This is a genomic window from Staphylococcus sp. Y174-1 (assembly GCF_049897865.1).
Classification (GTDB): domain Bacteria; phylum Bacillota; class Bacilli; order Staphylococcales; family Staphylococcaceae; genus Staphylococcus; species Staphylococcus saprophyticus.
In genome coordinates this window covers 1118610-1176280 of record NZ_JAFCXB010000001.1, presented here as the reverse complement: position 1 = coordinate 1176280, position 57671 = coordinate 1118610, and the positions used below count along the sequence as shown (strand labels likewise).

Annotated in this window: 60 protein-coding genes and 1 pseudogene (2 of these 61 cut by a window edge); 47 read left to right on the top strand and 14 right to left on the bottom strand. The window is 32.6% G+C overall.

Going from position 1 to position 57671, the window contains the following annotated elements:
* Positions 1–301, top strand: partial view of a glycosyltransferase family 2 protein gene (locus ACP7BT_RS05910; RefSeq protein ID WP_041079747.1) — the end only. The gene continues 758 nt to the left of window position 1, outside the view; 301 of the gene's 1059 nt are visible here — the last part of the coding sequence; the start codon falls outside the window, past its left edge; the stop codon is at positions 299–301.
* A 90-nt stretch (positions 302–391) separates the two neighbouring features.
* Positions 392–790 carry a glycerol-3-phosphate cytidylyltransferase gene (gene tagD, locus ACP7BT_RS05905; protein WP_002484019.1) on the top strand — a complete coding sequence of 133 codons (399 nt, stop codon included), beginning with the start codon at positions 392–394 and terminating at the stop codon, positions 788–790.
* Between the two features lie 164 nt (positions 791–954).
* Here the strand turns inward: tagD and pbp4 are convergent, their stop codons facing one another.
* On the bottom strand, positions 955–2250 hold the full coding sequence (gene pbp4, locus ACP7BT_RS05900; protein ID WP_041079746.1) for a penicillin-binding protein PBP4: 1296 nt from the start codon (positions 2248–2250) through the stop codon (positions 955–957).
* Between the two features lie 224 nt (positions 2251–2474).
* On the opposite strand from pbp4, the gene ACP7BT_RS05895 reads away from it, so the two are divergent.
* The 12 genes from ACP7BT_RS05895 to ACP7BT_RS05840 all read left to right on the top strand — a co-directional run bounded on the left by ACP7BT_RS05895 (position 2475) and on the right by ACP7BT_RS05840 (position 15922).
* Positions 2475–4193: an ABC transporter ATP-binding protein gene (locus ACP7BT_RS05895; protein ID WP_041079745.1), complete on the top strand. Its 1719-nt coding sequence runs from the start codon at positions 2475–2477 to the stop codon at positions 4191–4193.
* A 386-nt stretch (positions 4194–4579) separates the two neighbouring features.
* Positions 4580–5809, top strand: coding sequence for a NupC/NupG family nucleoside CNT transporter (locus tag ACP7BT_RS05890; protein WP_011303719.1), 1230 nt, complete (start codon positions 4580–4582; stop codon positions 5807–5809).
* A gap of 648 nt (positions 5810–6457) precedes the next feature.
* On the top strand, positions 6458–7294 hold the full coding sequence (locus ACP7BT_RS05885) for a YitT family protein (protein ID WP_002484015.1): 837 nt from the start codon (positions 6458–6460) through the stop codon (positions 7292–7294).
* 315 nt (positions 7295–7609) lie between these two features.
* Positions 7610–8413 (top strand): ABC transporter ATP-binding protein, encoded by an 804-nt coding sequence (locus ACP7BT_RS05880; RefSeq protein WP_002484014.1) that lies wholly within the window; start codon positions 7610–7612, stop codon positions 8411–8413.
* 9 nt (positions 8414–8422) lie between these two features.
* On the top strand, positions 8423–9424 hold the full coding sequence (locus tag ACP7BT_RS05875) for a FecCD family ABC transporter permease (RefSeq protein ID WP_011303718.1): 1002 nt from the start codon (positions 8423–8425) through the stop codon (positions 9422–9424).
* A complete protein-coding gene (locus ACP7BT_RS05870) occupies positions 9421–10437 on the top strand; it encodes a FecCD family ABC transporter permease (protein ID WP_041079744.1) in 1017 nt (338 codons plus the stop codon). The genes ACP7BT_RS05875 and ACP7BT_RS05870 overlap by 4 nt, the downstream gene beginning before the upstream one ends.
* A 180-nt stretch (positions 10438–10617) precedes the next feature.
* The gene (gene dhaK / locus ACP7BT_RS05865) at positions 10618–11583 is read left to right on the top strand and encodes a dihydroxyacetone kinase subunit DhaK (protein WP_041079743.1); all 966 of its coding nucleotides are present in this window, start codon (positions 10618–10620) and stop codon (positions 11581–11583) included.
* A gap of 34 nt (positions 11584–11617) precedes the next feature.
* On the top strand, positions 11618–12196 hold the full coding sequence (gene dhaL / locus ACP7BT_RS05860; protein ID WP_002484010.1) for a dihydroxyacetone kinase subunit DhaL: 579 nt from the start codon (positions 11618–11620) through the stop codon (positions 12194–12196).
* Complete coding sequence (dhaM, locus tag ACP7BT_RS05855) at positions 12196–12558, top strand: dihydroxyacetone kinase phosphoryl donor subunit DhaM (RefSeq protein ID WP_011303715.1); 363 nt, start codon at positions 12196–12198, stop codon at positions 12556–12558. Before dhaL ends, dhaM begins: the two co-directional genes overlap by 1 nt.
* Positions 12559–12716: 158 nt before the next feature.
* Positions 12717–13217: a hypothetical protein gene (locus ACP7BT_RS05850; protein ID WP_002484008.1), complete on the top strand. Its 501-nt coding sequence runs from the start codon at positions 12717–12719 to the stop codon at positions 13215–13217.
* Positions 13218–13640: 423 nt separating this feature from the next.
* Complete coding sequence (locus ACP7BT_RS05845) at positions 13641–14708, top strand: YkvI family membrane protein (RefSeq protein ID WP_041079742.1); 1068 nt, start codon at positions 13641–13643, stop codon at positions 14706–14708.
* 182 nt (positions 14709–14890) lie between these two features.
* A complete protein-coding gene (locus tag ACP7BT_RS05840; RefSeq protein WP_037539014.1) occupies positions 14891–15922 on the top strand; it encodes an alpha/beta hydrolase in 1032 nt (343 codons plus the stop codon).
* A 476-nt stretch (positions 15923–16398) separates the two neighbouring features.
* On the opposite strand, the gene ACP7BT_RS05835 is transcribed toward ACP7BT_RS05840, so the two are convergent.
* A complete protein-coding gene (locus ACP7BT_RS05835) occupies positions 16399–16905 on the bottom strand; it encodes a GNAT family N-acetyltransferase (RefSeq protein WP_041079741.1) in 507 nt (168 codons plus the stop codon).
* Positions 16906–17026: 121 nt separating this feature from the next.
* On the opposite strand from ACP7BT_RS05835, the gene ACP7BT_RS05830 reads away from it, so the two are divergent.
* The 5 genes from ACP7BT_RS05830 (at position 17027) to ACP7BT_RS05810 (ending at position 21937) form a co-directional block, all read left to right on the top strand.
* Entirely contained in the window at positions 17027–17944 is a 918-nt protein-coding gene (locus ACP7BT_RS05830) for an NAD-dependent epimerase/dehydratase family protein (protein ID WP_041079740.1), read from the top strand.
* Positions 17945–17956: 12 nt separating this feature from the next.
* Positions 17957–18631 (top strand): response regulator transcription factor, encoded by a 675-nt coding sequence (locus tag ACP7BT_RS05825; protein WP_210134537.1) that lies wholly within the window; start codon positions 17957–17959, stop codon positions 18629–18631.
* Positions 18624–19652, top strand: coding sequence for a sensor histidine kinase (locus tag ACP7BT_RS05820; protein ID WP_037538998.1), 1029 nt, complete (start codon positions 18624–18626; stop codon positions 19650–19652). The genes ACP7BT_RS05825 and ACP7BT_RS05820 overlap by 8 nt, the downstream gene beginning before the upstream one ends.
* Positions 19653–20298: 646 nt before the next feature.
* Positions 20299–20916 (top strand): DUF47 domain-containing protein, encoded by a 618-nt coding sequence (locus tag ACP7BT_RS05815; RefSeq protein ID WP_037538996.1) that lies wholly within the window; start codon positions 20299–20301, stop codon positions 20914–20916.
* 13 nt (positions 20917–20929) lie between these two features.
* Positions 20930–21937, top strand: coding sequence for an inorganic phosphate transporter (locus ACP7BT_RS05810; protein WP_041079739.1), 1008 nt, complete (start codon positions 20930–20932; stop codon positions 21935–21937).
* 368 nt (positions 21938–22305) lie between these two features.
* Here the strand turns inward: ACP7BT_RS05810 and ACP7BT_RS05805 are convergent, their stop codons facing one another.
* Entirely contained in the window at positions 22306–23112 is an 807-nt protein-coding gene (locus tag ACP7BT_RS05805) for a LysM peptidoglycan-binding domain-containing protein (RefSeq protein ID WP_210134538.1), read from the bottom strand.
* A gap of 463 nt (positions 23113–23575) precedes the next feature.
* Here ACP7BT_RS05805 and ACP7BT_RS05800 point away from each other — a divergent pair, with 463 nt between their 5' ends.
* From ACP7BT_RS05800 to ACP7BT_RS05765, 8 genes are all read left to right on the top strand, one after another.
* Complete coding sequence (locus ACP7BT_RS05800; RefSeq protein ID WP_129303471.1) at positions 23576–24235, top strand: Bax inhibitor-1/YccA family protein; 660 nt, start codon at positions 23576–23578, stop codon at positions 24233–24235.
* Positions 24236–24612: 377 nt separating this feature from the next.
* Positions 24613–25308, top strand: coding sequence for a helix-turn-helix transcriptional regulator (locus ACP7BT_RS05795; RefSeq protein WP_232010353.1), 696 nt, complete (start codon positions 24613–24615; stop codon positions 25306–25308).
* Between the two features lie 142 nt (positions 25309–25450).
* The gene (locus ACP7BT_RS05790; protein WP_245336130.1) at positions 25451–25903 is read left to right on the top strand and encodes a hypothetical protein; all 453 of its coding nucleotides are present in this window, start codon (positions 25451–25453) and stop codon (positions 25901–25903) included.
* 18 nt (positions 25904–25921) lie between these two features.
* A complete protein-coding gene (locus ACP7BT_RS05785; protein ID WP_426303749.1) occupies positions 25922–26440 on the top strand; it encodes a hypothetical protein in 519 nt (172 codons plus the stop codon).
* A 78-nt stretch (positions 26441–26518) separates the two neighbouring features.
* Positions 26519–26710, top strand: coding sequence for a hypothetical protein (locus tag ACP7BT_RS05780; RefSeq protein WP_285239202.1), 192 nt, complete (start codon positions 26519–26521; stop codon positions 26708–26710).
* 171 nt (positions 26711–26881) lie between these two features.
* Positions 26882–27238: a transcriptional regulator, SarA/Rot family gene (locus ACP7BT_RS05775; protein ID WP_002483994.1), complete on the top strand. Its 357-nt coding sequence runs from the start codon at positions 26882–26884 to the stop codon at positions 27236–27238.
* 394 nt (positions 27239–27632) lie between these two features.
* Positions 27633–28349: a YebC/PmpR family DNA-binding transcriptional regulator gene (locus tag ACP7BT_RS05770; RefSeq protein ID WP_129303472.1), complete on the top strand. Its 717-nt coding sequence runs from the start codon at positions 27633–27635 to the stop codon at positions 28347–28349.
* Position 28350: 1 nt separating this feature from the next.
* Positions 28351–28857 carry a cupin domain-containing protein gene (locus ACP7BT_RS05765; RefSeq protein ID WP_069825709.1) on the top strand — a complete coding sequence of 169 codons (507 nt, stop codon included), beginning with the start codon at positions 28351–28353 and terminating at the stop codon, positions 28855–28857.
* Positions 28858–29063: 206 nt separating this feature from the next.
* On the opposite strand, the gene ACP7BT_RS05760 is transcribed toward ACP7BT_RS05765, so the two are convergent.
* A complete protein-coding gene (locus ACP7BT_RS05760) occupies positions 29064–30176 on the bottom strand; it encodes a 5-methyltetrahydropteroyltriglutamate--homocysteine S-methyltransferase (RefSeq protein ID WP_011303699.1) in 1113 nt (370 codons plus the stop codon).
* 213 nt (positions 30177–30389) lie between these two features.
* Between ACP7BT_RS05760 and ACP7BT_RS05755 the strand changes: the two genes are divergently transcribed.
* The 5 genes from ACP7BT_RS05755 to ACP7BT_RS05735 all read left to right on the top strand — a co-directional run bounded on the left by ACP7BT_RS05755 (position 30390) and on the right by ACP7BT_RS05735 (position 35552).
* Positions 30390–31133 (top strand): DUF402 domain-containing protein, encoded by a 744-nt coding sequence (locus tag ACP7BT_RS05755; protein ID WP_129303474.1) that lies wholly within the window; start codon positions 30390–30392, stop codon positions 31131–31133.
* Positions 31134–31491: 358 nt separating this feature from the next.
* Positions 31492–32349: a LysR family transcriptional regulator gene (locus ACP7BT_RS05750; RefSeq protein ID WP_002483989.1), complete on the top strand. Its 858-nt coding sequence runs from the start codon at positions 31492–31494 to the stop codon at positions 32347–32349.
* 103 nt (positions 32350–32452) lie between these two features.
* Positions 32453–33661, top strand: coding sequence for a sugar efflux transporter (locus ACP7BT_RS05745; protein WP_426303748.1), 1209 nt, complete (start codon positions 32453–32455; stop codon positions 33659–33661).
* 6 nt (positions 33662–33667) lie between these two features.
* Positions 33668–34156 carry a DUF456 domain-containing protein gene (locus tag ACP7BT_RS05740; RefSeq protein ID WP_115347515.1) on the top strand — a complete coding sequence of 163 codons (489 nt, stop codon included), beginning with the start codon at positions 33668–33670 and terminating at the stop codon, positions 34154–34156.
* A 235-nt stretch (positions 34157–34391) separates the two neighbouring features.
* Complete coding sequence (locus tag ACP7BT_RS05735; protein WP_011303695.1) at positions 34392–35552, top strand: MFS transporter; 1161 nt, start codon at positions 34392–34394, stop codon at positions 35550–35552.
* A gap of 93 nt (positions 35553–35645) precedes the next feature.
* Here the strand turns inward: ACP7BT_RS05735 and ACP7BT_RS05730 are convergent, their stop codons facing one another.
* Positions 35646–36329, bottom strand: coding sequence for a DUF1129 family protein (locus ACP7BT_RS05730; RefSeq protein ID WP_115338652.1), 684 nt, complete (start codon positions 36327–36329; stop codon positions 35646–35648).
* Positions 36330–36427: 98 nt separating this feature from the next.
* Between ACP7BT_RS05730 and ACP7BT_RS05725 the strand changes: the two genes are divergently transcribed.
* The 4 genes from ACP7BT_RS05725 to ACP7BT_RS05710 all read left to right on the top strand — a co-directional run bounded on the left by ACP7BT_RS05725 (position 36428) and on the right by ACP7BT_RS05710 (position 38367).
* On the top strand, positions 36428–36895 hold the full coding sequence (locus ACP7BT_RS05725; RefSeq protein WP_002483984.1) for a GNAT family N-acetyltransferase: 468 nt from the start codon (positions 36428–36430) through the stop codon (positions 36893–36895).
* A 38-nt stretch (positions 36896–36933) separates the two neighbouring features.
* Positions 36934–37146: an SA0632 family lipoprotein gene (locus tag ACP7BT_RS05720; protein WP_002483983.1), complete on the top strand. Its 213-nt coding sequence runs from the start codon at positions 36934–36936 to the stop codon at positions 37144–37146.
* Positions 37147–37418: 272 nt separating this feature from the next.
* Positions 37419–37715: a hypothetical protein gene (locus ACP7BT_RS05715; protein ID WP_002483982.1), complete on the top strand. Its 297-nt coding sequence runs from the start codon at positions 37419–37421 to the stop codon at positions 37713–37715.
* 100 nt (positions 37716–37815) lie between these two features.
* Positions 37816–38367, top strand: a complete 552-nt coding sequence (locus ACP7BT_RS05710) for a GNAT family N-acetyltransferase (RefSeq protein WP_002483981.1) — start codon at positions 37816–37818, stop codon at positions 38365–38367.
* 160 nt (positions 38368–38527) lie between these two features.
* On the opposite strand, the gene ACP7BT_RS05705 is transcribed toward ACP7BT_RS05710, so the two are convergent.
* Positions 38528–39958 carry a PLP-dependent aminotransferase family protein gene (locus ACP7BT_RS05705; RefSeq protein WP_241686131.1) on the bottom strand — a complete coding sequence of 477 codons (1431 nt, stop codon included), beginning with the start codon at positions 39956–39958 and terminating at the stop codon, positions 38528–38530.
* A 142-nt stretch (positions 39959–40100) separates the two neighbouring features.
* On the opposite strand from ACP7BT_RS05705, the gene ACP7BT_RS05700 reads away from it, so the two are divergent.
* Positions 40101–40718 (top strand): LysE/ArgO family amino acid transporter, encoded by a 618-nt coding sequence (locus ACP7BT_RS05700; RefSeq protein ID WP_011303689.1) that lies wholly within the window; start codon positions 40101–40103, stop codon positions 40716–40718.
* Positions 40719–40950: 232 nt separating this feature from the next.
* Here ACP7BT_RS05700 and ACP7BT_RS05695 read toward each other — a convergent pair whose 3' ends face one another.
* The 4 genes from ACP7BT_RS05695 to ACP7BT_RS05680 all read right to left on the bottom strand — a co-directional run bounded on the left by ACP7BT_RS05695 (position 40951) and on the right by ACP7BT_RS05680 (position 43900).
* Positions 40951–41517, bottom strand: coding sequence for a TIGR00730 family Rossman fold protein (locus ACP7BT_RS05695; RefSeq protein WP_002483978.1), 567 nt, complete (start codon positions 41515–41517; stop codon positions 40951–40953).
* A 2-nt stretch (positions 41518–41519) separates the two neighbouring features.
* Positions 41520–41984, bottom strand: a complete 465-nt coding sequence (locus tag ACP7BT_RS05690; protein WP_115338651.1) for a YaiI/YqxD family protein — start codon at positions 41982–41984, stop codon at positions 41520–41522.
* A gap of 4 nt (positions 41985–41988) precedes the next feature.
* Positions 41989–42690 carry a hypothetical protein gene (locus tag ACP7BT_RS05685; protein WP_037538991.1) on the bottom strand — a complete coding sequence of 234 codons (702 nt, stop codon included), beginning with the start codon at positions 42688–42690 and terminating at the stop codon, positions 41989–41991.
* Between the two features lie 334 nt (positions 42691–43024).
* Positions 43025–43900 (bottom strand): undecaprenyl-diphosphate phosphatase, encoded by an 876-nt coding sequence (locus ACP7BT_RS05680; RefSeq protein ID WP_002483975.1) that lies wholly within the window; start codon positions 43898–43900, stop codon positions 43025–43027.
* 279 nt (positions 43901–44179) lie between these two features.
* Here ACP7BT_RS05680 and ACP7BT_RS05675 point away from each other — a divergent pair, with 279 nt between their 5' ends.
* Positions 44180–45811, top strand: a complete 1632-nt coding sequence (locus ACP7BT_RS05675) for an ABC transporter ATP-binding protein/permease (protein ID WP_069821742.1) — start codon at positions 44180–44182, stop codon at positions 45809–45811.
* A complete protein-coding gene (gene cydC, locus ACP7BT_RS05670; RefSeq protein ID WP_002483973.1) occupies positions 45808–47487 on the top strand; it encodes a thiol reductant ABC exporter subunit CydC in 1680 nt (559 codons plus the stop codon). The genes ACP7BT_RS05675 and cydC overlap by 4 nt, the downstream gene beginning before the upstream one ends.
* Before the next feature lie 208 nt (positions 47488–47695).
* Here the strand turns inward: cydC and ACP7BT_RS05665 are convergent, their stop codons facing one another.
* Positions 47696–48139, bottom strand: coding sequence for a MarR family winged helix-turn-helix transcriptional regulator (locus ACP7BT_RS05665; protein WP_011303683.1), 444 nt, complete (start codon positions 48137–48139; stop codon positions 47696–47698).
* Positions 48140–48364: 225 nt separating this feature from the next.
* Here ACP7BT_RS05665 and ACP7BT_RS05660 point away from each other — a divergent pair, with 225 nt between their 5' ends.
* From ACP7BT_RS05660 to mdh, 5 genes are all read left to right on the top strand, one after another.
* Positions 48365–49291, top strand: coding sequence for a CobW family GTP-binding protein (locus ACP7BT_RS05660; RefSeq protein ID WP_115353068.1), 927 nt, complete (start codon positions 48365–48367; stop codon positions 49289–49291).
* A 33-nt stretch (positions 49292–49324) separates the two neighbouring features.
* Positions 49325–50233, top strand: coding sequence for an aldo/keto reductase (locus ACP7BT_RS05655; protein WP_115353067.1), 909 nt, complete (start codon positions 49325–49327; stop codon positions 50231–50233).
* A 25-nt stretch (positions 50234–50258) separates the two neighbouring features.
* Positions 50259–50561 (top strand): hypothetical protein, encoded by a 303-nt coding sequence (locus tag ACP7BT_RS05650; protein ID WP_037538982.1) that lies wholly within the window; start codon positions 50259–50261, stop codon positions 50559–50561.
* Positions 50562–50613: 52 nt separating this feature from the next.
* A complete protein-coding gene (locus ACP7BT_RS05645) occupies positions 50614–51225 on the top strand; it encodes a DedA family protein (RefSeq protein WP_115353066.1) in 612 nt (203 codons plus the stop codon).
* A gap of 99 nt (positions 51226–51324) precedes the next feature.
* Positions 51325–52263 (top strand): malate dehydrogenase, encoded by a 939-nt coding sequence (mdh, locus tag ACP7BT_RS05640; RefSeq protein ID WP_002483968.1) that lies wholly within the window; start codon positions 51325–51327, stop codon positions 52261–52263.
* Positions 52264–52583: 320 nt separating this feature from the next.
* Here the strand turns inward: mdh and ACP7BT_RS05635 are convergent, their stop codons facing one another.
* The 3 genes and pseudogenes from ACP7BT_RS05635 to ACP7BT_RS05625 all read right to left on the bottom strand — a co-directional run bounded on the left by ACP7BT_RS05635 (position 52584) and on the right by ACP7BT_RS05625 (position 54531).
* Positions 52584–52859 carry a hypothetical protein gene (locus tag ACP7BT_RS05635; RefSeq protein ID WP_011303679.1) on the bottom strand — a complete coding sequence of 92 codons (276 nt, stop codon included), beginning with the start codon at positions 52857–52859 and terminating at the stop codon, positions 52584–52586.
* Positions 52856–53472 (bottom strand): annotated as a pseudogene (locus ACP7BT_RS05630) (DUF1361 domain-containing protein). The gene ACP7BT_RS05635 and the pseudogene ACP7BT_RS05630 overlap by 4 nt, the downstream one beginning before the upstream one ends.
* Before the next feature lie 639 nt (positions 53473–54111).
* On the bottom strand, positions 54112–54531 hold the full coding sequence (locus ACP7BT_RS05625; RefSeq protein ID WP_129303475.1) for a PPC domain-containing DNA-binding protein: 420 nt from the start codon (positions 54529–54531) through the stop codon (positions 54112–54114).
* Positions 54532–54728: 197 nt separating this feature from the next.
* On the opposite strand from ACP7BT_RS05625, the gene norA reads away from it, so the two are divergent.
* The 3 genes from norA to galU all read left to right on the top strand — a co-directional run.
* Positions 54729–55889, top strand: coding sequence for a multidrug efflux MFS transporter NorA (gene norA, locus ACP7BT_RS05620; protein ID WP_011303676.1), 1161 nt, complete (start codon positions 54729–54731; stop codon positions 55887–55889).
* Between the two features lie 321 nt (positions 55890–56210).
* On the top strand, positions 56211–56951 hold the full coding sequence (locus ACP7BT_RS05615) for a hypothetical protein (RefSeq protein ID WP_075340013.1): 741 nt from the start codon (positions 56211–56213) through the stop codon (positions 56949–56951).
* Between the two features lie 369 nt (positions 56952–57320).
* A protein-coding gene (gene galU, locus ACP7BT_RS05610; RefSeq protein ID WP_011303674.1) for a UTP--glucose-1-phosphate uridylyltransferase GalU crosses the window boundary here: on the top strand, positions 57321–57671 show its start. The gene runs 519 nt beyond the window's last position; only the first 351 of its 870 coding nucleotides appear in the window; the start codon lies at positions 57321–57323; its stop codon lies beyond the right edge, outside the window.

Here is a 57671-nt window from a genome sequence, read left to right as displayed (position 1 = left end):
TTTATTGCAATCATATATTGAAAAGCATGACATAATAACACAACAATTATTAGATTTAGTTATTGCATACATGATGGAAATGCAGAAAACAGATTACGATGGTGCAGCGATGTTTAGAATTGTAAAAGTGATTGAGCAAGGCAGTAAAAAGTGGAATAAAGCGCTGTATCAACAATGGAGAGATACATTGTTAAAGGTTGGTATTGGTAGACCGAATTATTATCGCTTTAAAGCGGAAATTTTACCCAAACGCGCTCGATTCAGAGGAAGAATGAAATTGAAACAAATTTTAAACCGATAAAAACAGTCGATATTCGTAAACTTGTATGGAATATGCTATAATTTTTAAAATGTAAAATTTAAGTAAATTTTTTGTTAAGGAGTATAGTTTATGAAACGAGTAATTACTTATGGCACATATGATTTATTACATTATGGTCATATTGAATTGTTAAGAAGAGCAAGAGAAATGGGTGACTATTTAATAGTTGCTTTATCAACAGATGAGTTTAATCGCATTAAAAATAAAAAATCTTATTATAACTTTGAACAACGTAAAATGATGTTAGAATCCATACGTTATGTTGACCTTGTTATCCCAGAAAGTGGTTGGGGCCAAAAAGAAATTGACGTTGATCGCTATGAAGTGGATACTTTTGTAATGGGCCATGATTGGGAAGGCGAATTTGATTTCTTAAAAGACAAATGTGAAGTGATATATCTTAATCGTACAGAGGGTATATCTACAACTAAAATTAAAAAAGAATTATATGGTGATAGTGAAAAGTAAAATGTGCTATATAAATGGAACTTGTTTTGAAAAAATTAAATAACACATAAAAAGGTTGTTGAGGTGAACTGACTTCAACAACCTTTTTATGTGTAAAAAATGGAAGTGGTACAGAAATCAAATTTTTTATTGAGATTTCGTAGTCCCACTCCCATCGGGTAATATTATTTTTTATTACGTGATTTTTTTCTGAATAAGTCGATAATAAGATAAATAACAATGGCTATGGCTACAATGATTAAAATGGTACCTAATAATGTTAAGATTGGATGTTCATCCCAAGATGATTTTACAATTGTTGTTGCTTGATGTACAAGTGGTTTATTAACATTAACTGATGGTGGACCATATTTATCTGAAATAAATTCACGGTCATAGTCGATATGTGCTTTGTCATCTTCAATAACGACTTTGTAGTCGTTTTTATCGAAGTCTTTTGGTAATACATCGTAAAGATCTTTTTCAACAAAATACGTTTTACCGTTAATTTTTTGTTCGCCTTTTGATAATATTTTTGTATATTTATATTGGTCAAAGGACATGTTCATCAATCCATTACCTATCATATTACGTTGTTTTTCGCCGCCAAGGTTTTTATAGTCGCCGGCGCCCATGATAACTTGATTAATTCGGAAACCATCACGTTTGGTTGTAATGGTATGGTTGTAATCGGCGATATCACTTGAACCTGTTTTTAATCCGTCAGTACCTTCTAGGCTCATATCGGCACCTTCAAGTGAATGGTTAAATGTATAATAAGTTACACCGTGTTGGGTTGGCGCAAGTTGTTTAGTAAAATCTAAAATTTTTGGTGTATCTTGTACAGCATGTTGTGATAAAATGCCAAAGTCTTTAGCAGTTGACGTATTATTGTCTTCGTTTTTGTATTTTTTAGGTGCGAAATCTTTTAATTGTTTATTTTCAGCACCAGTAGGGTTTACAAAATGCGTATCTTTCATGCCTAATGATTTTGCTTTTGAATTCATCTTGTCTGTAAAGTCTGAAAGATTCCCAGAAACTTCTTTAGCTAAAATAAGCGCAGCAGCATTACTAGAGTTAGACACCGTAATTTGTAATAACTCTTTGATCGTATATGTTTCACCTGGATAAAGTTTTGTATTACTTAGTTCAGGAAGTGTAGACATTCTATAGTGTTCATCTGTGATTTTAACCTTATCATTTAAAGACAAATCACCTTTATTTACTGCTTCGAGTGTTAAATACATGGTCATTAATTTAGTCATCGAAGCGGGATACCATGTTTTATTGATATTGTATTGATATAATAGTTGCCCTGTTTGCGAAACATTAATGGCGCCTTCTGGTTGATATGAATCTGTGACATTATAGCCATATTGATTAGCAGCCTGAGTTGGCGTAATGCTTTCAGCTTGTGCAGAAGGTGTTATAATTGTACCAATGAAGAGTACAGTTATAATAGTTAGTATAAACTTTCTCATAATGACATTCCCTCTTAATATATTCAGTTTTGGTGCAATAGAAATATTTTAGCATATTGCAAACTTATAATAAAATATAACCCTATTAGTTTAGGGTATTTGTGGAATGGAAAAGAGTTGTGTAAAATAGAATCAGTTGAATTGTAATTCATTTAATGAAATTTTTAAATATCTGCTCAATTATCGTATAAAAGAAATAAAAATTTTAAGAAGAGGTCAAAAACATGAAGCAAGAGAATCCATTATTCTACTTATTCAAAAAATTATCATGGCCGGTAGGGCTGATTATTATTGCCGTATTGATTTCTTCATTAGGTAGTATTACAGGACTACTCGTACCATTTTTCACAGGTAAGCTTGTGGACAAATTTTCATTTGAAAATATGAATTGGATGTTTGTCGCTGGATTCATTTCTATTTTTATAGTAAATGCATTATTGAGTGGGATTGGTTTATATTTACTAAGCAAAATTGGAGAAAAAATTATTTATGCCATTCGTTCTGTGTTATGGCGCCATATCATTCATTTGAAAATGCCATTCTTTGATCAAAACGAAAGTGGGCAATTAATGAGTCGTTTAACAGATGATACGAAAGTAATTAATGAATTTATTTCTCAGAAATTACCCAATCTCTTACCTTCTGTGCTAACAATCATTGGATCTATGATTATGTTATTTGTCATGGATTGGCAGATGACGTTATTAACATTTATTACGATACCTATTTTTGTATTGATTATGATACCACTCGGTAAAGTAATGCAAAACATTTCTAAAAAAACTCAGTCAGAAATCGCGAATTTCAGTGGTTTGTTAGGACGTGTTTTAACAGAAATGCGTTTAGTAAAGGTTTCTCATACTGAAGATTTAGAATTGGATAATGCACATAAAAATTTAAAAGAAATATACTTTTTAGGATTGAAACAGGCTAAAATTACTGCCATCATCCAACCGATATCAGGTGTGATTATGCTACTCACGATTGCCATTATATTAGGTTTTGGTGCAATCAGAATTTCGACAGGGGCAATAACAGCCGGTACGTTAATTGCCATGATATTTTATGTAATCCAACTGTCATCCCCATTAATTAATTTATCAACTTTAGTTACAGACTATAAAAAGGCAGTTGGTGCCAGTAGTCGTATCTATGAAATTATGGAAGAACCAACGGAACTTTTAAATGTCACTCAAGCATCAGAAATTAATGGTGGCAGCTTAATATTTGAAAACGTTGATTTTAAGTATGGTACGAAACCCATACTTTCGGATGTTAATTTTGAAATACCTCCAAGTAAAGTCACAGCATTTGTAGGTCCCTCAGGATCAGGTAAGAGTACAATCTTTAATATTATAGAGCGTATGTACGATATTGAAGATGGCGATATTACATATGGTGGTAATTCAATTTACGATATTGCATTAGGGCAATGGCGTGAAAAAATAGGCTATGTCATGCAATCCAATTCAATGATGAACGGTACTATTAAGGATAATATTTTATATGGTATTAATCGGGAAGTCACTGATGAAGAATTGATTCATTACGCGAAGTTAGCAAATTGTCATGAATTTATTGAACAGTTTGAAGATGGTTACGATACGGTCGTCGGTGAACGTGGATTGAAACTATCAGGTGGCCAACGTCAACGTATCGATGTTGCCCGTTGTTTTGTTAAAAATCCAGATATCTTATTACTTGATGAAGCTACTGCTAATTTAGATAGTGAGAGCGAACGGAAAATACAAGACGCATTAGAGGAATTAATGGAAAATCGTACGACGGTTGTTATCGCACATAGACTTTCTACTATTAAAAAAGCGGAGCAAATTATCTTTATTGATGCTGGGAAAGTAACAGGTAGAGGTACACATCAAGAACTAATTACTAATCATGAAAAATATCAACAATTTGTAAACACACAGAACTTAACAAAATAAAAAGAACAGAAACGGCTTCATTTGTTTATCAAATGAAGCCGTTTTCATAATTAAACACGAATATTTTAGGAAGTGAATGACTGTTTTTTTTCGATTAAAACGAACTATAAAATAGTTATTTTATATAAAGTACATGCGTGCTATAATTATTAAGTAGATTCAAAGTAATGTCTTATGAAAGTATAACTCATTTATTATGATGATTGAACAAACTAAAAATTAGAAGAAAAAAGGATAAATGGAAAGTTGAAACTTAATAATTAATGCATGCGTTATTAAGGATGGAGACAATTTGTTTATTTATATTTTCAAAATACATAGCAACAGGTGTACTTTCAAACATACATTGATAACAATGATTTAAATTAGAAATGGTGGGTGTATTGATGTTCTTAGTGATAAACATAATAGGATTGTTTGTATTTTTAGGGATTGCAGTCTTATTTTCTAGAAACAAAAAGCATATTCAATGGAAATCTATTGCTATTTTAGTACTAATAAATTTATTCTTAGCATGGTTTTTAATGTACTTTCCTTGGGGGAAAACAGCAGTACAATCGTTAGCGAATGGTATTTCTTGGGTGATTGATTCTGCACATGCTGGGACAGGCTTTGCATTTGCAAGTTGGGTGAAACCAGGTGCAATGGACATGGCAGTAAGTGCTTTATTCCCAATTTTATTAGTTGTACCATTATTCGATATTTTAATGTACTTTAATATATTACCAAAAGTCATTGGTGGTATAGGTTGGGTATTAGCGAAAGTTACAAGACAACCTAAGTTCGAGTCATTCTTTAGTATCGAAATGATGTTTTTAGGTAATACAGAAGCTTTAGCTGTTTCAAATGAACAATTGAAGCGTATGAAAGAAACACGTGTGTTAACTGTTGCAATGATGGCAATGAGTTCGATATCTGGCGCCATTGTTGGTGCATATGTCTCTATGGTTCCAGGTGATTTGGTACTAACTGCCATTCCATTAAATATTATTAATGCAATTATTGTTTCATCGATATTAAATCCAGTCACTCTTGAAGAAAAAGAAGATATTATTTACAGTATTCAAAATGATGAAGTGGAACGCCAACCGTTCTTCTCATTCTTAGGCGATTCTGTACTTAATGCTGGTAAACTGATTCTAATAATTGTGGCGTTTGTTATTAGTTTTGTAGCTTTATCAGATTTAATTGATCGATTAATTAACTTAATAACTGGCATCGTGGGAAGTTGGGCAGGTATTAAAGGTAGTTTCGGTCTAGATCAAATACTCGGTGCGTTCATGTATCCATTCGCATTACTATTAGGTTTACCATGGGGCGAAGCATGGATTGTAGCACAACAAATGGCTAAAAAAATTGTTACAAATGAGTTCGTTGTGATGGGGCAAATTAAAGACGTCGTTGATTCCTATTCACCACATAGACGTGCAGTAATCACAACATTTTTAATCTCATTTGCTAACTTCTCAACAATCGGTATGATTGTAGGTACTTTGAAAGGGATCGTAGATAAGAAAACATCCGATTTTGTTTCACAATATGTCCCAATGCTATTACTTGCTGGTATTTTAGTATCATTAATGACTGCAGGTTTCGTTGGATTATTTGCTTGGTAAGTTGAATGAGGTATGATTTTAAAATGCATAATAAAATAAGATAGATGTGAAGCATGCGAGGTATATTTATATATAGGTTTTAAAGTGCTTATATGTTTTTTATCTCAAAACCATGTTGGAGTGTATAGGGAACTTAATTTTTTCTAAATTAGGTTTCTGTACACTCTTTTTTTATTGTTTAAAAGAGTGGCATCGCTTTGTTGAAGAAGTCCTATCACATTAGTTCTGTATTGATAGACTTGGTACCAAAAAACACAATAAAAAACCAAGTAATTGAAGTGAGGAGACACATTCATCATTACTTGGTTTTTACGGGAAATGAATTAATTGTACATAATTAGTAAGGACTAGGTACTAAAAATATACTCGAGCAAAAATTGTTTTGTTTGTTACTATAAACAACACAAAGGAGATGGCTTCTTATTGGCTATCAATAAGAAGATAGATTTTATTATAGCAAACAGAGAAGTATAAGTAAACAGAAATTTCAGAATTTTTAAACTTTAAAAAGTTGTGATATAAAGTATCGGCAGTATCATAGCGATTTAGACCGATGAATTGGGCTTTTGCGACAATATAGATGTTGTGGTATTGACGATTATTTGCTAACATTCAATTGATTGAAGCAAATCGAAGGGGGTCGTGTGGGTGAATAAAACAGTACGTGATTTAATATTAGTCGTTTTTGGATCATTTATATTTTCAGCTGGCGTAAATACATTTATCATATCTGCTGATTTAGGTGAAGGAGGCGTAACTGGTATAGCGATTGTTCTGTACTATGCCTTTCACATTTCTCCAGGTATCACAAACTTTGTTTTTAACGCATTGTTAATTGCGATAGGCTATAAATTTTTAAGCAAGAGAAGTATGTACTTAACGATAGTTGCAACCATACTTATCTCTATATTCTTAGAGTTTACCGAAAGCTGGAAGATTGAAACCGGTAATATTTTAGTGAATGCAGTGTTTGGCGGTACATGTGTCGGGCTCGGTATCGGGATTATTGTACTTGCCGGTGGCACAACAGCGGGGACAACGATTTTAGCGCGCATTGCCAATAAATATTTAGATGTCAGTACACCGTATGCATTGCTATTCTTTGACTTGATTGTCGTAGCGATTTCATTATCGGTTATTCCAATTTCTAGTGCACTTGTAACAGTGATTTCGCTATACATTGGTACCAAAGTGATGGATTATGTCATAGAAGGTTTGAATACGAAAAAAGCAATGACCATTATTTCAAGCAAACCAGATGAAATTGCTAAAGTAATAGATGAGCAAGTAGGACGTGGACTTACCATTTTAAATGGACGTGGCTATTTTTCTAAACAAGAAAAAGATATCTTGTATGTTGTAATAACGAAGACACAGGTCACACGTGCGAAACGCTTAATTAGAAAAATAGACAGCGATGCCTTTTTAGTAATACATGATGTACGAGATGTATATGGTAACGGTTTTTTAATCGACGAACATTAAAAATAAATTAATTCACTTTTAGCCTTTAATTTATGAAGTAATTCATAACTAAAGGCTATTTATTTTGCTTAAAAAGCTCCCCTGAAAACGAACATATAAGCAACTGAAAATAAAAAGTATATAGATATAAACAGATTATAAAGTAAAGAAATACTATAAAAACATTTGATAGTCAATAGGTTTAAAAAATGATATAATGACATCTATGATAATGATTATCATTTAAAAAATATGGAAAATTTATAAGTCAATAGATAAAATTTATAAGGGAATAAACAGGCTATGATGCCTACTGCTATAGGAAGAAGGGAAATTATGAATCGCTTAAAAGGAGAACAGGTCACTATAGGTTATGGAGATAATGTCATCGTCAATAATTTAGATGTACACATACCAGATGGAAAAATTACTTCTATTATAGGACCAAACGGTTGTGGGAAATCAACATTACTTAAAGCGTTATCACGGTTATTACCGGTTAAAAATGGAGAAATTAAGTTAGATGGTGAAAACATACATTCACATTCTACGAAAGAAATTGCAAAGAAAATAGCGATTTTACCTCAATCACCAGAAGTTGCTGATGGATTGACAGTCGGTGAGCTTGTATCATATGGTCGCTTTCCGCATCAAAAAGGCTTTGGTCGTCTGTCTGCAGAAGACAAAAAGGAAATTGATTGGGCAATGCGCGTAACTGGTACGTATGATTTTAAATTGCGTTCTATCAATGACTTGAGTGGTGGACAACGTCAGCGTGTATGGATAGCTATGGCTTTAGCTCAACGTACAGATATTATTTTCTTAGACGAACCAACAACATATCTAGATATTTCTCACCAATTAGAAATCTTGGAATTGATTACGCAATTAAATAAAGAACAAGGTTGTACAATTATCATGGTTTTACATGATATAAACCAGGCTGTCCGTTTTTCAGATCATTTAATTACTATGAAAAATGGCGATATTATTGCGACTGGTGAGACTGAAGAAGTGTTAACGAAAGATATTTTAGAAAAAGTGTTTAATATCGATGTAGAGATTAGTACAGACCCAAGAACTGGAAAACCTATGCTAGTAACATACGATTTATGCAGAAAAAGTTATTCTGAGGTTTAGGGATAAATTATGACTACAAAGAGAAAAGGGAAGTTGAATTTTACAACGACATTTATTATAGCAGTGCTACTATTGATTGTTGCCTTGATTACTTCAATCTTATTTGGTGATGCTAAAATTCATTTATCGACTATTTTTGAAGCAATATTTAACTATGACCCTAAAAATCAACAACATAATATCATAAGTGAAATACGCATACCACGAGATATAGGTGCAATCTTAGTTGGTGTTGCATTGGGTACTTCAGGTGCAGTCATTCAAGGTGTTACTAAAAATGGTTTGGCTGACCCGAGTTTAATTGGTCTGAATTCGGGTGCTTCATTCATGCTTGCGCTCACTTTTGCATTCTATCCGACAGCACCATTTATCGTTATGATGTTTGCTGGATTCATAGGTGCATTAATGGGTGGCTTTATTGTGCTCATGATTGGTAGGTCAAGAAGTGATGGGTTTAATCCTATGCGTATTATATTAGCAGGTGCAGCCGTCAGTGCGCTATTGACTGCATTAAGTCAAGGTGTCGCATTGTTATTTAGATTAAATCAAAGTTTAACGTTTTGGAGTGCCGGTGGTGTTTCAGGTACGACTTGGAATCAATTAATGTGGGCAGCGCCATTTATTTTAATTGCACTTGTCATTATCATTTCAATGAGTAAGCAATTAACAATATTAAATTTAGGCGAAACCCTTGCTAAAGGCCTTGGTCAAAATGTAGCATTCACGCGCGCAATTACGTTGATTTTATCTATGATTATGGCAGGTATAGCCGTAGCGATGGTTGGTCAAATAGCATTTGTCGGTTTAATGGTACCGCATATAGTGAGATATTTAGTAGGAACAGATTATGCTCGTGTTATTCCACTTACGGCAGTTGTTGGTGGCTTGTTACTACTTGTTGCGGATACAGTTGCACGTATGCTAGGAGAAGCTCCAGTTGGTGCAATTATTTCCTTTATTGGTGTACCTTACTTCTTATACTTAGTTAAAAGAGGGGGACGCTTCTCATGATAGATCCAAGATTAAAACATAAACAATGGATCACAATGGTGATTCTAACTATCTTAGTATTGTTGGCATGTGCTTGGAGTATGACTTCAGGTGAGTATAAGATGTCAGTTGGCACGTTTTTAAAGACGCTAATTGGTCAAGGAGCCTATACAGATACCTTAATACTCATGGAGTTTAGATTACCACGAATGATTATTACAATTTTAGCAGGCGCAGCATTAGCTATGAGTGGGGCTATTATACAAAGTGTGACTAAGAACCCATTAGCGGAACCGGGTATTCTTGGAATCAACGCAGGTAGTGGCTTTGTTATTGCGTTATTTATAGTTGTAGGTCAGGTTGATGCAGCCAATTTTGTTTACGTCCTCCCTATTATAAGTATGATCGGTGGCGTACTGACTGCGCTCATTATATTTTCATTCAGTTATAACAAAGGTGAAGGTATTACGCCTGCAAGTATGGTGCTAGTTGGTGTTGGTATGGCCTCAGCACTAAGCGGTGGTTCATTAACATTAATGTCTACATTCGATGAAGATCAATCAGAGTTTATTGCTTCATGGCTTGCTGGTAATATTTGGGGAGATGAGTGGGCATTTGTTATTGCCTTCTTACCATGGATTATTGTACTTATACCATTTTTACTATTTAAAGCGAATGTCTTAAACTTATTGAATACACATCAGCATATTGCACAAGGTGTCGGTGTGAAAATCGGTAGAGAACGTATTATCCTTCTACTTGTCGCAGTCTTACTTTCATCTGCCGCAGTATCGGTTGTAGGTGCAATAGGTTTTATAGGATTATTAGGGCCTCATATTGCTAAATCAATTGTCGGACCAAGACACCAGTTGTTCTTACCAATTTCTATATTAATTGGTGCTTTCTTACTTGTATTGGCAGATACTTTAGGACAAGTTATCTTACAGCCATCTGGTATTCCAGCAGGAATTGTTGTTGCAATTATCGGAGCACCTTATTTCTTATACTTAATGTACAAAACAAAATCAGTTTAATAGATGAAATATTGAGACGAATACTTGTTGAAGTTGATACAAGTATTCGTTTTTTATGCTCAATTTTAGAAGGTAACCATAATGTTGGAAAAATTAGAAGAATCAACGCTTATATGTTAGCGTTTACATTTGTGAGTGGGGTATACTAAGAATAAATAGATAAATGAGGAGGTCGTCGTTATGAAAAAATTGATTAAAGAAAAAACACATTTTTTAAATGATATGTTAGATGGACTTTCAATCACAAATAAAGAAATTGAGATTATTTCAGATACCGTTGTTGTTAGAAAACATAAAAAAGGAAAAGGTGTAGCGATTGTTTCTGGAGGTGGTAGTGGCCATGAACCAGCACATGCGGGTTACGTAGCACAAGGCATGTTGGATGCTGCAGTTTGTGGCGAAGTCTTTACATCACCAACACCTGATAAAATATTAAGTGCGATTAAAGCTGTAGACAATGGTGATGGCGTATTATTAGTAGTGAAAAACTATGCTGGTGACGTTATGAATTTTGAAATGGCACAAGAAATGGCTGAAATGGAAGACATTCACGTAGAAACAGTGGTTGTGAAAGATGATATTGCAGTAAGCGACGAAGAAAAACGTAGAGGTGTTGCGGGTACAGTACTCGTTCATAAATATGCGGGTCACTTAGCAGAGAATGGCGTGGTATTATCGGATATCAAAGAAAAGATAGAGAACTTTTTACCAAATATCAATACGATTGGTATGGCCATTACAGCGCCCATGGTACCAACAACAGGTCAATTTGGTTTTGACATAGCAGAGGATGAAATGGAAATAGGCATCGGTATACATGGTGAGAAAGGTCTATCAAGAGAAAAAATAGAAACCGTAGATAACATTGTAGAACGTTTATTAAATGAATTGTTCAAAGAAGTACAATCAGATGATTTGATCGTAATGGTCAATGGCATGGGTGCCACGCCGCTTTCAGAGCTTAATATAGTGGCAAAATATGTTGCTGAATATATGGATAAAAACGATAAAACAGTTGCTCAATGGTTAGTAGGCGATTATATGACAGCTTTAGATATGCAAGGATTTTCGTTAACGCTTGTACCGAATTCAGAAGCAATCCTAACTGCGATCAATACGCCAACCTCAAGTCATTATTTTAATTAAAATATCTTAAAACATAAACTGAAGGAGTGGAAGCATGAATATCTCTGAACTCAAAGCACGGTTATTAGAATTAGTAGAAGTATTTGAAGAAAAAGAAACACTACTTACGGATTTAGATAGAGCTATTGGTGATGGGGATCATGGTGTTAACATGGTAAGAGGCTTTAAAGCTTTACCTGATAATATTGATGACAGCTCTATGCAAAGTTTATTAAAGTCTACTGGAATGACTTTAATGTCTCATATCGGCGGTGCTTCAGGCCCTTTGTATGGCTTCAGCTTTGTAAAAATGTCTCAAGTGGTCAATGAAGAAATTGATCAAGACAATTTAAAAGCACTATTAAATTCATTTTCAGAAGCGATTGCGCAAAGAGGCAAAGTAGAATTAAATGAAAAAACCATGTTTGACGTTATCGAACGTGCTAATCAAGCCATACAACAAGGTGAAAACTTGACGCTTGATGTATTGCAATCATATGCTGATATGACAAAAGATATTGAAGCTACAAAAGGACGTGCTTCCTATTTCAAGGAAGATTCGAAAGGACACGTTGACCCAGGCGCACAGAGTAGTGTTTACATTTTAAATGCATTGATTGGAGATGAATCATAATGACTCAAATCGTAATCATTAGTCATAGTAAAGCAATTGCGGCTGGTACAAAAGATTTATTAAAACAAATGGCACCGGGTGTGACAGTAATTGATCAAGGTGGTGTAGGCGATGATATCGGTACGTCATATGACCATATACAAGCGTTAATTAATCAAGTAGATGATGATACGTTATGTTTTTATGATATCGGGTCTGCAGAAATGAACTTAGATTTAGCAATTGAGATGTATGAAGGGCAACATCGAGTAGAGAAAGTTGATGCACCTATTGTTGAAGGGAGTTTTACTGCAGCAGTTAAATTATCAGTTGGTGGATCTATTGATGAGACCATAGAAGCGTTAAATAAAACATTTGGCTAAAGCGCATAGCTATTGTTAAAAACTATAAAAAGTAAGTTAAATATGAAAGTAGCAACTAATTTGACAAAAAACTTCTTTTTTAAATGAATATAGAGATAGATTATGGTAGAATAAAAGCTAACTGTTATAGAAATCTGGATACCTAGGAGGACATTGCCATGAAAGATTTAATACAAAAGCATGTCTTAAACGGCGAATTTGAGTCAGTCAAACGTTTAATGTCCCAGTCAGATTTTATGGAATTTGAAGAAGCTTATATTTCAAGTGCTCATGAAGTGGAAAATATTATGTTTTATACATGTATTTTAGATATGATGAAAGAAGAAGAAACGGCAGAAATGCACGATTTAGCGTTCCTCTTATTAGTCTATCCATTAAGTGAACTCCATGGGGCTTTGGATTCTGCATTTTATCATGCAGAAGCATCCATAAAAATCACTGAGGGCAAAGAAGTAAAAAGCTTGTTACAAATGTTATTATTACATGCAGTTCCGGAACCAGTCATTTCTGATAAAAAAGCATTCGACGTATCACGCCAAATACTTAAATTAGATCCTACGAATAGTGTTGCGCGTAATGTGCTTAAAGAAACTGCTAAACGTATGGATAATGTGGTTGTTGAATTTAACGAGTTAAATCGTTTTAAAAATGCCCATTAATGCGTTAGTTAATTTAGGTGAAGCATTAAAAATATTAGATTTTGACAAATAATCCAATCTATTTTAAATAGAACCAAGTAAACTACATTTATCTGTAATGTGTTTCACTTGGTTCTTTGTGTTTGTAATCTCATATCTAGATATTATATCCTCACGAAAAATTTTAAAGGGATATTAAATGTATTCTTGGAAAGTAGTCATGTATAAAGTTGCAAAAAATGCTCGAATCAAGCGGTTTTAACGGTTGTTATTTTATGTAAATAGTATATTTAATACACTGATTGAATTTTTAATAATATTAAGTTGAATGTATATTTGTGTTAAAAATAATGTATAGTGTAAAATTTTATGGTGTGCTGTTGCAAAATATATTCAGTAAGTTATAATAACTCAATGTGTTAACTATGAGGAGGTTAAATTTACATGGGGTTGAATAAAGAAGCGGTAAAAATTGGATTCGCTTATGTTGGTATCGTTGTAGGTGCCGGCTTTTCAACAGGACAGGAAGTAATGCAATTCTTCTCACCATATGGCTTATGGTCATACATCGGTGTTATACTTTCGGGTCTGATTTTAGGATTTATAGGTAGACAAGTTGCGAAAATCGGAACTGCTTTTGATGCACAAAATCATGAGTCTACTTTAGATTACTTATTTGGAAATAAGTTCAGTAAAATTGTCGATTACTTATTAATATTTTTCTTATTTGGTATTTCAGTCACAATGATTGCTGGCGCAGGATCAACGTTTGAAGAAAGTTTTGGCGTACCAACATGGTTGGGTGCATTGATAATGGTTATTGTAATTTATATCACTTTATTAATGGACTTTAACAAAATTGTACGTGCTTTAGGCGTAGTCACACCATTCTTAATAATTTTAGTTGTTATTATTGCTGCGTATTACTTATTTAATGGAAGTATTTCGTTTGGTGAAGTCAATGACTCAGTTCCAGATGCAAGTCTCGTAAAAGGTATCTTATATGGTATCAACTATGGTGGTTTAGCATTTGCAGTTGGGTTTAGTACGATTGTTGCAATTGGTGGCGATGCTTCGAGACGTAGAGTTTCAGGCGCAGGTGCATTATTTGGTGGTATCGTTTATATGATATTATTAGCACTTATCAACTTTGCATTACAATCAGAATTTACAAAAATCGAAGATGCATCTATTCCAATGTTAATGTTAGCTAATGATATCCATCCTTGGATTGGTTTAGTGTTATCTATCATTATGTTAGCGGTAATGTATAATACAATTCTTGGTTTAATGTACTCATTTGCGGCAAGATTTACAGAACCATATAGTAAAAAATATCACATATTTATCGTGGTTATGGTAATTGTTGCATTCGCATTAAGCTTTGTAGGTTTCGCTGGGCTTATCAACTTCTTATATCCAATTATGGGTGTTGTAGGTTTAGTTGTTGTAATAGGCGTACTTGTGAAATATTATAGTAGAAAACGTCAGAACAAGAAATTTATTGCTTAAATAAAAAGATATATTAAATAATTATCATTAGGGAAGGGACTTTATTTCTACTTCCCATTGAGTAAAAGTCTGAGGCATCTTACTTATTGATGTCTCAGACTTTTTCATTCATCTATATTTGTTAGCCAATTCACACTACTGTATGAATTATGGTACAATGCTTCCGAAAGGAAAGGTCATGCATGAAGAAAAATTACAAGTGGACGATAATTACTGTGATTGTATTTATTGTGGTAGCGTTAGTTACTGCGTTGTTGTTAAAACAGCAGTATGATCGACAGCATTCTAGAGAAATAAAAGAAAAAGTACAAATTAATAATAGAAACGTCAATGCATTTACCAATATAACTTATAGTACAGGCGTACCAAACAGTAGATTAGATATTTTAACGCCTACTGATTTAGATAAAGATAATAAATTGCCGGTCGTATTTTGGATGCATGGTGGTGGTTTTATAGCAGGGGATAAACAATATAAGAATCCGTTACTATCAAAAATTGCTGAACAGGGATATATCGTAGTAAATATTAACTATGCACTTGCACCTGACTATAAATATCCAACGCAACTTCATCAAATTGACCAAGCGGTACAATTTATTAAAAAAAATAAACATGAGTTACCTATGGATTTTGATCAAGTGATTTTTGGTGGTGATTCAGCAGGTGCTCAGCTATCAAGTCAATATACTGCAATGCAAACGAATAAATCTCTAAGAGATGATATGGGATTTGAACAGCAATTTGAACCAGATAAAATAAAAGCGGCAATCTTCTTTGGAGGCTTTTACGATATGAAAACCGTTAAAGCCACTGAATTTCCAAGGATACAACTGTTTATGGAAAGTTATACTGGTAAGAGAGACTGGGAGACACAGTTTAAATATATTAGTGAAATGTCCACGATTAATCAAGTTACAAAAGACTATCCACCTACATTTTTATCAGTAGGTGATGCAGATCCGTTTTATAGCCAAAACATTGAGTTTTATAAAAAATTAAAATCTAAAGGTATACCTACAGATAAACTATTTTATGATGGAACGCACAATTTAAGACATCAATATCAATTCCATTTAGAGTTACCAGAATCGAAACAAAATATGAAAAAAGTGCAAAGTTTCTTAAGTAGAAATACAAATTCTTCAGGTGTAGAAACTGAAGTGGATGAAGAAACATCGAATCCTAATGGTATCGAATTAAATCCATATTAATAAATTAATGCATCATATACATTGGTATGTATGTTGAAGATTTAAGTGTAAATCTAAAGAGCTTGCCAATGACTATGCTCAAAAAAGCTAATCCGTTTATCGGATTAGCTTTTTATTTTAATAACTTACAATATTTACGATTTATCATACGATTCGAGTAGCTCATTTCTTGTGTATGCACTTTGTCACATATATCAAAACGTTATAAATTACTATATAACATGAGTTAGAGTACAACAGATAAGACAATTAGTAATTAGATAATACATTCTACTTAACTGAAAAAGATGACCAAGTTCCATTCTTCCAGGTTAATCTAACAGAAAATGATAAAAAACTGACATCTACGCGCATTACTGCTGCTACAATGTGAAATTGAGACAATAAATAGTGAAGTTAGTTTACTGTTTGACATGTTTTTCATTTACAAAAAACATAGATATAAGCGACGTTTAGATAAATAGTTGAGAGGTAAATTAAAGTAGTAACTTCGACATGACATATTTGTTAAAGTATTTACCATCTATATACAATTTGTCACGTAATTCACCATCAATTTGGTATCCTGCAGTTTTAAATAAATCTACTGCTGTTTCATTTTCAGGAACGACCGAAGCTTCAATACGACGGATATGATGATTTAAACACCATGCTTCAACAGAGTTGATTAATGATTGACCGAGCCCTTTCTCTCGATAATGTCTGATAACGCCCATAGAAAATATAGCTTCGTGGCGTGTGCGTTCAAAATTACCTGTCGTAACAATAGCAAAGCCAACGAGTTCATCGTTATTCTCTGCTACGTAAATGGCGTTAGAAGGTGATGTGATGTAATGTTCCAAGTTTGCAATGGCGTCATTGTTAGACGGTGCATATTCCCCAGGATTATATATTAAGTAATCAGATTCATCATAAATTGTCGTTAATAACTTTACAAATGAATCTATATCATTGATACCAATTTCACGTATTTGATGAACCATGTATGAACACTCCTTATATCTATTTTGCTAATACTCAGTTATAGTATAACTTAACATCATTAGCATGATATTACTAGGTATTATTTAAATAGAGTCAAACTAATAAAAAGGAAGTATGCTTATGAAGCCCAATATTTTACTCGCTGGTGTCACAGGTTATATAGGGAAAAACTTGATTCATTCTATAAAAGATGAAGGCAATCTATATACATTATCCAAATATCCTAAAGAGAAAGATTTCCAAGAAGTGATATGGTTGAAAAAAGATATTTATAATTATGATGATGTATTAAATGCGATGGAAGACATGGATATTGCCATTTATTATTTGGATCCAACCAAACATTCAGCTAAATTAACACAAGCAACAGCAAGAGATTTAAACTTAATTGCTTCTGACAATTTTGGAAGAGCGGCTGCTGAGAACGGTATAGGTAAAATTATTTATATTAGCGGTAGTCGATTTGATCATGAAACCATTCAACGTTTGTCAGCATACGGTGTACCAGTAGAACAAACGGAAGCGATCGTTTCACGCCCACATGTGTCAGTTGAATTACAAGTCTCTAAATATGATGATGTACGCAGTGCGTTGAGTATTCAATTACCGATGAATTGGACATTAGACCAAATGGTTGAATATTATTTTAATTGGTTAAATGAAACAAAAGGAACGATGCTGCATGCGTACAAAGACAAGGATAATTATGTAATCTACATAAAAGATAAGCAGAAACCTGTGTTAGTACTTCATAAAATGCAAGTCGAATATGATATGATTGTGCTACATTTAGTAAGTGGTTCTATTGTTAAACCCAATGTAATAAAGCAAGGTAAGCTGGAGTTCCGTATGCTGAAAGGGACACAAACTGTCTTAGTGCATCTATATGACTATATACCTAAATTAGTTTGGCCTGTGTATTACTTATTTCAATCGCCGTTTCAAGGTTTAATGCTGCGTGGCTTTGAAATCGATTGTCGAATTAAGCATTTTAATGGACGAATCCAGTCAGGTGAAGATATAAAATATACAAAATAAAAAGGTGACTTTATGGATATACTATTAGTAGAAGATGATATGACATTATTTAAAGAATTAAGTGAAGAGTTGGAACAATGGGATTTCAATGTAAATGGTATAGATGATTTTAATGATGTGATGACTAAATTTGAATCTGTTAATCCCGCAATCATCATTATGGATGTTAAATTACCCAAATATGATGGATTTTATTGGACAAGAAAAATTAGGGAAGTCTCTAATACACCCATTTTATTTTTATCATCTAGGGACAATCCAATGGATCAAGTGATGAGTATGGAACTTGGCGCGGATGATTATGTTCAAAAACCATTTAATACCAATGTATTAATAGCGAAACTCCAAGCCATATACAGACGTGTCTATCAATTTAGCTTAGATGAAAAGCGTGTGCTATCATGGCAAGATGCGATATTAGACTTATCAAAAGGTAGTATAAGTAAAGAGGATCATCAAATATATTTATCTAAAACGGAAATGATTATATTAGAAATGCTTGTGAAAAAACAAGATCAAATTGTTACGAGAGATACACTCATCACTGCGTTGTGGGATGATGAAGCTTTTGTTAGTGACAATACATTAACCGTTAATGTGAATAGATTAAGAAAGAAATTAGTAGATATAGATATGAATGATGCCATTGAAACGAAAATTGGCAAAGGATATATGGCGCATGGCTAATTTAAAATGGTTTTTTATCTTTTTACGCTCGCGCATATATTGGATACTATGGCTATTATTTCTGCATTTCATTTTCTTAGGTATTGCTTATTTAGATTATGATATTAGTGTATATAGCATTTTATATATTATTATTTTAAATATAGGCCTATCGGTGTTGTTCTTAATATTTACTTATTTAAAAGAAGTGAAATTTTATAAGCATCTTGACGAAAATATAGAACCAGAAGCTTTGAAACATAAATCATTAGCAGACACACCGTTTCAACAAGAAATGGTGAATTACTTATATGGACAAATCACGAATCAAAAAGCATTAGTTACACATCAAAAGCAACAAATTCAATCTACGGAAGCGGCGTTGACTGATTTTGTACATGATATTAAGACACCTGTAACAGCAATGAAACTGTTAATAGAAAAAGAACAAGATTTATCTAGGAAGCACGCCTTACTTTATGAATGGTCGCGTATCAATGATATGTTAGATAGGCAGTTATTTTTAACGCGACTTGAATCTCAGAATAAAGATATGTATTTCGAACATGTGCCATTGAAACGGCTTGTAATAGAAGAAATACAGATTACAAGATACATCAGCCAGTCTAAAGGCATTGGTTATGACTTAGATTTTGAGGATACATTGAATGTATATACAGATACAAAGTGGTGTCGCATGATGATTAGACAAGTGTTATCTAACGCTGTTAAATATAGTGAAGAAAGTATGATACATATACGTGCATTAAAAGAAAGTGGACACGTTGTACTCGAAATTAAAGATGAAGGCAAAGGTATCAGTGAAAAGGATTTACCTAGAATTTTTGATAAAGGATTTACGTCTACTTCAAATAGAAATAATACGGCATCATCAGGTTTAGGTTTATATTTGGTTAATCACGTTAAAGAAAAACTGAGCATATGCGTGCGTATTCATTCAGAATTAGATAAAGGAACAGTAGTTAAATTTATTTTCCCGAATCAAAATGAAATTGTAGCAAAATTATCACAAAATATATAAGCATTACTTATGAGATTAGATTGACATCAAATTTTAAAAAAAAGAATTTCATCTTATACTGTAGCAATATCAGATTGCGTTGCTTATATATAATCTAGAGGCATTGTCGGCAAATGACTATATTTGTCGACAATTTTTTATTGAAAGCATCATTGTGTACAGATGAAGTGTTAACAGAAACTATGAAATCATTTGCGTATTTATAAAAGTAATTGTTGAATCCGAAAAGTAAATGTGCAATTATATCTAATGTGAGTTTTATTTAAAAATCTCATTAGATACAATGCGATATTATAAAGCATAAGTACAAATCATCATTTTTGATAGAGATGTATTCTGTATTCATAATGTATGAAAATCATTTTATTAAATTAATGAAAATGAAATGTTAAGAATTTGTAAATGCAATTGTAGTATTGTAAATTTTGTGCTATTTTCAAATAAGGATAAATCAACATTTGTGAGATTTTTTAAACTAATATAAGCAAATGCTCATTTACATATAATTAACAAATGCTGTTATACTGGCAAAAAAATGAGCAAATTGTAAATCTTGCCAATCTTAATTTGTCTTAAAGGATTTTAAATTTTTTTAAATTTATTGAAGGTGATTGAGGACAATCGCTGTAAATGGAGGATTTTTTGAATGTTTAACAAGAAAAAAGATAAGTTCATGGTGAAACTTGAAGAAATGGTTTTCAACTTAGACAGAGCAGCAATTGAATTTGGGAAAATGGAGTTTAATACGCATTTAGACCTTAAAGCATACTCAGACAATATTAAAACGTATGAATCACACGGCGATGAATTAATGCATCAAGTGATTTCAGACTTAAACCAAACTTTTATTACACCAATTGAACGTGAGGATATCCTCTCTTTATGTAACGCTATTGATGATGTTTTAGATGCAATTGAAGAAACATCAGGCATGTTCGAAATGTATTCTATTGAATATACAGATGAATACATGGCTGAATTTGTAGATAATATCCAAAAAGCAATCGCAGAAATGAAATTAGCTGTTGGTTTGCTTGTAGAGAAAAAATTATCGCATATGCGTATCCATTCTATTAACATAAAAGAATTTGAAACAAATTGTGACGGTATTTTACGTCAATCAATTAAACACATATTTAATAGTGAAACAGATCCAATCACACTTATTAAAATAAAAGAAATATATGAAAGCATGGAAGAGATTGCAGATAAATGTCAAGCTGTAGCAAATAACTTTGAAACAATAATCATGAAAAATAGCTAAGGAGTCCTAACTTATGGAATATATTTTGATCATCACAGTAGCTATCGTTATTTTTTCACTTATATTTGACTTTATCAATGGTTTCCATGATACAGCCAATGCTGTTGCTACTGCTGTTTCTACTCGTGCCTTAACGCCTAGAACTGCGATACTTTTAGCATCAGTGATGAATTTTATTGGTGCTTTAACTTTCACTGGGGTTGCAGGGACAATTACGAAAGATATTGTAGACCCATTTAAATTAGAAAATGGTCTTGTTGTCGTATTAGCAGCCATCATCGCAGCTATTTTATGGAATTTAATCACATGGTATTACGGTATACCAAGTTCGTCATCACACGCATTAATTGGTTCTATCGCCGGGGCAGCAATTGCTTCGCAAGGTTCATTTGCAGTATTACATTATGAAGGATTCACGAAAATCATCGTTGTTTTACTCGTATCACCGATTATTGCATTTTGTGTTGGTTTTATCATGTATTCAATTGTAAAAGTTGTATTTAAAAATGCAAATCTTACAAAGTCTAATCGTAATTTTAGATTTTTCCAAATTTTCACAGCATCACTGCAATCATTTTCTCATGGTACAAATGATGCGCAAAAATCAATGGGGATTATTACATTGGCTTTAATAGTTGCTAATATTCAAACAGGTACAAGCGTTGAACCGCAATTATGGGTTAAAGTTGCCTGTGCTACTGCAATGGGACTAGGTACAGCTGTTGGTGGTTGGAAAATTATCAAAACAGTTGGTGGTAATATTATGAAAATACGTCCAGCTAATGGTGCAGCTGCAGATTTATCATCTGCATTAACAATATTTGTTGCATCATCTTTACATTTCCCATTATCCACAACACATGTTGTATCTTCATCTATTCTAGGTGTTGGTTCATCTAACCGTATTAAAGGTGTGAAATGGAATACAGCACAACGTATGATTATCACATGGGTAATTACATTACCAATTTCTGCACTTGTTGCAGCAATTATTTACTACATTATAAATATTTTCTTATAGATAGTAATTTTCTTACACTATAGGCACTTGTTGATTGGTATTTACATACATTAGATAGATATCAATTGATTTACTAAAAGAACGAGCGAAAACCAATTGTTTAACAATTGTGTTTATCTGCTCGTTCTTTTTATTTATACAGCGATAGGGCGCATAGGTGGGAATATTAATAATAAATAAGAGGAGAAAAAACGGGAGTGTGACAGAAATCAAATTTTCTAATAGAGATTTCGTAGTCCTACCTCGGCAAGGATGACTAGGATTGAAAAAAGCTTGATATAAGCGATTTTTTAATTCAGACATCTACTGCCTAAATGAAAAAGAGCCTGTGACATCTATTTATGTCCCAGACTCGCTTGAATATATACTTAGTGAATGTAGTTATAGCTTGAAGCTTGTGAAGCTGGGATTGTACGGTAATCAACTGTACCTGGTGGTGTATTATAGTTCATTTCTGAAATTAAAATACTACCATCTGGATTAACGCGTTCAACATAAGCTACGTGACCTACAGGTCCTTCGAAGTTTTGCATGATTGAACCTGCTGTAGGTGCATTATTAACTGTATAACCATCTGCTGCTGCATTTTCAGCCCAGTGATCAGCGTTCCACCAGTAAGTACTGATTGGTTGACCAGTTTCTGCTCTACGGTTAAATACATGCCAAGTACATTGTCCCCAGTCATATAGGTTAGCATCACTTGCTGTAGAACCACCTGTATTTGAACTTGGTGTTTCTGTAGCAGTTCCACCTGAACCACCTGTTCCTGTAGTATCTGGAATTGTTAGTGTTTGATTAGGATGTATTAAATATCCATTTAAATTATTAGCTGCAATGATTTCATCAACTGACACGCCATATTGATTCGCAATAATGTTTAGTGATTCACCAGATTGAACTGTATGTGATGAACCATTTGAAGTGTTATTTGATGTAGATCCACTTTCTTGTGAGCTACTTCCACCAATTTCAATAACTTGTCCCGGGAATACCATATTATTATTGATGTTATTGCTTTGTTTGATTTCGTCTACTGAAACACCGTATTGTTGTGAAATTGACCAAAGTGACTCACCAGATTTTACTGTATGTTGTGTTGACGCATCGGCTTCATGATTGGCGATAACGGCTGCCGCGCCTGAAGCTGCTGTAACTGCAAATGCTAACTTTTTCAAAAGAACTCCTCCTTCAATTCCTATATATCTAACCGTAAATATGTATTAAATATATTCGTTAGTGTTTTTAATCTGAATTCACATTCCATACTAACAAAAATCATTTGCTTTGTGTACGTTGTTATCAAGATGTAATATTATTAAAATTTCGTAATGCCATGTTTATATGAAATAAATACTTTTACTGCGCCATTTACAAGTCTTTCTGTTATTTCAAGTAAGATGATATTTATTTCAAATGTAACATAAGCGGATATAAAAAAAGTCTATAAATAATAAATTTTAAAAATATTGTATATTCAATGTTTGTTTATTTGAAAAAACGTGAACATTAAAGTATTACGCATTAATTTTGTGGAAAATTTAAAAAGTACATGCTATTAATATAGACGTTTAATGTTATGATTAAACGCATATGTTTTATTTATTTTATAGTAGCTTTTGGAATTAAGGAGTGATTGCGTTGGCTGAAACAGCACAACATGTTAATAACCAGCAAAAAAAGACTAAAGAACAATCAAAATCACATGCATACGGAAAAGTATGGCTCTTTTTTGTATATTATTGGATTATTTTTGGAATAGGTTGTTATTTTGGACAATACCTACCAATGTCATGGAGACAACCACTTTCTTTTGTACTGCTCGGTTTAGTATTAATAACTTTAATTTTTAATAGAGCGCGTAAGTATGGGCTTGTGATTTCTCATATCTATGCCATTATACTTGGGTTGCTATCCTATGCAACGTTTACGGTGTATTTACAGAATTTAGGGCCAGAGGTTTTTTATAAGAATATTATATTAGCCATATCTGCCTTTATTGTATTTGGATTGATTGGATTTTTCGTTATTGGAAATGCAGCGAGCATGGGTAAATACCTTTTTGTAACACTCATTGCATTAATTGTTGCAAGTTTAATAGGTATGTTTATCCAGAATCCAATTTTCCATACAATTATTACAGTTGTAGGATTATTGCTATTTTTACTCTATACGTTATATGACTTTAACCGCATGAAACGGGGTCAGTTCTCACCGAGAGAAATGGGTTTCAACTTGTTTATTAACTTACTTCATATTATAAAATATGTATTAAGACTTGCCAACAGAATGAGAAAATAGTTAAATAAAGTATATATAATCCAAAAATGTTATTACACCCTTAAAATTACTTTCTACAGTAATTTATAAGGGTTTTTTTAAAATCTAGTGTAATTTTAAATTTTGTGAACTATTTAAAAGTTTAATAATACTATAGCTGTATTTTAAAATTTAGTTCGATTAATACAAAAAATGTTGACAAAATTAATTATTTTATTCAAAATTACCTAAAGACTAAAAACATGTTAATTGAAATTTTGGGGTATGACGTGATTAAGCTAGAATTAATAGTGAAGTGAGCGTTTAATGCATAGCGTATGACAATATTCGAAAGAGGTTAAATTATGAAAGCGTAATGCTTAAATATTATTTCTAAGGACAAGTATCCTACTAAGCGCGTGACAGACGGTATATTATTATTATTTCCTTTAAAGGATGCCGTTGAAGTACAGCATTTTATAACAAATGTAGAAGTTGAAGAAGATTTACTTATCGTGAATAATACAGAAATATTTAGAATCAAAAGAAACGAAATGTCGTTATTATTATATATTTCTAGTGATTGGTTTCATGAGCGAGGGTATTCATTTTTTGAGTATCAATATACATCTAAGTTGATACGATTTTCGAGCAGATTATTTGAGGCTTTATTAAATTTAGCTAAGCATCATTTAGATCAAACACTGACAAATGAACTATATGAAACTTATATGTATAAAATCGTTGATATTATTGCGACAGAAGCTAAGATTGATGTTAATTATTTAAAACAACAAACAGATTATTCATTTTATGGTATTACAGGTGAAATGTTAGATTATGTAAATACACATTTACATAAAAGGCTAACATTGAAAGCAATTGCTAATAAAGTGTTTATATCGCAATCAAATATATCAAGCCAATTTTATAATACACTAGGCATGCGATTCAAAACTTATGTAGATACATTAAAATTACCAGTATCAATCGGCCCATTATTAGAAGGGAAACTTACGATTTCTGAAATTTCAGATGCATATGGTTTTAGTAGTTTTGCGAGTTATAGTAAAAAATTTAAACATTATTTTGGATATTCACCTAAAGAAAATTGACAACTTACAAAATCAGATAAAGTCTTTAATGTAGTAAACCAAAGATGATGAGCAAAACTTTGAGGAAACACAACAAATCATTGCTAAAAAATTACAGAAACTAAATGTCCAAAATAATTATATTTGTTTAGATATCAATGAAATGGCAGAATCGAACAACGATGCAATTGTCATTCAAATTCATTCTTTAGAAGAATTTCGTAATTTATTTGATAACCAAAGTATGCGCTACATCTTTGAAGGCACACAAAAAGTATTAGTTTATTGCATGATAGATGTTGAATCATTACGAGATGCTTTTACAACAGATGTGGATTGCGGTTTTATAAAATTTGTGTTGAATACGAATGTTAATATAGCATTTCAAATTCAAACAGATGAAGAAGTGAATATTTATATAGATGAGATCTATAGTCAATACAAATCATATGTACAATCACACCCTGAGTTGTTAGAAGATAGCATGCACTCGGTCAGCTACGTCTTTGATCCTTCAACGATGCCCCTTAAAGAAATATATCGCAATATCATTAAAATACAACTTTATAGAAAAAATGTGAAATTTGGTGTTGATATTACACATTTATTCAATTAGCCAGAAGTTTTTAAAAATATGGAGCCTCAATTGAAGCGCATTGGATTTGATTACTATTTTATTGATAATCATAAATTATCATCACCTTATCTTAATGAAGATTATGAAGAGTTACTTACCAAAGAAGTGTTTAAATTCAGTAATATTAAAAAATTAATGAGTGAAATGCAGTTAGAAGAAAGAAAATATTATCTTTTAAATGTTCATAATAATTTTTTATTAAATGATGATCATATGGAGTTAATAGAAAGTCCGCCATTATTGATGAGTATGTTTAAGAAAGCGCGTGGAAACTTCTTTGGTGTCGGTATAGATTTAGTTAAACAAGAGGATAAGAAACATGCATTGTATTTATATGATAGAAATGGATTCCGTTCTATTCTAGGTAATATATATGAAAGATTAATGGGAAAGAGTAAATCTAGCGTGAAAGAATATGATTATTATACGGTAGCACATCACCCACACAAAATCACAATTTTTGTGGGTGACTGGCGTGTAGTTGAGAGTGAAAATGCTTTAGATCACGAAGAATAAAACATCCAAATTCATATCAACTTTAAGGATATGATGTTGCGACGTGCTTATGTTATTTTTTATGAAACTATAAGCAACGTGTACGGTAATATTAATTACGCGATTCCTGAGCACTTACGTAACCATTATCAATGGTCAAATGAATGTATTAAGAAAATAGATGAATATAATAAACCTGAATTCAGTGTGTTTGAGCATCATTTTGAAGAAGAAACTTTGACATTAAATTTAGATTATAATACAGTGCACATTATTGATATATATAAATGATCAACACATAATAAAATTTATAAAATGCAATATTGAAAAAGCGTTATGAAACTTAATTTATTATTGTTTGCAATTTTGACAAACCTATAATTACAAATGATAAGGACAAGCAATTACATTTTATGGATAATTATATTGTATTGCTTACTAGCATTTGGAGGTGTAACAACAATGAATGAAGAGAAAAAAGCGCAATTTTTAAATGTTTATAAAAAGTATAAACGTGTGATGCATTACGTTGAAGAAACCTATAAGTTAACAATGAATGATGTAGCTATCTTAGAGCTTATACGCCATAACTGTAGGAACAAAAACATGCTAATGCAACCATTTTTAAAAATTGCAACAACGGAATTAGAGTTGAGTAGAACGAAGGTGCTTGCATCTATCCGTCGCTTAATCGATCAAGACAGAGTAAGTAAAATACGTTCAACAGAAGATGAACGTAAAGTCTACTTATTTATGAATGACGACAACGCAGAAAAATATGAGACTCTTCTTGATGATATTGAAGCATATGTAAAATAATCATTCATTATTAACACGAAATTTTTATGTGAAAATAGAATATAAATATAACGACGAGCCTGAGACATAAATAGATGTCTTGGGCTCGTTTTCAATTAGGGAGTAGATGGCTATATTCAAAATGCAATGTTCTCACTTGTTTAAAGAAAAGATGTTTATATTTTTATAGAATAGCGTCGTCTTTATGCATAAGCTAAAACATAGATATGACACGTAAAAATGCTTGTGAGACATATGCGTGAGCGTTAGCCCAGGTAAACCCACGCCTGTTTTTTAGTATATAAGGTGAATAAACAAAATGGATGTTATGGGCTTACATCTATATTCTCTGTGGAAATTATTGTATAATATAACATGTTAATCAATGTAGTTATTGAGAAAGTGAGATGGAAATATGGGACGTAAATGGAATAATATTAAGGAAAAAAAGGCCCAAAAGGATAAAAATACAAGTAGAATTTATGCTAAATTTGGTAAAGAAATTTATGTGGCTGCTAAATCTGGAGAACCAGATCCTGAGTCAAACCAAGCATTGCGTCTAACTTTAGAACGCGCGAAGACATATTCAGTGCCTAACCATATTATTGAAAAAGCGATTGAAAAAGCAAAAGGTTCTGGTGAAGAGAACTACGACGAACTACGATACGAGGGATTCGGTCCAAGTGGTTCAATGATTATCGTAGATGCTTTGACTGATAATGTGAATAGAACAGCTTCTGATGTTCGTGCAGCTTTTGGTAAAAACGGTGGCAACATGGGTGTCTCTGGTTCGGTTGCGTATATGTTTGAATACACGGCAGTCTTTGGTATAGAAGATAAATCAGCGGATGATATATTGGAAGCATTAATGGAACAAGATATAGATGTGAGAGATGTTATAGATGAGAATGGATTAACGATTGTCTATGCTGAACCGGATCAATTCGCTCAGGTGCAAGATGTATTACGTGAAACAGGCGTTGATACATTTAAAGTAGCTGAATTTGAAATGTTACCACAAACAGATATTGAGTTATCAGCAGAAGACCAAGAAACATTTGAAACATTAGTAGAAGCGTTAGAAGATTTAGACGATGTACAAAATGTATTCCATAATGTGGATTTGAAGTAGTATGGAACAAACAGTACAACGTTGGATTTCACAATTAGCATTGCAACCGCATCCAGAAGGTGGCTATTATAAAGAAGTTATCAAAGGTAACCTTGATAAAGACATGGATAGAGCAGCTTACACAAGTATTTATTTTTTGTTAACTTATCATAATATTTCACATTTTCATCGTATCGATGCTGATGAAATTTGGTATCATCATGAGGGTGATTCACTCACAATTCACATGATTTCTCCGAATGGTCAATATGAAAAGGTGACATTAGGTAAGCATATTGAAGCGGGTGACGTATTACAATACGTCGTTCCTAAAGGTACGATTTTTGCATCTAGCGTAGAAGATGAAAATGCATATGCTTTGGTTGGCTGTATGTGTCAACCAGGCTTTGAATTTGAACATTTTGAGTTGCTTAGTAAAGAGTGGCTAAATAAACATTATCCAGAATTAACAGAGATAAATGAACGCTATGCTTTAACGGCAGATGAAATAGAAAAAAATAATAAATAAGTGAAAGAGTCTGGGACATAAATAGATGCCCCAGACTCTTTTTTGAATTAAGCAGTAGATGATTGAATTGAAAATGTAATGTCTCATTTATTTAAAGAAACGTAGCTTAATTTATGATATATCTAAGATCACATCGCCATAAAATGGGTTGTTTTAATATGCAATCTCTTCATTTATCATATTTGCGTAAGACAAGATATTTAAAATTACTTCGCAGTGCCAAAGACTTCATTTGCAATTTCGACAACGTAAGCTAATTTTTTCCATTGCGCGTCTTCAGTCAATTTATTTCCTTCTTCTGTAGAAGCAAAGCCACATTGAGGGCTTAAGCATATTTGATCTAAAGTAATGTATTTTTGTGCTTCTTCAATACGCTTAAGAATCGTTGCTTTATCTTCTAAGTCACCATTTTTTGATGTAAATAATCCTAACACTGCTGCAGATTTGTCTTTAGGGAAGAAACGTAAAGGTTCAAAGTCACCAGAACGTTCATCATCATATTCTAAGAAAAACCCACCAAGTTGTTCTTGGAATAAATAAGGTGCTACAGGTTCATAGCCACCTGAAATTGCCCAAGTAGATTGATAGTTACCACGGCAAATGTGTGTGGTAATGAGTAAATCTTCTGGTAAATCTTTAACAGCTTCATTGACAACTTGATAGGCAAGTTGACGTGCAGCTTCTTTTTCTTCTTCAGTTCGATCACGACCACGCGTCTTTTGTGTACCTGAAGTTAGGTTTGCCCAATAAACATCGTCTAATTGAATGTAACGTGCGCCTAATTCGTAAAATTTAAGTAGGCTATCATGATAGGCTTTTGCGACGTCATGCGCAAAGTCTTCGATATCTGGATAAATCTCTTCATTTAAAATATTAGGATGAAATAATTGATTAGGGCTTGGTATAGAGACTTTAGATGTAGCACGTCCATCTACTTTGTCATGTAAAAATTTGAAATGCTCAAAGTGAGGATGATCTGGATTGAATTGTACTTTGCTAATGATTTTAACATTGTGATTTCGTGTCTCTACACCTTCGAATTCTAAACCACGGTCTGAGGTATAACCTTCTACGCCATTTAAATTTTCTAGGAAATCGAAATGCCACCAACTTCTGCGAAACTCTCCATCAGTGATACTATGTAATCCAATTTCAAGTTGTTTTTCAATGATGTGCTCAATTTCCTCATCTTCAACTTGTTTCAATGCCTGTGCATCGATAATGTTGTTTTGGTAATCCTGGCGTGCTTGTTTTAAGCGTTCAGGACGTAATAAACTACCGACATGATCGGCTCTAAATGGTCTTTGAATAACTGCCATGGTTCTATCTCCTTTATTTATAGAATTTTCAGAAAAATATAGATAAAATTTAACAGAATTCATAAAGATTGTCAATTTCGCTTTTACGCTATGAAATATAGTACAATAATAATAATCAAATTTTCTGCAGTGCAAATTGAATGCTGACAATATAATTCATGAGATGACATAAAGAAGACAGTTTTATATAATAATGTTAAGGAGTTGGTGACAGTGAAAGTAAAATATATCGATAAGCGTCACTGGCGTCGCATCATTGATAGAGAATATACTGAGGTCAAGGTGAACAATAATAAGTTCAAAGGAATCATTGGTTTGGTCACAATGAATAAAGTACGAGAACCATTAGAGGTTTCAGTTGTAGGTCAAAATATTATTGTTGCTGATGATAACTATCAATGGTTACAAATCTTACCTGAGAAAAAGCGCTATAGTATTACAGTGATGATAGATGACAAGGGCAATCCGTTGGAATATTATTTTGATATAAATATAAAAAATGTTACACAAAAAGGTAATGCACGCACAATTGATTTATGTCTGGATGTACTTGTATTACCCAATGGCGAATATGAACTTGTAGACCAAGACGATTTAGAACGCGCTTTAGAGTCAGGGCAAATTACGAGAAAGCAGTATCACGAAGCTTATGTAATTGCACATCAATTAATGATTAAAATTGATGCAGATTTTCAATCGATGCAAGATAAGATTATGTATTGCTTTTATAAAATTAAACAAAAGGCAAAGCAACATAAGCAAGGTGTTACAAAAACGCAAGCACAGCATAAACCGAAAGATCATAAAGCTAAAACACACAAGCATAAGCCCTCGCACAAACAAGAAAAACACATCAAACAAGCGAAAAATGAAAGATCTGAAACAAAATCTCAGCATAAAAAAGCTACATTTGAACAATGGAGTCAGAAGTCTTCATCTATATCCAAAGAAAATTAGAAACTGATTAATATGCATAACAAACTTAATCGCTCATTATGCAGTATGTAATCCTTTGAAAAATAGTATAGGAGTCATTAAAAAAACGTGTTATAGTGAACCATACACATAGAATAAAAGACATTTGAAACATAACTTGAATGTCTTTTATTTATTTTAATTGCTGAACTATAGTGAAAGTAGCGAGGACGAACTGAAAAGGTGATTGTGGTTAGTATGAAATGAAATATTGAGATAAAACGTGCGTATTGAAGTATGAGTCAGTTTGTTTACAGGTTACATTATGGGCATAATGGAAAACATGTGTAATGAAATGGAAGCGGCTACAGAAACGTGCATAAAAAATAGGGGGATAATTATGAAGATAGACGATTATCGCTTGTTAACTACGCTTGATGAAACTAAAACACTTAGGAAAGCAGCAGAAATATTATATATTTCTCAACCTGCAGTCACGCAACGTCTAAAGGCCATTGAGAATGCTTTTGGCGTAAATGTATTTATTCGAACAAAGAAACAATTGATTACGACTACTGAAGGCGCAATGATTATTGAGCATGCTAGAGAAATGCTTAATAGAGAACGTCTATTCTTAGACAAAATGCAAGCGCATATTGGCGAAGTAAATGGTACGATATCGATTGGTTGTTCATCTTTAATTGGACAAACATTATTGCCAGAAGTTTTAAACTTATATACACGACAATTTCCAAACGTAGAAATTCAAGTTCAAGTAGGTTCAAGTGAACAGATAAAAGCAAATCATAGAGATTACCATGTCATGATTATTCGTGGTAATAAAATGATGAATTTAAGTAATACGCATCTTTTCAATGATGAACATTTCTTTATTCATCCCAAAAATCGCAATGATGAAGTAGATAAGATGCCATTTATTGAATTTCAAGCTGATCCAATTTATATTAATCAGATAAAAGAATGGTATGGTAGTCAAATAGGTCAAGATTATCATGCGATGATTACTGTTGACCAAGTTGCTACATGTAAAGAAATGTTATTGAATGGTGTAGGCGTTACGATTTTACCTGAAATTATGATGAAACATCTCGATCGAGAGCAATTTGAATTCCAACGTGTAAATATTGATGAAAAACCATTGATTCGTTCAACATTTTTAAGCTACGATGCGAGTATGAAGCAATTACCTCAAGTAGAATCATTTATCAATTTAATGATGGAATATGTTGAATCATAAACGACAAACCATCTCAACTTTCTTATAGTTAGAAATATTTCCATATTGGAATACTTACTTTCACACTGTTGAACATATTATTTATTGAATAGAGGTTGGCTATATGTTTAGTGCCTTATTACATATCAAGAATTACAAATTATTTGTAATTAATATGATGCTATTGGGAATGGGAATTGCGATTACCGTACCTTATTTAGTGTTATTTGCTACAAATGATTTAGGAATGACGTCCTCTCAATACGGGTTATTATTAGCTTTAGCAGCAATAAGTCAATTTATTGTAAATACAATTGTGGCACGATTTTCAGATACGCGAAATATAAATAGGAAATTGATTATTGTTGCTGCCCTGTTTATGGGGGCCGTAAGTTTTTCTATTTATTTTTATATTCATGAAATTTGGATTTTTATAGCGATGTATGCGATTTTTCAAGGGTGTTTTGCACCTGCAATGCCACAAATGTATGCCTCGGCAAGAGAATCAATTAATGCCTCCGCGTCTAAAAATAAAGCCAAATTTGCAAATGCTGTTTTGAGATCAATGTTTTCATTTGGATTTTTATTCGGTCCTTTAATAGGTGCTTTGCTATTAAGCGCAAATGGTTATTCTGGGCTGTTTGGGGGCACCATTACAATTATAATCTTCACTTTACTACTGCAAGTTTTCTTTTTTAAAGATATTAAAACGGAACACACTGTTTCCGATGTGAACCATGTAGAAGCAGCTGCACCAAATATGTTAAAAGATAAAGTATTATTAGTTCCATTTTTAGCGTTTATCTTATTGCATATTGGGCAATGGATGTATACGTTGAATATGCCATTGTTCGTTACAAACTATTTAAATGAACCTGAAGGGTTTGTCGGCGGTTTGGCAAGTTTATGTGCAGGATTAGAAGTACCATTTATGGTATTACTCGGTATTTTATCTGCTAAATTAACAACGCGCACACTATTAATATTAGGCGGCTTATTTGGTGGATTATTTTACTTTAGCATTGGGGTATTCGAAAGCCTTGTAATGATGTTTGTTAGCCAAGTATTCTTAGCCATATTTTTAGCAATTTTACTTGGGCTAGGTATTAGCTATTTCCAAGATATATTACCAGATTTTCCGGGTTATGCATCGACATTATTTGCTAATGCGATGGTTATTGGTCAATTATGTGGGAATTTATTAGGTGGTATCATGAGTCAATGGGTTGGTTTAGGCAATGTATTTTATGTCTCAGCAGCTTCAATATTTGTTGGCATGATACTGATTTTCTTTACTAAAGATCAAAAATTTACAGAAGAAAGTATGGAGTAGATAATCATGACAGTAATTTTATGGCTATGTATTATAGCAGCATTTGTTTTAGCATTTATTGGATTAATTAAACCCATTATTCCTTCAGTATTAGTGTTATGGGTCGGTTTTTTAATTTATCAATTTGGTTTTCATAATGGCAACTTATCATGGGTATTTTATGTTTCTATGATATTATTCACGGTATTTATTCTTGTTGCTGATTTTATTATGAATAAATACTTTGTAAATAAATTTGGTGGTTCAAAGTTAAGTGAACTGGTTGCACTTGTCGGTGTCATCGTCGGTTGTTTTGTCTTTCCACCTTTTGGCATTATTATAGTTCCATTTGTTGCAGTGCTTGTTGTAGAAATGATTCAAGAGCCTAACTTAACTAAAGCGCTAAAAGCGAGCTTTGGTTCGGTCGTTGCCTTTTTAACAAGCTCAGTAGCACAGGCAATCATTATGATTATTATGGTGATTTGGTTCTTTGTAGATGCCTTACTTATAAACTAAATCAGTATACCTTCGTGTTGATGGTTCATTTTTAAAATAACTTTTGTAAGATGTTATTTTAGATTTGAATGATCAACATTTTTTATATGTGCGATTAATTTTAACTACACATATAATGTAAGCGGATTTATATAAAAAAACAGTAAAAATTAGGCAATACCCTTGTTTTAAGCAATCGCATTTTAGTATAATCACAATCATGTTTAAAAAATACGTAATGGGAGGTAAGTCGAAAATGAAATATCCTATAGCGATATGGATGCTTGCAATTGGGGCGTTTGCAATTGGCATGACTGAGTTTGTTATTATGGGGTTATTGCCTAATATTGCACGAGATTTTGACGTGACGGTGAGTCAAGCAGGACAATTGATCACTGGTTATGCATTGGGTGTAGCAATCGGTGGACCTATCATAGTTATGTTGACAATAAAATGGAATAGAAAATATTTGTTGATTGTATTGATGGGAATATTTATTATAGGGAATCTTACAGCATCGTTTAGTCCTAATTATGGGTTTATGATGACAAGTCGAATTATTACCTCTTTAGCACATGGTTCGTTCTTTGGTATTGGTTCTATACTTGCGGCAAGTATGGTAAGACCTGAAAAGCGTGCGAGCGCAATGGCACTCATGTTTATGGGGTTAAGTATGAGTAATATATTAGGTGTACCTTTTGGTACATTAATTGGTCAAAACTTTGGTTGGCCTATGACGTTTATTATTATTTCGATTATTGGGGCACTTGCACTGATTGGCATCATTATTTTTGTTCCTATGCAACGTGAAACGATTAAGTCATCTGTCTTAAATGAATTACAAATTTTAAAAGAAAAGCGCTTGTGGCTAACGCTTGCAGTGACATTGTTTGGTTTTAGTAGTGTGTTTGCATACTTTACTTATATTTCTACTGTGCTCATAGATGTCTCCAATGTACAAGAAAACTTAATCTCTTATCTGTTAATTATATTTGGTATAGGGGTTACTCTTGGTAATGTCGTTGGTGGTAAGCTGGCAGATTGGAATTTAAATAAAGCTTTAAAAATCATTTTTATCGTCTTTATTCTATATTTCATCTTATTATACTTCGTTCAAATGAATAGTATTTTAATGGTAGCAGGCATCTTCTTCTTTGGTTTGATTGGCTTTAGTATGAGCCCGTCATTACAATTTAAGAGTACTTTAATCTCTCAAGATGCACCAACACTTGCAAGTACGTTGAATCAATCTGCATTTAATTTAGGTAATGCTTTAGGTGCCTTCATAGGAGGCGTCGTGGTTACGAATTTACCTATAGCATCATTAAGTTTAATAGCACCTATATTAACGGTTATTGGACTCATTTTCTTATTAGTGAGTATTCGTGTTGAGAAAAAAGAAGGACTAAATATTTAATATAGACATATTAAATAATAGATAAAAGTAGGGCGATGAAATCATATTTTAAATAAGATTTCGTTGTCCTACTTTTTTATCACTATGCACTGTTTATAAAGAAGTGTTGGCATCTTTATTGATAAAGTGATGATCGATATAGAGTGAAACTGGAATAACGATAAAAGAAATAATGATAAAGGTCCAATTACTAATTAAGAGATAAGGGCCTATCGCTAAAAAAGATTGTGGAACAAAAAATACATAGAAAGTTGCAAATAATAAAAGGATAATGCTGATATAAGTGCCAATCGATGTCCAATGTGATTTAGTAAAACATTGCATTTGCACAGTTTTAAATATTACCCAAATAAATAAGAAAATGATAATGAAACCGACAATTAACATAAGAGGGAAGGTATAAATATATAAACGTTTTGCGCCAATGAAAAATCCAATAAAACCTTTTAAAAAACAAAAAATACCTATAAATAATAAGATATGTTGAAATATATATTTGAATATATTAGTTATAGTTTCATTAGGTAACTTTTTGATTTCGTTTTTAGCATGCGCTTTAGGATCATGGTTAAAGAAATCCATTGCGAGGGTGCCTTCCTTTTCGGCCTGTAATAACTGATGTAAAATGCGATTTAACATTTTTTCAGATGCATGTGGATTTACGCTTAAATCAGCTCGTACATAAGTCATATAATTTTCAAACGTTTCTCTATCTGTATTATTTAATCTAAGTGATTTCACATTATTTTCACGCATTAATTTATCAGTGGATTTCATTTGAATTTCGCTACCTTTTTTTAGAATATATTTATAAGATAAGAATTATTATGACTAATATCATAATATAAATCAACAAGCTTTTATAAGGAGTATATATGAATCGATTAACAATTAAACAGACACAATATATTAACCGAATTGCTGAAGTGCATGAAGCAGAACTGGAACGGCAAAATACTACATATAAAAGGACTAAACTTTCTGTTGCTTTGCGTATTGAAATGATTGAACATGGTTTAAGATACAGTGACGATACAATATTGATTCAAACACAAGGTGAACAGTTGATTGGTTTTATTTGGGCACGATATGATAAAACACTGAAAACAGCATTAATTGAAATGTTATATGTTGAATCTACTCACCGTAATCAGGGTGTTGCAACTAAGTTAAAAAAAGAGATTGAAGCATGGGCACGAGATAAAGGGGCGCATACAATAGAAAGTACTGTAGCTTATTCGAACCAAAAAATGCAAAAAATGAATTTTAATATGGGGTATGATATGGATAAGGTCGTTATGGTCAAAAACTTATTGGTAAATAATGAAGATAAGCATAAATAATGATAAAATATATATTATTATGAAAAAGGAGATATTACATGAAAAAATGGCTGGCACTCATAATAGCATCAACCATTACTCTAACAGCATGTGGTAAAGATGATGAGAAAGCGTCTTTAGAAAAAGATATCGATAAACTTGAAAAGCAAAATAAAGACTTGAAAAAGCAAAAAGAAAAATTAGAAAAAGAGCAAGACAAACTTAAAGATAAATCGGACGACTTAGAAAAAGATATTAATGCCAAGACATAAAGTAGTCGTAGGGTATCACGCATCATAATTTATATATCATCTTATTTAAACATCCTTAAATAGTATTTCCTAGGAAATCATTGTAAACTGGTTTTAGTAATTGTTATAATGGGTATCGTTATAAGATATTACAAGTTTTAATCGTCACATATAAAAATATTTAAAATAAAAAGTTGGAATACAAGTTAATTGATAAATATGTTTTATCGTTTATGTGAATATAAAGATAAAGTGAATTAACAATTTCCTTGAATAGAAGAGAGGTTACCGTTATGCATGAACAAGATTTCAATTTATTAGAAGGCCGTTCAATTACTTTGCCAGAATTAGGTAGAGAAATTGAAAGCATTACTGGCAGACAAATTAAAGATTCAACGGGTGAAATTAAACGTGTTATTGCACATTTGCCAAATTTCGAATCAGATACGGATACATTTGTAGCGACGTATAAACTAGATCATCAGAATGATTTTATCGATGCAACATTTACTGCACCGAAAAGCGAACGCAATCGTTTAAAAGAAATTGCGGTAAACGTTGAATTAATTAGCTATATTTCAAGAACGTAATGGATATTCTTTGAAATACTAAAAAAGTAACGCGATATGAGTGCGCTCATAACGCGTTACTTTTCTATATAAATTTACTTTAAGTATAGAGGTGTAATGAATGACAGTTTATATTGAAACTGAACGGTTGAGATTACGTGATTGGCGAGAAACAGACTTATTACCATTTCAACAAATGAATGCCAATCGGCAAGTTCGGAGATATTTTCCTAGTTTATTAAGCTATAAACGTTCAGAACACGATATGAAAAAAATGGATGAAGCGATCCAATCAAATGGCATAGGATTATTCGCTGTAGAACTTAAAGAAACAAATGGCTGGCTAGGGTTTATTGGCTTGAATTATGTTCCTAAAGAAAGTAAATACACATTTGAAGAATTGCCATTTTATGAAATTGGGTGGCGCTTAATTCCAGAAGTATGGGGCAATGGCTTTGCAACTGAGGGCGCAGCTGCGGTATTGAAATATGCTAAAGAACAAGGCATTGAAGAAGTATATGCTTTCACTTCAGAAAATAACGAAGCTTCACGCAAAGTTATGGAGAAAATTGGTATGAAACGTTTTGATCATTTTGAATACCCAGAACTTAGTAAGTATCATCCACTGAAAAAACATGTTCGATATTATAAAGATTTAACAATAAATGTCTGAGAAGTGTTGTTTTGATAATGTATATGATCATCTATACAAATGTATATAGATTAAGTTAAATAGAGGCTGAGGCAAATTTAATTGTTTCAGCCTTTATCAATTTTTTAAAGTTAGAAAGATTTATGCATGTACCACAGTTCAGAAACACTTTTTATACTTATCAACCGTGATTACCTTTGCCAATGTGGGAAGACGGTGGCGTAAAACGTGTTTGGATAATTTTGCTTAAATGCTTTAAAGTTGCATCGATATCTTCGGCATCGATATAAGCATATGAGAAACGGATACAATCACGCGCATCTTTATCATATACTTCACCAGGGTTAATCAGTATGTTTTCTGCAATCGCTTCATCGAAAAGTCTTTTCATATCGATGGAGAACTTAAATTGGAACCAAATATAAAATGATCCTTCGGGCGTTGACCATGAACCGAAATCACTAAAATATCTCTTCAGAGATTCTAAAAATAAATTTCTCTTAATTAAAAGTTGGTTCTTTAACATTTTGAGGTGTTGGTCATGATATTGAGGATGTGTTAACCATTGTATTGCGATATATTGTGATATAGAACTTGCGCCATAGTCATTTTGCATTTTTAAATCAGCTAAATGTGCTGCGACAGAAGGCTTGGCAACAATCCACCCGACACGTAAACCAGGACTTACTGTTTTAGATAAGCTATTCATATATAAAATATTGTCTTTTGTATCAAACGATTTTAATGGTTTAGGTCGTTCATGATTGAAATATAAGTCACCATACACATCGTCTTCTACGATTGGTATACCATGTTGTTCACATTGCATGATGATTTTTTGTTTTTCTTCTGTTGAATAACTATGTTGTGTTGGATTGTGTAAAGTCGGTATACAATAAAAGATACTGTTTGTATATTGTGATTGTACTTTAAAAATATTATTAATATTACTTTTAATATCAGAAATGCTTATTTGCTGAATATCGGCCCTCATATTATGCCACGTGCGTATTGAATTAATGTATGAAGGTGATTCAACAATAATCTTGGATTGTAGAATGAGTAAGCCATCTGCAATGAGTTTTAACCCTTGTAATGCACCTGATGTAATACAAATGTGGTCAACAGTACATGCGACACCTAATTTTTGCATATATTGTGCCACTGCTTCTCTAAGCTTAAGGTTGCCTTGGGGTGGTTCATAATTAGTATTTAACACAGGAGTATGACACTTGCTCAAAATTTCTTTGAACTGTTCATTAGGTATAAGATCGGGAGCAAGTTCACCAGTACCCAATCGTATCATGTTAGTGTGAAATTCTAGTTTATTAATTTGTTGAACAAAGTATTGGTTATTTTTAGTCGTACTATGGCTAATATAGTTTTGCCAATTAATATTGTTTTTAATATAAGTATGCCAAGTATTTCCAGATACATATAAGCGTTGTTTTTCTCTACCTTCTATGATTCCCTGGCTTTTTAGAATATCGAGTGCTTGTATAACGGTGGAACGGTTCACTTGATATAACGAGGCCATATCTCGTTGAGAAGGTAATTGCATGCCTTGTTCTAAATCTCCAGAATCTATTTGTGAAATGATATCATCTATAATTTACTTGTATTTTGGTTTGAACATAAAATAGCTCCTATATTATCTGGTTGGTATTTTAATTTGCATCTGGTGGGTCCAATTTCTGTGCATATAGTATAGCATAGTTAAAATAGACGTAATAATTAAAGGAGCGTAGTTTTGTATGTTGCAATCAGCCGTTCACGGATTACTATTAGCGCTAGGGCTCATATTGCCTTTAGGGGCGCAAAACGTATTTGTATTTAATCAAGGTGCAAACCATAAAAGTATTACCAAATCATTACCAGTTATTATAACAGCAGGGTTATGTGATACATTTTTAATCGTGTTAGCCGTCATAGGTATTTCTGTGATATTGTTATCGATGCCTGTGCTACAAATTACAATTTATTGTATTGGACTGGTATTTTTATTATATATGGCATGGTCATTATGGCGCACACGTCCAGTTACACTACAATCATATCGACCGATGTCCGCTAAAAAGCAAATTGGTTTTGCACTGTCTGTATCATTACTTAATCCCCATGCAATCATGGATACCATAGGCGTAATAGGGACAAGTGGTGCAGTTTATGAAGGTACTGAAAAAATGGTCTTTACTATAGCTACTGTTATTGTTTCTTGGCTATGGTTTATTTTCTTGGCAGTAGTTGGAAAAATGATTGGAAACATAGATAAAACAGGGAAATATATCATGCTATTGAACAAATTGTCATCAGTCATTATTTTAATCGTAGCTATAATGATTTTAAAACAACTCTTAGCAATTTTGTTATAAGTCAAAGGCTAACTATTCAATGATAGATTTCAAGTTAGATTATATTAAATGTTTGGGATATAAATAGATATTGTCAAATTGAGGGATAAGGCGAAATAATGCTTCATTATTAAAAAGCGTCTGGGACAAAAATAAATGTCTCAGACGCTTTCCTACGATTAGTCATCCCTTTTTCGCGGATTATATAAGCTAGTGCTTGTGTATAATAGCTGCTTAATTTTATTAACATGATTTAGTCATAAGTTCTAATGCCAAGAGGTTGGTAATTGTTTAATGTTTCAAAAAGTGATTCTGGCGTAGCGCATAAAGGTGCAAGTGCTTTATATTTTGGATCGATAAAGCCTTCTTTAATCATATGATTTATTAATGTTTGTAAAGGTTCAAAAAAGGCATTGATGTTAAAAATGGCTATCGGTTTCTGGTGTATACCAATTTGCGCCCAACTATACATTTCGAAAAATTCCTCTAGTGAGCCAGCGCCACCAGGTGCCATCACGAATGCATCGGCAAGCTCTGCCATTTTATTTTTTCTCTCATGCATGGAATCCACTAAAATAAGCTTCGTTAATTTAGTACTCGTAATTTCTTTTTCATCTAACATTTTAGGCATGACACCAATTGCAGTGCCGCCATGATCCAATACACCATCTTGAATTGCGCCCATAATCCCTACAGAACCTGCACCGAAAATGAGTTCATAGCCTTGTTCTGCCATGTACTTACCTAATTGATAAGCTTCGTTCATATATGTAACATCATTGCCTTTACTGGCACCACAATAGATAGCAATTTTTTTCATGATTAATCCTCCGTTTCTAAAAAATATTTATGAATTAAATTTGAAAATATAGACTCGAATTTTGATACATCTTCTTCTGTAAAAGTAGCCGGCCCTTTTGTTCGACCACCACTTTTTCTAAACTGTGCACTTGCATGTCGTTGTTCGAGTAGCGTATTGATATTTTCTTGATTATATATAAATCCTTTGTGATGCATAACAATTTTAGCTTTGTTTAATAATAAACTAGCGAGTCCATAATCTTGTGTTACAACAAGATCATCAGAGTGAACCAGTTTTACTATTCTATAATCGACAGCATCAGGCCCATCATCAACATAAATAATATTGACATGTTCAGGTTGAATGACGGTAGAGAAGTGGCTAAAGCTACGGACGACGGTAACAAAAATGCCTGTCCCTTTCGTCAATTCAATAATTGAATTGGTTACAGGACAAGCATCTCCATCTATAATGACTTGTGTCATTTGCTTATTTGCCTTTATCTTCGTTGTTTTGTTTTACAACGCTTTTTGCCACATAGTCTTTATATTTTTTGAATTCAGATAAACGTGCTTTTTTATTTTTTTCTTGCACTTTCTCTTCTTCTTTATGACGTTTGTCGATGTTTTTTTGTAACAATTTGTTTAATTTATTTACATCTTTACGATTATCTTTTTCAAGCTTTTCGCCTTTTTTCTCAGTTTCGTCATCAAGTTTACCTGGTGTTAATCCAACTTTTTCCATGTGCTTGTTAGATTTTTTCATATCTTTGATACGTTGTTTTTCATTTTCTTGACGTGCTTTCTCTTCTTCTTTATGACGTTTATCGATATTTTTTTGCAGAATTTTGTTCATTTTATCTGCTTCTTTGCGATTTTCTTTTTCTAATTTTTCGCCTTTTTTCTCGATATAAGCAGGATCATTTTCTTTTGCAATGCGTTTAAGTTCGCGCTTTTGATCCATGTTGTGTTTTTTATCTACAACATATGCTTTCGCATTAGAAGATTTTTCAACTACATTATCTTTCAAATGTACAGATTTATCTGCAACTGTTTTAGAAGCGCTAACTGTCGCATCGCTAGCTTTTTTAACATCTGGATGATCTTTGATGCGTTTACGTTCGACGATTAGCGGTACTAGAAACACAGGCGCTACTGTGATAATTGTTTTAATTAATTGCTTTTTGTCCATACTCGTTGCCTCCATTTAATTTATACTATCTTCACCATACCCTATATTACATGAAAATAAACGGTAAATATAGCGTATACATAGGATTTATTATCTGTTGTTTTATTCAACATAACAAACACTACGACTGCCCAATTTATATATTATATTATTTTCTATATATTATTGGCAGTGATTTAGATCGATACCTGGGAAAGCAACACTAGCCGAAACCTACACGCTAAGATACTGTCTGCGAAAACCATACACAAAAAAACTGCCAACAAAATCGGAGACTTTGTCGACAGTTTGTGATAAACCCCGTTGATCGGGGAGTTACCTGTTTTTTATTAAATTATTCACCAGTGATACCTTGACCAATACCAAAGCCAAAATAAAGAATAGCGATAATGATTACTAAGACAATTCTATAAATAGCGAATGGAATCAGTTTGATTTTACTAATTAAGTATAAGAAAGTTTTAATGGCAATTAGACCAACAATAAATGCGGCTAAGAAACCTAAAACATAAAAGCCAATATCACTCATGTGGATATATTCCATATTTTTAACTAAAGATAAACCACTTGCAGCAAGCATTACTGGCACTGCCATGATAAATGTAAAGTCAGATGCTGATTTATGATTCATTTTCATTAAGACACCAGTGGAAATCGTAGATCCTGATCTACTAAAACCTGGCCACATAGCTATGGCTTGCGATAAACCAATGACAAATGCTTGGAAATAATTGATTTGGTCCACGTTTCGTGGATTGGTAACTTTTTTGCTGTAAATATCAGCAATAATCATATATATAGCACCGATAAATAGTCCTATCATTACAGTAGGCACACTGAAAAGATATTCTTGGATGACATCATCGAAGAGTAATCCTAAGACACCAGCAGGTATCATACCAACGATAATATGCAATAAGTTTAAACGTTTTGGTTTTTGGCCAATACCGTCAATGGGTTCATGTCTGTATTTGCCAATATGTAACATTTCGAAATAACGTTCACGGAATACCCAAGCACCTGCGAACACAGAACCGAGTTGGATTACAATTTTAAATGTAAAAGCGGATTGTGAACCTAAAAATTCACTAGATTTTAGCCACATGTCATCGACAAGTATCATATGGCCAGTAGAAGAAACGGGTGCAAATTCCGTTAATCCTTCAACGATACCTAGAATAATACCTTTAATTAATTCAAGTATTAACATAATTTACCTACTTTCATAGTACTTATTAAATTTTATGCATTTTCATCTAACAATAATAGCACAATAAAAATATAATACGCTACTTAAAACCGTAATATGAGACCAAAGAATGAGATAATATAAAATATATATATTTTAGTAGCTTTGTCAGAGTAATAAAAAATCAATTTTAAATTTATGTCAGAAATATGAAATTAACATAAAAAATGTTACTTGATAATGAGCGAAATCATTTAAATTTCATATAATGTGTTTATAATATGTGGCAGGTGATATTTTGTGAAAAGATTAACAAATTTAGCTTTAAAATTTAAAGTATATCCTATATGGATGTTTATTATTAGTACATTATTAGCCATAACCGTAGTAGTTCAAAATATTTCTATTGCTGAAATTTTAAATATCATGTTATTAAAAACCAATCAAGATGTATTGGCTTTATTATTTATAACATTGGTGATTTTAATTGCACGTGCGACACTTAATACAGTGAACCAAATGATAGGTAATCGTATGGCTTCAAAAGTCAAACGAGATTTGCGACGTCAGCTCATATTACAACGCTCAAAAGAACCAATTGGTGCGCAAATAAACACATTGACAGAAAGTATAGATGGCATTGTTCCTTTCTTTAACAGTTATTTTCCACAGGTATTTAAATCGATGATGATTCCACTGATGATCATTGTGGCAATGTGTTTTATACATTTAAATACTGCATTAATTATGATTGTTACAGCACCATTTATTCCTATTTTCTATATTATATTTGGCTTGAAAACACGTGATGAATCTAAAGATAAAATGACATATTTAAATCAATTTAGTCAGCAATTTCTAAATAAAATTAAAGGTCTTATTACATTAAAGCTTTTTAATAGAACAGATAAGACTGAAGCGGCATTATATGAAGAAAGTACAACATTTAGAGATTTGACAATGCGCATCTTAAAGAGTGCATTTTTATCAGGCCTCATGCTTGAATTTATTAGTATGTTAGGTATTGGCTTGGTTGCATTAGAAGCAGGTTTAGGATTGATTTTATTTCATAACATTGATTTTAAAACAGCAGCAATTGCAATTATCTTAGCGCCAGAATTTTATAATTCAATTAAAGATCTTGGACAATCGTTTCATACCGGTAAACAAAGTGAAGGTTCAAGTGATGTCGTATTTGATGTCTTAGATAAAGGAACCGCAGAACATAAGATTCAAAAACAGATTGATACGTATCAAACACCCATTGTTCAATTATCGCAGGTTGATTTCAAATATGATGCAGCTGACACCTATGCTTTGAAAAATATTAATCTAAGTATTTATCAAGGCGAGAAAATTGCACTAGTTGGTAAAAGTGGTGCGGGTAAATCAACGTTAGCACAATTGATAACACAAAATTACAAACCCCAATCCGGTTCAGTAACGTTTAAGGATCCATCTTTAAGTATTGGCTTTTTGAGCCAATCACCTTATATTTTTAATGCTTCTATACGTGATAACATTACGATGTTCCAAGACGTTGATGATGCTAGAATATTAAAGGTATTAGATGATGTAGGACTGAAAGAAAAAGTACTGAGCTTAGCGGATGGTTTAGATACATGGATAGGTGAAGGTGGAGAAATGCTCTCAGGAGGGCAAATGAGACGTATAGAACTCTCAAGAGTATTAATGACACAACCAGAGCTCATCATCTTTGATGAGCCCGCTACCGGCTTAGATGTGAAAACAGAACAAACCATTCAAGATGTGATTGCACATGAATTTGAAAGTGCGACCATTATTACGATTGCCCATAGATCACATACGATTAACAAAGCAGATAAACGCATATTAATAGAAAATGGTTATGCAACATCTGTTGAGCAAACGACAATGAAAAATTCATCTCAAGGTGGTGATGCAACATGAAACCACATATTCAATTTAAAATAGACAAAGATTTGATTTTATCAATACTAGTTGGTGTCGTTGGTAGTTTGGTAGCGTTGGGTATGTTCTTCTTAAGCGGGTACATGATTACACAAAGTGCATTAGGTGCGCCTTTATTCGCTTTAATGATCCTGATTGTATCTGTTAAAATGTTTGGATTTCTAAGAGCGATTGCACGTTATATCGAAAGACTTTTATCTCACAGAGCGACATTTACGATGTTGAGAAATGTGAGAGTTCAGTTTTTCAAGAAATTATTACCCGTCATACCCGATGTATATCGTAAATTTAATTCTAGCGATTTGATTGCGCGTATGATTGGTAGGGTGGAAGCACTACAAAATATTTATCTGAGAGTGTATTATCCTCCAGTAGTTATTGGCATTACAGCAACGATAACTGTTTTAACAATGATTTATTTTTCATATGTACATGCAATTATTATCTGTGTGAGTATGATTGCAACTTTATTAGTTATACCTTGGTTGAGTGCTAAAAAAGCGCGACAACTAAAAAAACAAGTCAATCAAGTACAAAGTGGCTTTTTAAATCATTTTTACGATTATAAAGAAGGTTACGAAGAACTCGTTCGTTTTGATAGAACAACATATTATAAAACAGCATTGTTAGATCAATTAGATCAATATGAAGACGCACAAGCGAAAGAGCAACGATTTTTATCGCTGTATGAGTATAGTTTAAATATTGTCTCAATGGTTGCACTGTTTTTTACCTTATATTTGGGTGTTGTCCAAGTGCAAAATCACCAATTAGACGTCGTTTATTTAACGAGTATCGTGCTCATGATGTTAACGTTGTTTGAACAAGCCATTCCGATGAGTAATGTGGCTTACTATAAAGGTGATACAGATGAAGCAATTGAAAATATAAATGAAGTGATTGCGCATCCGATGATACAAGGTACTGAACAAATGCAAAGAGATTTGAATGAAGCTAATTTGTTATTCGATATTCAAGCAGTAGATTTTAAATATTGGAATCAATCAAGTAATGTGTTATCCAATATTCAATGTACTATTAACAAAGGTGAACATGTTGCAATCGTTGGTCCTTCTGGTTCAGGGAAAAGCTCATTACTTCAACTCATGCTAGGTTTGTATCAAAGTGAAAAAGGGAGCATATTATTTAACCAACAAGATATAGTGAAAATTAAGGATAAGGAAAAATATGGTCATATAAATGCCTTATTACAATCACAACAACTTTTTGATGGAACAGTTCGTGAGAATTTATTTGCTGAAAAGCGTGATAATGAAATGAGAGAAGTACTTGATGACTTGGGATTAGCGCATATTGATTTGGATAGAATGATTACACTTTCAGGTCAAACATTATCTGGTGGAGAGGTTCAAAGATTGGCAATAGCAAGGTTGTTTTTAAAACATGCGCCTATTTGGATATTAGATGAGCCGACAACGGCATTGGATATATATCATACCGATAAAGTGATGGAAGCAATTCATCAAACTGTGCAAACCTTGATAGTGGCAACACATGATTTAAGACTATTGCCACATTTTGATAGAATTATAGTTATGCAAGATGGCGTTATTTTAGAAGATGGCAGTTATCAGGCGCTATTGAATAAAACGAATGGTTATTTACACCAAATGGTAGCCATTAATGCTGATTAAAATAAACGTGGAAACCAAGACATCTAAAATAAATAATAAATCTTTAGTTATTCATTTAAACCGCGGTAGATAGAGCTGTTGAATATGAGTTATGATTTATTATGAAAAAACGAGCTCAAACACATAAGTGTTTGAGCTCGCTTTATAAATCAAGTATATTAAAGGAATAATTTTTAATAGCTAGTACCTAAACTTTTGTTGTGAAAAATTATTTAGATTTTTCTTCAGTGAAGGCATTGATTACTTTTGAAAGTAATCGATTTAACTCTTGAGATTCATCTGGGCTTAATGATGATGCAACAGCAACATCTTGACAAGCCGTGTCTAATTCTGGACGAATTGCTTCACTCTTGTCAGTTAAATGAATAAACACTTCACGTTGATCTACTTCAGAACGTTCACGTTTGATTAAATCAACTTGTTCCATTCTCTTGAGTAATGGAGATACAGTACCTGTATCTAATGCTAATTCTGTTACGACTTTCTTTACATTGACAGGTGAATCAGCCCATAAAATTGTTAATACTAAAAATTGTGGGTAAGTCAGTTTGTATTTCTTAAAGACATTATTTGAGTAGTAGCGATTTACTTGTCTTTGAGCATTATACAAACTAAAGCAAAGTTGTTCCTTTAAATTAAGTGGTTCAGACATAAGTTCTCCTCCAGACATTCTATCCGTTTTGTTCTCTCTGTATCGGACCTGAATCCGTCTTGCGTTGTGTTTGACACTTCTTCCATCATACTTTTGCACTGTGCCATGCTAAAATAAAGTGTGTATAAAGTTTAGAAGATATCTAATATTTTATCAAGTAAAATTTAATTATATGTATAAATTAAATTTTACACAAACATTTGTGTTTAAGAAATGAGTGATTTTATGAAAAATATTAAACAACCTAACACGCCTATTACAATTGTAACAGGTTTTTTAGGTAGTGGGAAAACAACTTTCCTTAGCAATTATGTGAAATATTTATTAAGAAAAAATGAAAACCCAAGTATCATCGTAAATGAATACGGCAATTTAGATGTAGATAGCGCTGCATTAAGCGACGATGTTGAAGTCGCATCGGTATTAAATGGTTGCGTCTGTTGTGACTTGCAACAAGATTTAATAAAACAATTAAAACATTTTCTTAACAAAAGTGCAATGCACCATATTATAATTGAGGCGACGGGTATTGCACATCCGATAGAAATTATTGCGGCATGCCAAGATCCTGAAATTGTCGCTAATGTCCAAACACCTATGGTAATAGGATTATTAGACGCACCAAGATTTTTGACCAGAACCCAATATACCCATAGTACAACACAATTGATGGAAGAACAATTAGAAGTAAGTCATGCAATTGTAGTCAATAAAATGGATTTATTAAAAAGTGATGCGTATGATGATCTTAAAGCTATTGATAAAATTAATTCAGAAGCGCCCAAATTTTATACAACTTATGCAGATATGCACATGGATCCTTTTGATACGATTACAAATACATCATTGCCAACTAAAGAAAGCCATATGCATCATCATGGTATAAATAGTGTACAATACCATTTTTCTGGGCCGATTGATCGTCAATTATTTTATCAATTTATTTTACGGCTCCCAGATAATGTTCTAAGATTAAAGGGATATGTTAAATTTCGTGATATGCCTCATGAAACTTATGAATTTCAATATGCATTTGGTCTCCCAGATTATCAAATTATTGATGATGAAATGCCATTAACGATTGTGATGATTGGTGAACAGATTGATGAAAATCAAATACACAACAAATTAGACATGTTACAGTTCACTTAATTATCTAATAAAATAAAAGGTGTTGGTTTTTAAATGGATAAAGTAAAAATAAATCAGTATGTCTCGTTTTCAAAAGTGATACAAGGGTTTTGGAGAGCACAAGATTGGCAGTGGACACCACAACAATTGAATCGTTATTTAAATGAGTTAGTAGAGCGCGGGGTCACAACGATGGACCATGCCGATATTTACGGTAATTATACATGCGAAGGTATTTTTGGTGAGGCTTTAAAATTATCACCTCAATTACGAGATGAAATTGAGATTGTGACGAAATGTGGTATCGTACTACCATCAAGCCCTGAACAAGACATTCAGGGACACAGATATGATCATAGTAAAACACATATTCAAAAAGCGGTAGACCGTTCATTACAACAATTAAATGTTGATTATTTAGATAGTTTGCTTATCCATCGACCATCACCGTTGATGGATCCCCATGAAGTAACAGAAGCTTTAAAGGCTTTAGTAAGCGAGGGGAAAGTGAGATCGTTTGGTGTCTCGAATTTTAATAAACCGCAATATGATTTGTTAAGTAAATGCCTTGTGTGTGACAAATTACACATTACAATAAATCAATTAGAAGTGTCACCGTACACATTAGATGCAATTGACAATGGTGTCATTAATCATATGTATAAAGATGATGTTAAAATTATGTCATGGAGCCCTATGGCTGGTGGCAAGCTCTTTGATCTAGCTGATGAAAAGGCTGCAAGAATTATGGCAATTGTTTCACCATTAGCACAGAAATATAATGTGACAACGAATGGCATCATCATGGCTTGGTTAGATAAACATCCTGCCGCAATCATGCCAGTGTTGGGTACGCATAAGATAGAACGGATTGATGACGCAATCGCTGGACTTGAGGTAACATTAACAGACCAAGAATGGTTTGATATTTATACGGCTTCATTAGGCCACGATATCCCTTAATTTAATTTTAAAAGGAGTGTAAATAATGAATACTCAGAACGAACAACACCATAGAAAAGAACTCAAGTTTCAAAAACGCTTTATTACTTTTCCATTTTTAGGATTTGCTTTGATTATTGCTATATTGAACATCGTTTTTCCTGACATTACTGTGATGGTAACTTTATTTGGTTTGTTTTTCCTTTATAATGCTGCGATTTTATTCGTTGTTTTTATTCATCATTTTAAACGGATAATGATTTTATCATTAATATTAACTATACTTTCCTTAGTATTATTTGGACTTACATTTTATTTATATGGTTTGACTAACCATTTTTTTAACTAGTCACGAGTAAATGACTTATAGAGCAAGCGTGATTATAACGAGGAGGTAATGCATGGAACAGTGGATTACACACTTTATGGAACAATATGGTTATTGGGGTATTGCTTTTTTAATTTTTCTAGAAAATGTCTTTCCGCCTATACCGTCTGAAATTATTTTAACTTTTGGTGGTTTTATGACTACTAAATCTGATTTAAGTTTTATTGGTGTGAGCATTACGTCTACAATTGGTTCAGTTGTCGGTGCAATCGTCTTATACGGAATAGGAGCTTGGATTGGTGAACGTAATTTATATCGTTTTGTTAATCGATATGGAAAGTTTCTTCGTGTAAAAACGAAGGATATTGATAGAACAATACAGTGGTTTGATAAATATGGTTATTGGACTATTTTCTTCTGTCGTTTCGTGCCTTTGTTGAGAAGTTTAATCTCTATACCTGCTGGTTTAACAAGAATGAATCTACCATTATTTATGCTATTTACAACGATAGGAACATTAATATGGAATATTGTTTTAATTTATTTAGGTCAAGCAGTCGGCGGTAATTGGCATGCAATTGTGTACTATATGGATATTTATTCTCGCATTATATATATTGTACTGATTATCCTCGCCATTTTCATTATATGGAAATGGTTTAAGCGCCAACGCAAACATAAGTAAAGATGATAACTTAAGTTTATGAATTGCAATCATTGTTTAAAATGAATGCGTGTTATAATTTAATTGAGATATAAATTGCTTGATTAAGGGGATGTTTTTATGACCAAAAAGAAAATTTCCATAATAGGTGCTGGTAACACAGGCGCTACATTAGCATTTATTGTTGCGCAGCATGAGTTAGCTGATGTAGTGCTCATTGATCGACCAGATAACGAAGGACAAGTGAAGGGTAAGGCGCTAGATATATTCGAAAGCAGTCCGGTATATGGTTTTGATGCGAAAGTGACGGGTTCCGTGAATTACGCTGATACAGCCGATTCAGATATTGTTGTGATAACTGCAGGAAGTCCTCGTAAACCAGGTATGAGTAGAGATGACTTAGTACAAATTAATGAAAAAGTGATGTTCGATGTTACGAAGGAAATTGTAAAGTATTCACCGGATTGCAAAATTATCGTACTTACTAATCCAGTAGATGCGATGACCTATTCTGTGTTAAAAGCGTCAGGTTTTCCGAAAGAACGCGTGATTGGACAGTCTGGTGTATTAGATACTGCACGATATCAATCCTTTATTGCAGAAGCTTTAAATGTGTCAATAAAAGATATTAGAGGGCTTGTATTAGGCGGCCACGGTGATACAATGGTACCTTTAGTAAATTCAACCAATGTCAATGGTGTCCCTTTACATCAATTGTTGAATCAAACGCAAATAGAGCAAATTGTAGAACGTACAAGAAAGGGTGGCGCTGAAATTGTTGCTTTGCTTGGCAATGGTTCTGCATATTATGCCCCTGCGTCTGCAGTTTTTGAAATGATTGAAGCAATTCTAAAGGATCAACATCGTTTATTACCAAGTATCGCATTGTTAGAAGGAGAATATGGATTCTCTGATATCTGTTTAGGTGTACCAACTGTTTTAAGTGAAAAAGGTATCGAAAATATTGTTGAACTAGCACTTTCAGACAATGAACAGGCACAATTGCGCATCTCTGCAGACTCTGTAGAAGAAGTGAAACAAGCTTTGAAAAATCAATGATAAATAGATGAGATACTTTAAAATAGAAGTATTTAGACAGCAGTTAAGTAGTAGTAAATGTAGTATTTTACAGCATCAATTGAGTCTTTTATTGAGAATAAGATTTATTATCTAAGTCATATAAATAACTCCCGTTAAAGTTGACATTGAAAAATGAAAACTTAGACGGGAGCTTTTTTATATCAGTATTTTTAACTAGCACCTAAAAGTAGGCGAAATATCTATTTATATCTCAGACACGTATACTTAATCCTTAGCACATGTAATATTAGAACTGATGATACAATTCATTAACTGTTTACTATGTAAACGATAAATGATTACATTCTAAAGATACAAATGTATAGCGCAACATATTCGAAGAAAGTGAGTATATACATGTATTTTAGTCTGATCTTAACATGGATGGGTATATTCCACTTAGGGAAGCGACGCTCGTAATAAAATAATTGTAGGTAAAACAAACCGATTCCTAAGGGAAGGCACATCAAGATAATGCTGTGCGTATATGAGAATCCTACATCATGTAATAGATGACCAATGATTAGCTGCAATAAAATGAGTATAATAATTAAAATAATAATATTGAAAGTCATTTTGCACTACGCACTCCTTTCGCAAATGCATATATGATAATTTGCAATGCTACAAGTAATAAAATGAAGCACAAAGTATCAAATTTCAGGCTTGCCGCAACTTCATTAAAAATACGGAGTGGTTCATTAATAAGATAAACGGAATGTAAACGCAAGAAGCGACCGATGTAAATACCGAGTCCATTAAGGAACATCATTGCTACGATGATGAGTCGATTTAACCACATACGGTGTGTAAATTGCTCAATTTCTAAAAACATTAAAATTAATAGATACAGTGCGAGTAATACGGCTGCAACTAAAAATGCGAAATAGGCCCATTCAGTGATTAATAAACCCTGATAAAAATTAAATCTAAATTGATTTAAATGGATTAAGTCTGTAACCATATATAATGTATTAGGAACCATAAATACAAAAATAAGTGCAAATATAATAAAGAGCGGCCATTCGTATTTATAAATAGGTTTAAATAAATTCAAGAGTAAGCATAGTTCAAATGGCACATATGCTAGAAATAAATTTAATGTCATAAACGGAAAATAATGATTAAAAAAATTGAAATAATGATTAGAATAAAGAACACAGTTCTAGCAATATATCGAGCCGACATCAATACACCTACTTTCTTTTTAGTATGTCGTTGCTGATGAATGTATTAGTTTAAATGCTTATTATATACAATAATAAATATATCTCTACCTTAAATCGCATAACTTAAGAGAGGTGTTAGTTCAATTTGTTGAAATACAAGACTACATGATACATTTTTTGAAAATAAAATTCAACGAAAAGTACAAGTTGGATTCATAAAGATAAAATGTATAATTAAATAGTTGGAGAATGAATTCATATAAATTAATTAAACACCATAACATAGCAACTTATGACACGGTTGGATTAAAGCAGTAACGGTTAAATGCTAAATCATGTTTAAATCATATCCCAAATCATCATATTATATATTATAAAAGTAAAGTAAATTTTAATATTAACAAGATCTAAGTCAATAGAGGAGCATATTGCGTATTTTCTGAATTTACACTTTTAAGTGAATTTATGTAAAATAAATGGAAATACAGAAAATACGTGTAGTTCAGACAACTACTCCTTAATGGATAAAAGAGTCTGAGACAGCTATTTATGTCTCAGACTCAAATTAAGCATAATGAATAGTTGCGTATAGCACTTACATTCTTATTGGGTTGCATAGTTAGTGAATGATTTAAAAATAAAGGTAAACACATTTTATTTATAAATCTAACAGATTCAAACCAATGGTTTCATTGTGTTTACGATTGATGTCTAGGTTAGTCATTGTAATGATAATTTCAGCAGTTGCAGATACAACGGCTTTTGTTAAATGACCACTAAGTGTTTCATATTGATTGGTTCCAAATGTTGCGTGTAAATGTGCAAAGGGCTGTTCATCAATATGAGAAATGTTGCCCATTAAACCGATTAATTCTAATGGTTCATCAATTAATTTCTTCTTATATGTTTGTGTTTCTAGATTATAAAAGTTGAGCTCTGCGCTTGAACAAGCGCCAATACCACTGACTGTGCCAAACTTACCATTTTGTTCTCTAGCAATATCTGTTACAGCTTCTACAATATCTTCACCCTGTTCCAATACTAAAACAATCGTTTTGCCGTCTACTTGATAAATCATAAGAAACCTCCGTTCTGAAAATGGATTACAACACTATTATACAAGTTCTTATTAAGAGTTTGTATAATAGTGTTTATAGTAAATATTTTTTATTGTCATTTGCTATAGAACTGTTATAGAATGTTGTAATATTAAGGTTTTATCAATGTTATAAATAGCCAGCAATTTATATATTAAAAAAGAATGGAGTGAGAAACGTGAATAAGCAATTTATTATATTATATTTTAATATTTTTCTTGTCTTTTTAGGTATTGGTTTAGTTGTTCCGGTATTACCGGTTTATTTGAAAGACTTAGGCTTAAAAGGTAGTGACTTAGGTATACTCGTTGCTGTCTTTGCTTTAGCACAAATGATCATTTCACCATTTGGTGGTACGCTGGCAGATAAATTAGGTAAAAAACTGATTATTTGTATAGGTTTGGGTCTTTTTGCTATTTCAGAATTCTTATTCGCTGCAAGTCATACGTTCTCACTTTTAATCGTTTCTAGAATACTAGGTGGATTTAGTGCTGGTATGGTTATGCCGGGGGTAACAGGAATGATTGCTGATATTTCTGTAGGTAGAGATAAAGCGAAAAATTTCGGCTATATGTCAGCAATTATTAATTCGGGATTCATTTTAGGACCAGGGATGGGTGGATTTCTAGCAGAATTTTCACATAGATTACCGTTTTATGTGGCTGGTTTTAGTGGATGTGTGGCATTAATCTTATCGATTGCATTAATCAAAAATCCAAAGAACAGTACGCAAGATGGTTTCACTCAATATCAACCAGAATTACTATCAAAAATTAATTGGAAAGTATTTCTGACACCGATTATCTTGACGCTTGTACTCGCGTTTGGCCTATCTGCTTTTGAAACGCTATTCCCATTATACACAGCAGATAAAGCACACTATTCACCATTAGATATTTCATTCGCGATTACTGGTGGTGGGATAGCCGGCGCAATATTCCAAGTGTTTTTCTTTGATAAATTCATGAAACATTTCAAAGAGTTAACATTTATCACTTATGCATTACTTTATTCTGCTATCATTTTATTGGCACTGACATTTGTTCATAGCTATTGGTCAATTATGATTATTAGTTTCATCGTGTTTATCGGATTCGATATGATCCGACCAGCGATTACAAACTATTTTTCTAATATTGCTGGAAATCGACAAGGTTTCGCAGGTGGGCTGAATTCTACATTTACCAGTATGGGCAACTTTATCGGGCCTCTTGTAGCAGGCACATTATATGATATCAATTTCGAATTTCCCTTATATATGTCAGTATTAGTAATGGTATTAGGTATGTTCGTTATATTTATAGAAAAAATGATTAGATCACGCTTCAGTAATATTTAAATTTTAAACAAGAACAAGTTGAATATGCAGATGTACCCTTCAGAGTTGACGTTAAAAAGTGGAAACTGTGAAGGGTTTATTTATGTAAAAAGGGGATAGTGAATGACTGTTTTCAGAAATAAATCATTTAAGTGTTTATGTCATAAGGCTAATACTAAAAACTGAAAACGAATATGACACTTGTATTAAATAAGCTAGACTTACGTAATATTCATGTAACAAAGATTACATTTGTTTTAAATTGTGTTCTATTTAAGTGTTTATAGAATAATCTGTGCTAACATGATAAGAAATGTAATAAATGTAAGTAAGGGGATGAACTTGAAAAATTTAATGTTAACGATTATGGCGTTCCTTCTTGCTTGCTGTTTAGGTTTTCTTCTTTTTATAGCTACAAACCAACAAGCGCTTGCAAAAGTACATGAAACGATTTCTAGTATTTCAGTTGGAGAACAAAATGCTGTAGCTAAGGACAAAGCAAAACAAAAAGATAAGAATTCAATTAAGGCAGCGATGAAAGAAGAAAAAAATGAAGCGCCATATAATGCAACAAACTACCAACCTATTGCCAAATTAACGACGCACGATTTAAAAGAGAACGAAACGGGACAAGCGAACTTACCGCAATTTTCTAAAGCACTAAATAAAGCACAGACGCTTGTGAATCATGACAATCATAAATCTAATCCATATAACGATTATGGTATCGATAGCACTTGCCAAGGTGTATATTATTATATTTTTACATTTAAAAATGAAGCAAAACCAAATACGTATTACAGAGTAACTGTAAGTGAAGACAATCAAGCGAGTATATTTGATAAATCGTATGTAGTGAATGACAATCAATCACCGTTACATTCGAGTATCTCTCCTCAAGAATCTGAAGTGATTGCACAAAAGCATGCTGTAGATAAGCTAGGAGAAAATGTCGTTTTGAAAAAGGTTAAAGAATCTAAGGACGGCATGTACTATACTTTTCATGAATATAAAACACAAAGAGATTATAAAGTTGTTGTTAGTAAATCCGGGGATGTTATACAGCAACCTTCATTAAATTAGATATAGAAGTCTGGGACAAATATAGATGTCTCAGGCTTTTTTCATTTAGGCAGTAGATGACTGAATTGAAAATGTAAAGTCCTACTTCTTTAAAGAACTACTTATTTAATTTATGAAAATTAGTAGTTCTTATGCATGTGCTTTAGCTCAAGTAAACCATTACCCTAGTCACCCTTGTCTTGTTTACATAAGTAGGACTACGAATTCTCAATTAAAAAATTTGTTTTCTGTCTCACTTCCTTCTATATTAGGGAAATCAGTATAAAGACACTCATATCAATGTTATGATGATAGTAATGAATAAAAAATAAATTGAATAGTTTATTTTCTGTAGTAGTCATAAATATTAATAGGAAAAGGATGAGCGTTTTGAGAAAAATAAAGAAAGCAATCATACCAGCTGCTGGATTGGGTACACGTTTTTTACCAGCTACGAAAGCGATGCCCAAAGAGATGTTGCCTATTTTAGATAAACCTACGATTCAATACATAGTAGAAGAAGCGGCACGAGCAGGCATCGAAGATATTATTATAGTGACAGGTAAACACAAACGTGCTATTGAAGATCATTTTGATAATCAAAAGGAATTAGAAATGATTCTTCAGGAAAAAGGTAAAACAGATTTATTAGAAAAAGTTAAATATTCTACAGAACTTGCAAACATTTTTTATGTTCGACAAAAAGAACAAAAAGGACTAGGTCATGCAATATATTCGGCA

Excerpts from the sequence above, each read along its gene's own strand:
- ACP7BT_RS05695 (WP_002483978.1), bottom strand. The coding sequence starts at position 41,517 with ATGAAAAAAATTGCTATCTATTGTGGTGCCAGTAAAGGCAATGATGTT.
- ACP7BT_RS05765 (WP_069825709.1), top strand. The coding sequence starts at position 28,351 with ATGGAACAAACAGTACAACGTTGGATTTCACAATTAGCATTGCAACCG.
- ACP7BT_RS05770 (WP_129303472.1), top strand. The coding sequence starts at position 27,633 with ATGGGACGTAAATGGAATAATATTAAGGAAAAAAAGGCCCAAAAGGAT.
- ACP7BT_RS05635 (WP_011303679.1), bottom strand. The coding sequence starts at position 52,859 with ATGACTTTCAATATTATTATTTTAATTATTATACTCATTTTATTGCAG.
- ACP7BT_RS05875 (WP_011303718.1), top strand. The coding sequence starts at position 8,423 with ATGACTACAAAGAGAAAAGGGAAGTTGAATTTTACAACGACATTTATT.
- ACP7BT_RS05870 (WP_041079744.1), top strand. The coding sequence starts at position 9,421 with ATGATAGATCCAAGATTAAAACATAAACAATGGATCACAATGGTGATT.
- ACP7BT_RS05690 (WP_115338651.1), bottom strand. The coding sequence starts at position 41,984 with ATGACACAAGTCATTATAGATGGAGATGCTTGTCCTGTAACCAATTCA.
- cydC (WP_002483973.1), top strand. The coding sequence starts at position 45,808 with ATGAAACCACATATTCAATTTAAAATAGACAAAGATTTGATTTTATCA.
- ACP7BT_RS05685 (WP_037538991.1), bottom strand. The coding sequence starts at position 42,690 with ATGGACAAAAAGCAATTAATTAAAACAATTATCACAGTAGCGCCTGTG.
- ACP7BT_RS05840 (WP_037539014.1), top strand. The coding sequence starts at position 14,891 with ATGAAGAAAAATTACAAGTGGACGATAATTACTGTGATTGTATTTATT.
- ACP7BT_RS05895 (WP_041079745.1), top strand. The coding sequence starts at position 2,475 with ATGAAGCAAGAGAATCCATTATTCTACTTATTCAAAAAATTATCATGG.
- ACP7BT_RS05825 (WP_210134537.1), top strand. The coding sequence starts at position 17,957 with ATGGATATACTATTAGTAGAAGATGATATGACATTATTTAAAGAATTA.
- ACP7BT_RS05680 (WP_002483975.1), bottom strand. The coding sequence starts at position 43,900 with ATGTTAATACTTGAATTAATTAAAGGTATTATTCTAGGTATCGTTGAA.
- ACP7BT_RS05890 (WP_011303719.1), top strand. The coding sequence starts at position 4,580 with ATGTTCTTAGTGATAAACATAATAGGATTGTTTGTATTTTTAGGGATT.
- ACP7BT_RS05660 (WP_115353068.1), top strand. The coding sequence starts at position 48,365 with ATGAAAAATATTAAACAACCTAACACGCCTATTACAATTGTAACAGGT.
- tagD (WP_002484019.1), top strand. The coding sequence starts at position 392 with ATGAAACGAGTAATTACTTATGGCACATATGATTTATTACATTATGGT.
- ACP7BT_RS05745 (WP_426303748.1), top strand. The coding sequence starts at position 32,453 with ATGTTTAGTGCCTTATTACATATCAAGAATTACAAATTATTTGTAATT.
- ACP7BT_RS05665 (WP_011303683.1), bottom strand. The coding sequence starts at position 48,139 with ATGTCTGAACCACTTAATTTAAAGGAACAACTTTGCTTTAGTTTGTAT.
- ACP7BT_RS05810 (WP_041079739.1), top strand. The coding sequence starts at position 20,930 with ATGGAATATATTTTGATCATCACAGTAGCTATCGTTATTTTTTCACTT.
- ACP7BT_RS05710 (WP_002483981.1), top strand. The coding sequence starts at position 37,816 with ATGACAGTTTATATTGAAACTGAACGGTTGAGATTACGTGATTGGCGA.
- ACP7BT_RS05700 (WP_011303689.1), top strand. The coding sequence starts at position 40,101 with ATGTTGCAATCAGCCGTTCACGGATTACTATTAGCGCTAGGGCTCATA.
- ACP7BT_RS05785 (WP_426303749.1), top strand. The coding sequence starts at position 25,922 with ATGGAGCCTCAATTGAAGCGCATTGGATTTGATTACTATTTTATTGAT.
- ACP7BT_RS05720 (WP_002483983.1), top strand. The coding sequence starts at position 36,934 with ATGAAAAAATGGCTGGCACTCATAATAGCATCAACCATTACTCTAACA.
- ACP7BT_RS05845 (WP_041079742.1), top strand. The coding sequence starts at position 13,641 with ATGGGGTTGAATAAAGAAGCGGTAAAAATTGGATTCGCTTATGTTGGT.
- ACP7BT_RS05730 (WP_115338652.1), bottom strand. The coding sequence starts at position 36,329 with ATGAAATCCACTGATAAATTAATGCGTGAAAATAATGTGAAATCACTT.
- ACP7BT_RS05650 (WP_037538982.1), top strand. The coding sequence starts at position 50,259 with ATGAATACTCAGAACGAACAACACCATAGAAAAGAACTCAAGTTTCAA.
- ACP7BT_RS05625 (WP_129303475.1), bottom strand. The coding sequence starts at position 54,531 with ATGATTTATCAAGTAGACGGCAAAACGATTGTTTTAGTATTGGAACAG.
- ACP7BT_RS05775 (WP_002483994.1), top strand. The coding sequence starts at position 26,882 with ATGAATGAAGAGAAAAAAGCGCAATTTTTAAATGTTTATAAAAAGTAT.
- ACP7BT_RS05740 (WP_115347515.1), top strand. The coding sequence starts at position 33,668 with ATGACAGTAATTTTATGGCTATGTATTATAGCAGCATTTGTTTTAGCA.
- ACP7BT_RS05830 (WP_041079740.1), top strand. The coding sequence starts at position 17,027 with ATGAAGCCCAATATTTTACTCGCTGGTGTCACAGGTTATATAGGGAAA.
- dhaK (WP_041079743.1), top strand. The coding sequence starts at position 10,618 with ATGAAAAAATTGATTAAAGAAAAAACACATTTTTTAAATGATATGTTA.
- pbp4 (WP_041079746.1), bottom strand. The coding sequence starts at position 2,250 with ATGAGAAAGTTTATACTAACTATTATAACTGTACTCTTCATTGGTACA.
- ACP7BT_RS05645 (WP_115353066.1), top strand. The coding sequence starts at position 50,614 with ATGGAACAGTGGATTACACACTTTATGGAACAATATGGTTATTGGGGT.
- ACP7BT_RS05735 (WP_011303695.1), top strand. The coding sequence starts at position 34,392 with ATGAAATATCCTATAGCGATATGGATGCTTGCAATTGGGGCGTTTGCA.
- ACP7BT_RS05750 (WP_002483989.1), top strand. The coding sequence starts at position 31,492 with ATGAAGATAGACGATTATCGCTTGTTAACTACGCTTGATGAAACTAAA.
- ACP7BT_RS05835 (WP_041079741.1), bottom strand. The coding sequence starts at position 16,905 with ATGGTTCATCAAATACGTGAAATTGGTATCAATGATATAGATTCATTT.
- ACP7BT_RS05815 (WP_037538996.1), top strand. The coding sequence starts at position 20,299 with ATGTTTAACAAGAAAAAAGATAAGTTCATGGTGAAACTTGAAGAAATG.
- mdh (WP_002483968.1), top strand. The coding sequence starts at position 51,325 with ATGACCAAAAAGAAAATTTCCATAATAGGTGCTGGTAACACAGGCGCT.
- dhaL (WP_002484010.1), top strand. The coding sequence starts at position 11,618 with ATGAATATCTCTGAACTCAAAGCACGGTTATTAGAATTAGTAGAAGTA.
- ACP7BT_RS05655 (WP_115353067.1), top strand. The coding sequence starts at position 49,325 with ATGGATAAAGTAAAAATAAATCAGTATGTCTCGTTTTCAAAAGTGATA.
- ACP7BT_RS05850 (WP_002484008.1), top strand. The coding sequence starts at position 12,717 with ATGAAAGATTTAATACAAAAGCATGTCTTAAACGGCGAATTTGAGTCA.
- ACP7BT_RS05760 (WP_011303699.1), bottom strand. The coding sequence starts at position 30,176 with ATGGCAGTTATTCAAAGACCATTTAGAGCCGATCATGTCGGTAGTTTA.
- ACP7BT_RS05715 (WP_002483982.1), top strand. The coding sequence starts at position 37,419 with ATGCATGAACAAGATTTCAATTTATTAGAAGGCCGTTCAATTACTTTG.
- ACP7BT_RS05880 (WP_002484014.1), top strand. The coding sequence starts at position 7,610 with ATGAATCGCTTAAAAGGAGAACAGGTCACTATAGGTTATGGAGATAAT.
- ACP7BT_RS05790 (WP_245336130.1), top strand. The coding sequence starts at position 25,451 with ATGGCAGAATCGAACAACGATGCAATTGTCATTCAAATTCATTCTTTA.
- ACP7BT_RS05820 (WP_037538998.1), top strand. The coding sequence starts at position 18,624 with ATGGCTAATTTAAAATGGTTTTTTATCTTTTTACGCTCGCGCATATAT.
- dhaM (WP_011303715.1), top strand. The coding sequence starts at position 12,196 with ATGACTCAAATCGTAATCATTAGTCATAGTAAAGCAATTGCGGCTGGT.
- ACP7BT_RS05725 (WP_002483984.1), top strand. The coding sequence starts at position 36,428 with ATGAATCGATTAACAATTAAACAGACACAATATATTAACCGAATTGCT.